At 65.7% G+C, this 55,441-nt stretch carries 57 protein-coding genes (1 of these 57 cut by a window edge); 30 read left to right on the top strand and 27 right to left on the bottom strand.

The genetic code is table 11. From position 1 onward, the window contains the following. The 13 genes from HOP53_RS15455 to HOP53_RS15395 all read left to right on the top strand — a co-directional run. Window positions 1–374: the final stretch of a phage head morphogenesis protein gene (locus tag HOP53_RS15455; RefSeq protein WP_234270863.1), read on the top strand. It extends 418 nt beyond the left edge of the window; only the last 374 of its 792 coding nucleotides appear in the window; its start codon lies beyond the left edge, outside the window; the stop codon is at window positions 372–374. Between the two features lie 17 nt (window positions 375–391). Continuing rightward, window positions 392–904, top strand: a complete 513-nt coding sequence (locus HOP53_RS15450; protein ID WP_234270862.1) for a phage virion morphogenesis protein — start codon at window positions 392–394, stop codon at window positions 902–904. A gap of 289 nt (window positions 905–1,193) precedes the next feature. Continuing rightward, window positions 1,194–2,312, top strand: a complete 1,119-nt coding sequence (locus HOP53_RS15445; RefSeq protein ID WP_234270861.1) for a hypothetical protein — start codon at window positions 1,194–1,196, stop codon at window positions 2,310–2,312. Beyond that, complete coding sequence (locus tag HOP53_RS15440) at window positions 2,309–2,653, top strand: DUF2190 family protein (RefSeq protein WP_234270860.1); 345 nt, start codon at window positions 2,309–2,311, stop codon at window positions 2,651–2,653. The genes HOP53_RS15445 and HOP53_RS15440 overlap by 4 nt, the downstream gene beginning before the upstream one ends. 36 nt (window positions 2,654–2,689) lie before the next feature. After that, the gene (locus HOP53_RS15435; RefSeq protein ID WP_234270859.1) at window positions 2,690–3,625 is read left to right on the top strand and encodes a major capsid protein; all 936 of its coding nucleotides are present in this window, start codon (window positions 2,690–2,692) and stop codon (window positions 3,623–3,625) included. Between the two features lie 62 nt (window positions 3,626–3,687). Further along, window positions 3,688–4,098 (top strand): hypothetical protein, encoded by a 411-nt coding sequence (locus HOP53_RS15430; RefSeq protein WP_234270858.1) that lies wholly within the window; start codon window positions 3,688–3,690, stop codon window positions 4,096–4,098. Between the two features lie 6 nt (window positions 4,099–4,104). Continuing rightward, window positions 4,105–4,515: a gp436 family protein gene (locus HOP53_RS15425; protein WP_234270857.1), complete on the top strand. Its 411-nt coding sequence runs from the start codon at window positions 4,105–4,107 to the stop codon at window positions 4,513–4,515. After that, window positions 4,515–5,072 (top strand): DUF1834 family protein, encoded by a 558-nt coding sequence (locus tag HOP53_RS15420; protein ID WP_234270856.1) that lies wholly within the window; start codon window positions 4,515–4,517, stop codon window positions 5,070–5,072. The genes HOP53_RS15425 and HOP53_RS15420 overlap by 1 nt, the downstream gene beginning before the upstream one ends. After that, window positions 5,069–5,281, top strand: a complete 213-nt coding sequence (locus HOP53_RS15415) for a DUF2635 domain-containing protein (protein WP_234270855.1) — start codon at window positions 5,069–5,071, stop codon at window positions 5,279–5,281. The genes HOP53_RS15420 and HOP53_RS15415 overlap by 4 nt, the downstream gene beginning before the upstream one ends. Next, window positions 5,281–6,768, top strand: a complete 1,488-nt coding sequence (locus tag HOP53_RS15410) for a phage tail sheath subtilisin-like domain-containing protein (RefSeq protein ID WP_234270854.1) — start codon at window positions 5,281–5,283, stop codon at window positions 6,766–6,768. Before HOP53_RS15415 ends, HOP53_RS15410 begins: the two co-directional genes overlap by 1 nt. 58 nt (window positions 6,769–6,826) lie before the next feature. Continuing rightward, window positions 6,827–7,183 (top strand): phage tail tube protein, encoded by a 357-nt coding sequence (locus tag HOP53_RS15405; RefSeq protein ID WP_234270853.1) that lies wholly within the window; start codon window positions 6,827–6,829, stop codon window positions 7,181–7,183. A 3-nt stretch (window positions 7,184–7,186) separates the two neighbouring features. Continuing rightward, the gene (locus HOP53_RS15400; protein ID WP_234270852.1) at window positions 7,187–7,558 is read left to right on the top strand and encodes a phage tail assembly protein; all 372 of its coding nucleotides are present in this window, start codon (window positions 7,187–7,189) and stop codon (window positions 7,556–7,558) included. Between the two features lie 120 nt (window positions 7,559–7,678). Continuing rightward, entirely contained in the window at window positions 7,679–9,304 is a 1,626-nt protein-coding gene (locus HOP53_RS15395) for a phage tail tape measure protein (RefSeq protein ID WP_234270851.1), read from the top strand. On the opposite strand, the gene HOP53_RS15390 is transcribed toward HOP53_RS15395, so the two are convergent. After that, on the bottom strand, window positions 9,301–9,906 hold the full coding sequence (locus tag HOP53_RS15390) for a hypothetical protein (protein ID WP_234270850.1): 606 nt from the start codon (window positions 9,904–9,906) through the stop codon (window positions 9,301–9,303). The genes HOP53_RS15395 and HOP53_RS15390 overlap by 4 nt on opposite strands. A 46-nt stretch (window positions 9,907–9,952) precedes the next feature. Between HOP53_RS15390 and HOP53_RS15385 the strand changes: the two genes are divergently transcribed. The 11 genes from HOP53_RS15385 (at window position 9,953) to ku (ending at window position 18,565) form a co-directional block, all read left to right on the top strand. Then, entirely contained in the window at window positions 9,953–11,200 is a 1,248-nt protein-coding gene (locus HOP53_RS15385; RefSeq protein ID WP_234270849.1) for a DNA circularization protein, read from the top strand. Next, window positions 11,193–12,251 carry a phage baseplate assembly protein gene (locus HOP53_RS15380; protein ID WP_234270848.1) on the top strand — a complete coding sequence of 353 codons (1,059 nt, stop codon included), beginning with the start codon at window positions 11,193–11,195 and terminating at the stop codon, window positions 12,249–12,251. The genes HOP53_RS15385 and HOP53_RS15380 overlap by 8 nt, the downstream gene beginning before the upstream one ends. After that, window positions 12,251–12,802, top strand: a complete 552-nt coding sequence (locus HOP53_RS15375; protein WP_234270847.1) for a phage baseplate assembly protein V — start codon at window positions 12,251–12,253, stop codon at window positions 12,800–12,802. Before HOP53_RS15380 ends, HOP53_RS15375 begins: the two co-directional genes overlap by 1 nt. After that, complete coding sequence (locus HOP53_RS15370; RefSeq protein ID WP_234270846.1) at window positions 12,802–13,245, top strand: phage GP46 family protein; 444 nt, start codon at window positions 12,802–12,804, stop codon at window positions 13,243–13,245. The genes HOP53_RS15375 and HOP53_RS15370 overlap by 1 nt, the downstream gene beginning before the upstream one ends. Before the next feature lie 11 nt (window positions 13,246–13,256). Next, window positions 13,257–14,309 (top strand): baseplate J/gp47 family protein, encoded by a 1,053-nt coding sequence (locus tag HOP53_RS15365; RefSeq protein ID WP_234270845.1) that lies wholly within the window; start codon window positions 13,257–13,259, stop codon window positions 14,307–14,309. Next, the gene (locus HOP53_RS15360; RefSeq protein WP_234270844.1) at window positions 14,294–14,926 is read left to right on the top strand and encodes a YmfQ family protein; all 633 of its coding nucleotides are present in this window, start codon (window positions 14,294–14,296) and stop codon (window positions 14,924–14,926) included. Before HOP53_RS15365 ends, HOP53_RS15360 begins: the two co-directional genes overlap by 16 nt. Before the next feature lie 4 nt (window positions 14,927–14,930). Beyond that, window positions 14,931–15,773 (top strand): phage tail protein, encoded by an 843-nt coding sequence (locus HOP53_RS21680; RefSeq protein WP_234270843.1) that lies wholly within the window; start codon window positions 14,931–14,933, stop codon window positions 15,771–15,773. Window positions 15,774–15,783: 10 nt separating this feature from the next. Then, window positions 15,784–16,455, top strand: coding sequence for a DUF4376 domain-containing protein (locus HOP53_RS15350; protein WP_234270842.1), 672 nt, complete (start codon window positions 15,784–15,786; stop codon window positions 16,453–16,455). A 146-nt stretch (window positions 16,456–16,601) separates the two neighbouring features. After that, window positions 16,602–16,805, top strand: a complete 204-nt coding sequence (locus HOP53_RS21730) for a Com family DNA-binding transcriptional regulator (protein WP_422677616.1) — start codon at window positions 16,602–16,604, stop codon at window positions 16,803–16,805. Continuing rightward, window positions 16,756–17,547: a DNA adenine methylase gene (locus tag HOP53_RS15345; RefSeq protein ID WP_234270841.1), complete on the top strand. Its 792-nt coding sequence runs from the start codon at window positions 16,756–16,758 to the stop codon at window positions 17,545–17,547. The genes HOP53_RS21730 and HOP53_RS15345 overlap by 50 nt, the downstream gene beginning before the upstream one ends. A gap of 61 nt (window positions 17,548–17,608) precedes the next feature. Next, window positions 17,609–18,565, top strand: a complete 957-nt coding sequence (gene ku, locus HOP53_RS15340; protein WP_267955370.1) for a non-homologous end joining protein Ku — start codon at window positions 17,609–17,611, stop codon at window positions 18,563–18,565. A 51-nt stretch (window positions 18,566–18,616) separates the two neighbouring features. Here ku and acs read toward each other — a convergent pair whose 3' ends face one another. After that, a complete protein-coding gene (acs, locus tag HOP53_RS15335) occupies window positions 18,617–20,566 on the bottom strand; it encodes an acetate--CoA ligase (protein WP_234270839.1) in 1,950 nt (649 codons plus the stop codon). Between the two features lie 151 nt (window positions 20,567–20,717). Beyond that, window positions 20,718–21,287, bottom strand: a complete 570-nt coding sequence (locus HOP53_RS15330) for a SprT family zinc-dependent metalloprotease (RefSeq protein ID WP_234270838.1) — start codon at window positions 21,285–21,287, stop codon at window positions 20,718–20,720. Between the two features lie 81 nt (window positions 21,288–21,368). Between HOP53_RS15330 and HOP53_RS15325 the strand changes: the two genes are divergently transcribed. Then, window positions 21,369–22,031, top strand: a complete 663-nt coding sequence (locus HOP53_RS15325; RefSeq protein ID WP_234270837.1) for a YecA/YgfB family protein — start codon at window positions 21,369–21,371, stop codon at window positions 22,029–22,031. A 27-nt stretch (window positions 22,032–22,058) separates the two neighbouring features. Here the strand turns inward: HOP53_RS15325 and HOP53_RS15320 are convergent, their stop codons facing one another. Further along, a complete protein-coding gene (locus tag HOP53_RS15320; protein WP_234270836.1) occupies window positions 22,059–23,180 on the bottom strand; it encodes a phospholipase D-like domain-containing protein in 1,122 nt (373 codons plus the stop codon). A gap of 124 nt (window positions 23,181–23,304) precedes the next feature. On the opposite strand from HOP53_RS15320, the gene plsB reads away from it, so the two are divergent. After that, on the top strand, window positions 23,305–25,743 hold the full coding sequence (plsB, locus tag HOP53_RS15315; protein ID WP_234270835.1) for a glycerol-3-phosphate 1-O-acyltransferase PlsB: 2,439 nt from the start codon (window positions 23,305–23,307) through the stop codon (window positions 25,741–25,743). 23 nt (window positions 25,744–25,766) lie between these two features. Here the strand turns inward: plsB and HOP53_RS15310 are convergent, their stop codons facing one another. The 6 genes from HOP53_RS15310 to ampD form a co-directional block, all read right to left on the bottom strand. Further along, window positions 25,767–26,462, bottom strand: a complete 696-nt coding sequence (locus tag HOP53_RS15310; RefSeq protein ID WP_234270834.1) for a class I SAM-dependent methyltransferase — start codon at window positions 26,460–26,462, stop codon at window positions 25,767–25,769. Then, window positions 26,459–27,163, bottom strand: coding sequence for a tRNA (adenosine(37)-N6)-threonylcarbamoyltransferase complex dimerization subunit type 1 TsaB (gene tsaB / locus HOP53_RS15305; protein ID WP_234271063.1), 705 nt, complete (start codon window positions 27,161–27,163; stop codon window positions 26,459–26,461). The genes HOP53_RS15310 and tsaB overlap by 4 nt, the downstream gene beginning before the upstream one ends. Window positions 27,164–27,287: 124 nt before the next feature. Next, window positions 27,288–27,944: an adenylate kinase gene (gene adk / locus HOP53_RS15300; RefSeq protein WP_234270833.1), complete on the bottom strand. Its 657-nt coding sequence runs from the start codon at window positions 27,942–27,944 to the stop codon at window positions 27,288–27,290. Window positions 27,945–28,180: 236 nt separating this feature from the next. Beyond that, complete coding sequence (gene aceF, locus HOP53_RS15295; RefSeq protein WP_234270832.1) at window positions 28,181–30,199, bottom strand: dihydrolipoyllysine-residue acetyltransferase; 2,019 nt, start codon at window positions 30,197–30,199, stop codon at window positions 28,181–28,183. A 61-nt stretch (window positions 30,200–30,260) separates the two neighbouring features. Further along, window positions 30,261–32,933, bottom strand: a complete 2,673-nt coding sequence (gene aceE, locus HOP53_RS15290) for a pyruvate dehydrogenase (acetyl-transferring), homodimeric type (protein ID WP_234270831.1) — start codon at window positions 32,931–32,933, stop codon at window positions 30,261–30,263. Between the two features lie 339 nt (window positions 32,934–33,272). Beyond that, on the bottom strand, window positions 33,273–33,833 hold the full coding sequence (gene ampD / locus HOP53_RS15285; protein WP_234270830.1) for a 1,6-anhydro-N-acetylmuramyl-L-alanine amidase AmpD: 561 nt from the start codon (window positions 33,831–33,833) through the stop codon (window positions 33,273–33,275). A gap of 77 nt (window positions 33,834–33,910) precedes the next feature. Between ampD and nadC the strand changes: the two genes are divergently transcribed. Beyond that, window positions 33,911–34,765: a carboxylating nicotinate-nucleotide diphosphorylase gene (nadC, locus tag HOP53_RS15280; protein WP_234271062.1), complete on the top strand. Its 855-nt coding sequence runs from the start codon at window positions 33,911–33,913 to the stop codon at window positions 34,763–34,765. Window positions 34,766–34,811: 46 nt separating this feature from the next. Here nadC and HOP53_RS15275 read toward each other — a convergent pair whose 3' ends face one another. Then, complete coding sequence (locus HOP53_RS15275) at window positions 34,812–35,348, bottom strand: GNAT family N-acetyltransferase (protein WP_234270829.1); 537 nt, start codon at window positions 35,346–35,348, stop codon at window positions 34,812–34,814. A gap of 85 nt (window positions 35,349–35,433) precedes the next feature. Here HOP53_RS15275 and tsaA point away from each other — a divergent pair, with 85 nt between their 5' ends. After that, window positions 35,434–36,183, top strand: coding sequence for a tRNA (N6-threonylcarbamoyladenosine(37)-N6)-methyltransferase TrmO (gene tsaA / locus HOP53_RS15270; protein WP_234270828.1), 750 nt, complete (start codon window positions 35,434–35,436; stop codon window positions 36,181–36,183). Between the two features lie 15 nt (window positions 36,184–36,198). Here the strand turns inward: tsaA and HOP53_RS15265 are convergent, their stop codons facing one another. The 13 genes from HOP53_RS15265 to dapA form a co-directional block, all read right to left on the bottom strand. Beyond that, window positions 36,199–37,074, bottom strand: coding sequence for a helix-turn-helix transcriptional regulator (locus HOP53_RS15265; RefSeq protein ID WP_234270827.1), 876 nt, complete (start codon window positions 37,072–37,074; stop codon window positions 36,199–36,201). A 106-nt stretch (window positions 37,075–37,180) separates the two neighbouring features. Next, window positions 37,181–37,777: a nucleotidyltransferase family protein gene (locus tag HOP53_RS15260; RefSeq protein WP_234270826.1), complete on the bottom strand. Its 597-nt coding sequence runs from the start codon at window positions 37,775–37,777 to the stop codon at window positions 37,181–37,183. Next, on the bottom strand, window positions 37,767–38,747 hold the full coding sequence (locus HOP53_RS15255; RefSeq protein WP_234270825.1) for an XdhC family protein: 981 nt from the start codon (window positions 38,745–38,747) through the stop codon (window positions 37,767–37,769). Before HOP53_RS15255 ends, HOP53_RS15260 begins: the two co-directional genes overlap by 11 nt. Window positions 38,748–38,786: 39 nt before the next feature. After that, on the bottom strand, window positions 38,787–40,064 hold the full coding sequence (locus HOP53_RS15250; protein WP_234270824.1) for a benzoate/H(+) symporter BenE family transporter: 1,278 nt from the start codon (window positions 40,062–40,064) through the stop codon (window positions 38,787–38,789). A 42-nt stretch (window positions 40,065–40,106) separates the two neighbouring features. Then, window positions 40,107–40,910: an enoyl-CoA hydratase/isomerase family protein gene (locus HOP53_RS15245; RefSeq protein ID WP_234270823.1), complete on the bottom strand. Its 804-nt coding sequence runs from the start codon at window positions 40,908–40,910 to the stop codon at window positions 40,107–40,109. 35 nt (window positions 40,911–40,945) lie between these two features. Next, entirely contained in the window at window positions 40,946–42,475 is a 1,530-nt protein-coding gene (locus HOP53_RS15240; protein WP_234270822.1) for an AMP-binding protein, read from the bottom strand. Beyond that, window positions 42,468–42,995: a (2Fe-2S)-binding protein gene (locus tag HOP53_RS15235; protein WP_234270821.1), complete on the bottom strand. Its 528-nt coding sequence runs from the start codon at window positions 42,993–42,995 to the stop codon at window positions 42,468–42,470. Before HOP53_RS15235 ends, HOP53_RS15240 begins: the two co-directional genes overlap by 8 nt. Next, entirely contained in the window at window positions 42,979–43,824 is an 846-nt protein-coding gene (locus HOP53_RS15230) for an FAD binding domain-containing protein (protein ID WP_234270820.1), read from the bottom strand. Before HOP53_RS15230 ends, HOP53_RS15235 begins: the two co-directional genes overlap by 17 nt. Then, complete coding sequence (locus tag HOP53_RS15225; RefSeq protein WP_234270819.1) at window positions 43,821–46,811, bottom strand: xanthine dehydrogenase family protein molybdopterin-binding subunit; 2,991 nt, start codon at window positions 46,809–46,811, stop codon at window positions 43,821–43,823. Before HOP53_RS15225 ends, HOP53_RS15230 begins: the two co-directional genes overlap by 4 nt. A gap of 249 nt (window positions 46,812–47,060) precedes the next feature. Next, on the bottom strand, window positions 47,061–47,774 hold the full coding sequence (gene purC, locus HOP53_RS15220) for a phosphoribosylaminoimidazolesuccinocarboxamide synthase (protein WP_234270818.1): 714 nt from the start codon (window positions 47,772–47,774) through the stop codon (window positions 47,061–47,063). Window positions 47,775–47,817: 43 nt separating this feature from the next. After that, complete coding sequence (locus HOP53_RS15215; RefSeq protein ID WP_234270817.1) at window positions 47,818–48,624, bottom strand: MBL fold metallo-hydrolase; 807 nt, start codon at window positions 48,622–48,624, stop codon at window positions 47,818–47,820. Continuing rightward, window positions 48,624–49,595 carry a lipoprotein, NlpB gene (locus HOP53_RS15210; RefSeq protein WP_234270816.1) on the bottom strand — a complete coding sequence of 324 codons (972 nt, stop codon included), beginning with the start codon at window positions 49,593–49,595 and terminating at the stop codon, window positions 48,624–48,626. Before HOP53_RS15210 ends, HOP53_RS15215 begins: the two co-directional genes overlap by 1 nt. 50 nt (window positions 49,596–49,645) lie before the next feature. Then, window positions 49,646–50,530 carry a 4-hydroxy-tetrahydrodipicolinate synthase gene (gene dapA / locus HOP53_RS15205; protein WP_010629732.1) on the bottom strand — a complete coding sequence of 295 codons (885 nt, stop codon included), beginning with the start codon at window positions 50,528–50,530 and terminating at the stop codon, window positions 49,646–49,648. A gap of 192 nt (window positions 50,531–50,722) precedes the next feature. Between dapA and HOP53_RS15200 the strand changes: the two genes are divergently transcribed. Further along, window positions 50,723–51,199, top strand: coding sequence for a peroxiredoxin (locus tag HOP53_RS15200; RefSeq protein ID WP_234270815.1), 477 nt, complete (start codon window positions 50,723–50,725; stop codon window positions 51,197–51,199). Window positions 51,200–51,253: 54 nt separating this feature from the next. Here the strand turns inward: HOP53_RS15200 and HOP53_RS15195 are convergent, their stop codons facing one another. Beyond that, window positions 51,254–52,363: an AI-2E family transporter gene (locus tag HOP53_RS15195; protein ID WP_234270814.1), complete on the bottom strand. Its 1,110-nt coding sequence runs from the start codon at window positions 52,361–52,363 to the stop codon at window positions 51,254–51,256. Continuing rightward, window positions 52,360–52,608 (bottom strand): sulfurtransferase TusA family protein, encoded by a 249-nt coding sequence (locus HOP53_RS15190; protein ID WP_086511425.1) that lies wholly within the window; start codon window positions 52,606–52,608, stop codon window positions 52,360–52,362. The genes HOP53_RS15195 and HOP53_RS15190 overlap by 4 nt, the downstream gene beginning before the upstream one ends. A gap of 135 nt (window positions 52,609–52,743) precedes the next feature. Between HOP53_RS15190 and HOP53_RS15185 the strand changes: the two genes are divergently transcribed. Then, the gene (locus tag HOP53_RS15185; RefSeq protein WP_234270813.1) at window positions 52,744–54,201 is read left to right on the top strand and encodes a M48 family metalloprotease; all 1,458 of its coding nucleotides are present in this window, start codon (window positions 52,744–52,746) and stop codon (window positions 54,199–54,201) included. Between the two features lie 211 nt (window positions 54,202–54,412). Here the strand turns inward: HOP53_RS15185 and nadA are convergent, their stop codons facing one another. Further along, a complete protein-coding gene (gene nadA, locus HOP53_RS15180) occupies window positions 54,413–55,441 on the bottom strand; it encodes a quinolinate synthase NadA (protein ID WP_422677615.1) in 1,029 nt (342 codons plus the stop codon).

Here is a 55,441-nt window from a genome sequence, read left to right as displayed (position 1 = left end):
ACCTGGAGTGGGATGGCCTGGTGCTGCCCGCCGACGACCCCTGGTGGGATGAGCACTACCCGCCCAACGGCTGGGGCTGCAGCTGCAAGGTGGTGGCGGTCGGCCCCGATGATCTGGCGCGCCTGGGCAAGGATGGCCCCGACGAGGCCCCCAGCGTGAAGCGCGAGGCTTGGCAGGACACCACCGGCGCGCGCCAAGAGGACGTGCCCCAGGGCGTGGACCCCGGCTGGAACTACCCGCCCGGCCGCAGCGTGGCCGGGCGCACCCGTGAGACGGTGGAGCGCAAGCGCAGCCAGCTGCCCGACGTGCTGGCCACGGCGATGATGACCGAGATCCGCCGCCGCCTGCGCGAAGACCCCGACGACCTGGACTGAGAACTGGAGCACGCCCGATGGCTGGCATAGAGCTGAGACACGAGATCCACGACCAGGTCACCACAGACGTGCTGCGTCAGATCGAGCGGAACATGGGCAGCACCCGACCGGCGCTGCTGGAGATCGGCGAGCACCTGCAGGGCTCGGTGGAGGAGCGCTTCCGCACCGAGACCGATCCCCAGGGCCGCCCCTGGGCGCCGTTGAGCGACTTCACCAAGGCCAACAAGCGCGGCAACCAGATCCTGACCGAGAGCGGCGGGGCCGGCCTGCGCGGCTCGATCCACTACCGCGTGCAGGATAATGCCTTGGAGCAAGGCACCAACAAGATCTATGGCGCCATCCATCAACTGGGCGGTACCATCAAGGCCAAGGGTGGCGGCGCGCTGGCCATCGGTCGGCCCGACGGTGAGTTCGCCCTGGTCAAGCAGGTGACGATTCCCGCCCGCGAATACCTGGGCCTTTCCGTTGACGATCGCGAGGTGATCGACGCCATCCTCCAGCGGCATGCCTTGCCCCCTGAAGCGCGATAGCGCCACGTCGCCCAGAAACGCTCTCTAAGCGCCGCGCCGCATCCTGGCCATGATGTCACGACCGAAAAAGTTTAAACGCCCCTGAGCGGAGTTAACCGGGTTTTAAATGGGTTGCCCGCGTGCGCGTCTGCTGGTTAGATGATGCGCACGGCCACAGCGTCCCAGAACGCCGCGCGCCGATCCCCCCGCTTTTCCCTCTCGCATCCCCCCAGCGCTTCCGCTGAAGTCGTTCGCCTTACCGCCGCGCCGCTGGGTTTCGATACTGGCCTCCACAACACCGGAGGCCGACATGCAGCGCATCGAGATCTTCAAGCCCGGACGGCATACCGCGATGTCCGGCGAAACGTTCGGGTTCAGCGAACAGCAGCTGCGCGATAGCGCCGAAGCCTACGACCCCGCCTTGCATGAGGCGCCGATCGTCGTTGGGCATCCCAGCCACGACCACCCCGCCTATGGCTGGGTCAAGTCGCTCGAGTACGGCGAGACCCTGGAGGCGATCCCCGACCAGGTCGAGCCTCAGTTCGCCGAGCTGGTCGAGGCCGGGCGCTTCAAGAAGGTATCCGCCAGCTTCTACCGCCCCGACTCCCCATCGAATCCCAAGCCCGGCGTGTACTACCTGCGCCACGTCGGCTTCCTGGGCGCCCAACCGCCCGCCATCAAGGGCCTCAAGCAGATCGAGTTCGCCGACGGCGACAGCGACGTGATCGAACTGGAGTTCGGCGAGGTGCGTGGCGGCGTGGTCAAGCGCCTGTTCCGCGCACTGCGCGAACACCTGATCGGCAAGGAAGGCCGCGAGGCAGCCGACGAGGTGCTGCCCGACTGGGCGATCGAGAACCTGGAGGATGACAGTTCCTCATTCAGCGAACCGGGCGCCAAGGCCGCCCAGCCACACCCCAAGCCCACCCCGGAGGTGACCGACGTGGACAAGCAAGAACTGGAGCGCCGCGAGAAAGAGGCCGAGGCCCGCGAGGCGCGCATCGCACAGCAGGAAGCCGAGTTCGCCGAGCGCGAGCAGAAGCACCGTGCCGAAGCCAGCGCCGCCCTGGTCGACGACCTGGTCAAGCAAGGCCGCGTGCTGCCCAAGCACCGCGACGGCCTGGTCGCCTTCATGGCCAACCAGGAGGCCGAGGGCGCCCTGGAGTTCGGCGAAGGCAGCGACAAGGTGAAGACCACCGGGCGCGACTTCCTGGAGGGCTTCCTCAAGGAGCTGCCAGTGGCGGTGGACTACGCCGAGCGCGGCGCCGCCGACGAGGACGCCGACGGCCAGGCCTACGCCACACCCGAGGGCTACCACGTCGACCCCGACAAGGCCCGCGTGCACGGCCAGGCGCTCGCCTACCAGGAAAAGAACAACTGTGACTACGTCACGGCGGTACGCGCCGTGCAGCGAGGAGGATCGCAGGCATGAGCCAGAAGATCGTATTGCTAGCCCTGACCGCCACCGCCGCCGGTGCGGTCAGCGCCCACCGCTTCGTCGGGTACGACGGCGCCCAGGTGGACACCGCAGGCGCCAAGGCGCTGGGGGTGTCCGTGTCCGATGCCGTCGATGGCGACGACCTGGCGGTCGACGTGATCGGCACCACGGTGGTCGAGACAGGCGGTGCTTTCAGCGCCGGTGACGACCTGGTGGCTGACGCCAGCGGCCGCGCCATCGTCAATCCCGAGGTGGGCGGCGAGGTGGTACAGGCCCACGCCCTGGACGACGCCGGCGGTGCCGGTGAATTCATTGAGGTGCTGCTGGTCCGCTAAGCGGCCAGTAATCGCCAGTTAAGGAGTCGTTAAACCATGCCCATGAACAACCGCCAGGTCCGGGTGATCGACCCGATCCTCTCCAACGTCGCCCAGGGGTACGCCCATCCCGAGCGCGTCGGCTTCGCCCTGTTCCCCCGCGTGCCGGTTCGCCAGCGCGGTGGCCAGATCATCGAGTTCGGTCGCGACAGCTTCAAGCGCTACAAGACGCGCCGTGCCCCCGGTGCCAGCACCAAGCGCGTGCAGTTCGGCTACGAGGGCAAGCCGTTCGCCCTGGTGCAGGATGCGCTCGAAGGCCAGGTTCCCTGGGAGCACATGCAGGACGCCAACCAGGTGCCGGGCATCGACCTGGGTACCGAGGCGACCAACGAGGTGATGGACATCATGTCGCTGAGCCTGGAGATCGAGCAGGCGCGCATCGCCACCGATCCCAACAACTTCTCGGCCAACAACAAGGACACCCTGTCGGGCACCGACCAGTGGACCAGCTCGGAGAGCGACCCGGCCAAGCAGATCCGCGAGTACCGCGAGGCGGTGCGCTCGATCATCGGCCTGCGCCCCAACGTGATGGAGGTCTCCGCCCACGGCTTCAACGCCCTGTGCGAGCACCCCAAGATCCTGGAGCGCTTCAAGTACACCAGCTCCGACTCCATCACCGCCGAGATGCTGGCCAAGCTATTCAACTTGCGCCGCCTGGTGGTGGGTGAGGCCGTCTACATGGAGGAAGGCAGCGACACCATGGTCGACGTGTGGGGCAACTCCGCGACCCTGGCGTTCGTGCCCGAGCAGATCAGCTCCCGGCGCGCACCGTCGTTCGGCTACACCTACGCGCTCGAAGGTCATCCGATCGTCGAGGAACCGTACAACGACCGCAACACCAAGAGCTGGATCTACCCGGTGACCTACGACCGTTCCCCGGTGCTGTCGGGCATCGAGTCCGGCTTCCTGATCCAGGACGTTGCCGCCCTGTAAGGCGGGGTGATCGAACGCAGCGGCCCGCCCTGGGCGGGCCGCTGACTGACACGAGGTGAGCCATGAAGTATCCGCTACTGCAACCGCTGCGCCGCAACGGCAAGCGCATGAAGCCGCCCGGCGAGGTCGAGCTGGACACCGTCGAGGACAAGGCCGACATCGAGCGCCTGGCGCGGCTAGGGGTGATCGGCAAGCCCGGTACCGCCCCGAGCGATGACGAGGCCCAGGCCGAGGAAGAAGCCAAGGCCAAGGCTAAAGCCGAGGCGGAAGCTAAGGCCCAGGCTGAGGCAGAAGCCAAGGCCAAGGCTGAGCAGGCAGCCTCCAGCGAACCGGCACCGGCCAATGCTGATGACGCCACCCCCCAGCAGGACGGCGAGAGCGCTGCGAAGGAACAAGGGGCCGAGGCAGCGCCGAAGCAGGAAGCCAAGGCGGCACCGCGCAAGACCACCAGCAAGACCAAGGCAAAGGAGTAACGGTCCATGTACGCCAGCGTAGCCGACATGGTGGCCCGGTTCGGTGAGACCGAGATCGTCGAGCTGACCGACCTGGAGCATACCGGCGAGATCGATACCGCCGCCGCCGAGCGCGCCCTGGAGGACGCGACCGCCGAGATCGACGGCTACCTGGCGTCCCGTTACCGCCTGCCGGTGACCGGCGCGGCACCACTGCTGTCGCTGCTGTGCACCGATATCGCCCGCTTCCGCCTGCAGAAGGGGGTGAGCACCGAGCAGGCCCGCGAACGCTACGAGGACGCGGTGCGCAAGCTGGAGCGGATCGCCGACGGCAGGATCAACCTGCCCCAGCAGGAACCGCCGCCGGCCGCCGGTGCGCCGCAGTCCGTCAAGGCTCAGGGCGGCACCTTCAATGACGAAACGCTGCGGGGCTACTGATGATCGCTGAAGCCGAAGACGCCATCGTCAGCGCCTGCCAGGGCGTGCTGGGCCAGACGGTGAAGACCGTCGAGATCCTACCCGGCCCCTGGGACCAGGATGCCTTGACCCTGGCATTCCGCCGGATGCCCGGCGTCTGGGTCTACTTCGACGGCGGCCAACCCGGCAAAGGCGTGCGCGGTAGCCGGCTCGATGCGCGCTTCCTGGTCTATGCGGTCACCAGCCATGCCAGCGGCACACGGGATCGTCAGCGTGGCAACAGCCGCCAGATCGGCGCCTACGAGATCGTCGAACGGGTGGTGCCGACCCTGACCGGCAAGCCGGCCGCCGACTTGGGCACGCTGCTGTTCCAGGGGCTGCGGGTGCTGACCCCGGCCAGTGCCCAGCGCAAGGGGGTGGCGGTGTACGAAATGACGTTCGGCCTGGAGATGGCGTTTCCGGCCCCGCGCGACGCATCCGACCTGGCCGACTTCGCCATCTACAGCGCCACCCACCAGGTGGGCGATGGCCCGGCTACCGAGAGCTACCTCGAACTACCCACGGAGGAATCACCGTGACCAAGCGATACATCAAACCGGCCCGCGAGGGCCTGGTGGTACGGCAGCCGCATAACGGTCGCCCGCTACCCGCCGAGGGTGACTGGGTGGAGTGGAGCGGCTACTGGATGCGCCGCACCGCAGAGGGCTCGGTGGTCAAGGCCGCCCCGCCCAAGCAAATCAAGGCCAAGCCGACGCCGGCGGCCGCCAACCAGAAGAGGGCTGACTGATGACCATCAGCGCGACCGTGTTCAATGACATCCCCGCTGCGCTGCGCGTGCCCGGGTGGTACATCGAGTTCGACAACCGTCTTGCCGGCAACGCCGTGTTCCAGGGCAAGCTCCTGGTGCTGGGCCAGAAGCTCCCCACCGGCAGCCAGGATGCCAGCACGCTGGTGCGTATCACCAACCCCGCACAGGCCGACGAGAAGTTCGGGCGGGGCTCGATGCTCGCCGAGATGTTCCGCGCCATCAAGTCCGTGGACCTGTTCACCGAGACCTGGGCGATCGCGCTCGAGGACGCCGAACTGGCAGTCGCGGCCGAGGGCAGCATCGAAGTCACCGAGGCGCCCACCGAGAGCCGCCCGCTGGCGCTCTATATCGCGGGCTACCGCGTATGGTGCGAGATGACCGCCGGCGCGTCGCTCGACGACGTTGCCCAGGCCATCGTCGATGCCGTGAACGCCGACGACCGCGTGCCGGTCACGGCCGAGGTCGACGGCACTACCACCAGCCAGGTCAACCTGACCTGCCGCTGGGGTGGCGAGACGGGCAATGACATCGACCTGCGCGACAGCGTCAAGGGCGAGGAGCGCCCGCGGGGTCTGCGATTGACCTATACCGCCTTTAGCGGTGGTGCGGTCAACCCGGAGTTGGATGGCGCGATCGCCGCCATGGGTGCGGAGTGGTGGAACTGGCTCTGCCTGCCCTACACCGACACCACCAGCCTGGAAGCCATGGAGGCCGAGCTGGCCGATCGCTACGGCCCGATGCGCCAGATGGGTGGCCGTGCCTTCGCCGCGTTCCGGGGCAACCATAGCGAAACCGCCACCAAGGGCAATAGCCGCAACACTCCTCACATCACGTGCATGGGGACCAATCGCGCGGTGTCGTCAACCTGGATCTGGGCGGCCACCAACGCGATCGTCGGCGCCAAGTCGCTGGCCATCGACCCGGCCCGCCCGTTGCAGCGCCTGCCGCTGCCCGGCCTGATCGGCCCGGCCGAAGACGAGCGGTGGGACGATCCTGAGCGCAACCTGCTGCTTTACGACGGTATCGCCACCCACACCGTGGCCAGTGACGGCACCGTGATGATCGAGCGGCAGATCACCATGTACCAGGAGAACAGCGCCGGCATCGCCGACGACAGCTACCTGGACATCAACACGCCGGAGACCCTGGAGCGGCTGCGCTTCGAGCAGATCAGCATGTTCGCCCAGAAGTACCCGCGTCACAAATTGGCGGCCGACGAGGACCGGGAGTTCTACGACCCGAGCCAGCCCATCATGACGCCCAAGCTCGCGAAGGGGGAGCTGCTCACGCTGTATCGCATCACGTTCATGAGCGAACGCGGGTGGGTGCGTGACTACGCCGGCTACGCCGAGAGCCTGGCCGCCAACATCGACCCAGCCGACCCCAACCGCTTGAACGTACTCGACCAGCCGATGCTGATCGGCCAGTACCGCGTCCATGCCCAACAGACACAGTTTCGTCGGTAACAGTAGCCGGCGCTGACAGGCGCCGGTTAACCACCCCTTAACAGGAGGGTATCGCCCTATGAGCGGCAAGATCACCGGGATCGCCACCATCCGCGTCGATGGCCAGGAATACCCCAGCGAGCGGGGCGCCACGCTGAACCCTGGCGGCGTCAACCGCAACGTCAAGATGGCCGGCAAGCGTCCCTACTACAACGAAGAGCCGGTGGCGCCGACGTTGCAATGCTCCGTGTTGCACACCGAGGAGCTCGACCTGATCGAGGTCGGCAAGATCCGCAACGCCACCGTCCTGTTCGAGTGCGACAACGGCCAGGACTACCTGCTGAGCGGGGCCTTCGTGACCGAGGCTCCCCAGCTCAACACCTCTGAAGGCACGTTCGGCCTGAACATGGCCGCCCGCACCTGCGAAAGGATCTAAGCGATGGAAGACAACCTCGACACCCTGCGCGACCAGATCGACGGCATCGAGCTGACCGAGGAAGAGCGCGCCCGCCTCGACGACCAGGGCGACGCCCTGGTCGTGACGCTGGTCGAGCCCATGACCTACCGGCACAGCAAGCTGGACGGTGACCGCACCGTGCAGACGCTGACCCTACCCAAGGCGGTGAAGGGCAAGCACCTCAAGAAAATGGATCAGGCCGCCGGCGAGATCGGCAAGGGCTTGGCCCTGGTCGCTGCACTGTCCGGCCTGCCTATCCACGCCATGGACGAGCTGGACGCCCGCGACATGGATCTCTGCCTGGTGGCGGTGGAGCCTTTTTTGCCCAAGCGCCGCAAGACTGGGCGACGTTAGTACGCACGGTAGCAGTCGCCTTTACCGGCTTCGACCCGGAGGCGCTGCTGGAGATGGACCTGGACGACCTGGTGTGGTGGTACCGGCAGGCCGAGATACTGGCAAAGGAGATCGAGCAGCATGGCCAACATGGTAACTAGCATCGTCATGGAGCTGGTTGACCGGGTGTCAGGCACGGCCCGCCGCATCCGCCAATCGCTCTCGGGCCTGGCGCAGCGCGCCGGGCTCGACCGCCTGGCCGGTGCTGCCACGCGCGTACGGATGGCCACTGGTGCCGCCGTCGGCCAGCTGCGCAACCTGACCCAGCGCATGGCGATGATAGGCGGTGTTGCCGCCGGTGCCGTGTGGGGGCTACGCCGCCTGGTGGGCGGCTTCACCGAACCTGCCGATGCCGCGATCAAGCTCTCGCGGCGCCTCTCGATGACCCACGAGCAGATGCAGTTGCTCATGGGCGCGGCTGGCCGTATGAGCGACATGGGTGACAGCCAGATGGCCAGCAACCTGGAGTCGTTCTCCAATCGCCTGGCGGAGGCGGCGGCGGGCATGGGCGAGCCCGCCAAGGCCATGCAGTGGGCCGGCATCGCCCTGCGCGATAGCGAGGGCAATATGCGCGGCTCCATGGACGTGCTGCTGGATATCGCCGACAAGATGGCCACCATCGACAGCGAGGAAATGCAGACCCGCTTTGCTCGCGCCATGTTCGGCCGTGGCGGTACCGGCATGATCAACGTGCTGGCGGAGGGCCGCGAGGGCTTGCAGCGCGAGATGGACGCCTGGCGCCGTACCGGGCAGCTGATCAGCGAAGAGGACGCCCAGGCAGCCGAACTCTACAACGACAACCTGGGCGAGCTGGACGGCACCATCATGGGGCTGCGCAACACCGTGGTGGCCCACCTGGTACCGGCCCTGAGTCAGTGGCTGGAGCGCGTCAACGAACTGATCCAGTCCAACCGCGAGGTCATCAGCGAGCGCATCATCGAGGGCCTGCGGAGCTTCTGGGAGGGGCTGCGCACCATCGGGCGTGTTGTCTCGAGAGTCGCTGACGGCGTCGGTGGCTTCGGCAACCTGCTGGCCTGGCTGGCTGGGCTGATGGCGGCCAAGTTCATCTTCTCGCTGGGCGCGGCGGTCCTGGCCCTCGGCCAGTTCTCATGGGTACTGATGACGACGCCGGTCGGGTGGTTCCTGGGCGCCATCGTGGCGATCGCCGGCGCTGCCTACCTGATCTACCGCAACTGGGACGGCATCGTCGAGTGGTTCGGCAACCTGTGGGAAGGCATCAAGGCCTGGTTTACCCAGGGCATCGGCGGCATCACTCGCGACTTGCTGGCATGGAGCCCCGCTGGCCTGCTGCTGCGCGGCGTCGATGAGATGTTCGAGCTGCTGCATGGCGTTTCACTGTCAGAGATCGGCGCCGCCTGGATCGCCAGCCTGCGCGCCGGCATCGCCGCTCAATGGGACAGCCTGACCCGGTGGCTGTCCGACAAGCTCGACAGCCTGACCAGTTGGCTGCCCGACTGGGCCAGGGAGGGCCTCGGCATTCAGGCTGCCCCCCAGGCGGAAGGCGCAACGGGCGCACCGATCGCCGGGGATCGAGTCGCCGGCATGCCGGCTCACGTTCGGGCCGACGTTGGCGGCGAGCTGCGTATCAGGGTGGATTCCGAGGGCCGCGCTCGGCTGACCGAGGCGCGGCGCAATGGCGGGATGGACTTCAGCGTGGAGTCGGGAATGCTGGGAGTGATGCCCTAATGAAGCGTCAAGCCAGCAGAGTCGAGGCGGCCGATGTCCTGGCCGGAGTAGCCGTCGCGGATGATGGCCATCTTGGCTTCATGATCCTCGGCATAGAAGTAGGTGGTGATGGCATCGGCCAGGTTCTGCTTTTCATCGAAGCGCAGCATGTCCCAGCCACTGTCGACGTAGATGCGCGGGAACCGGGCCGGCTTTTCAACCTTGTAGATCACGCCCATGTCGATGGCTCTCTCGATCAACGCCCAGCGTTCGGCCTGTGCCTCCTCGCTTCGGTCCATGTCGAGCCACTGCTGTGGCGGAGCGTCTTCCACTGCGGCTTCGGCCGTCTCGAGGTCGGCGGGTTCTTGTGTGGCTTCTGGCTCGGCGGCCGCGACCTGCTCGGCCTGGGCTTCGCCGGCATCGGCTTCGGCTACCTGAGCGGCTTCGTCTTCCAGCGTGACGCCAAAGCCGACAAAGCTGACCACCAGGATGGCCGCATACAGGCCGATGGCGGGCAGTCGCCTGGGAGATTGCGCCCAGGGCATGGCCCAGGCGGGTTTGATCAGTGCAATGACGATTGCCACCTGGGCGACCAGCACGAGTATCAGAAAGGCGCTGTTCATTTTTCTTCCTTTTATCAGTCCATGCGTACCAGCTGGAGATTAGCACATGAGCTGGCGTGATCGCCTAGACCCAGAGCTGCGCGGCTCCTTTCGCGGTGTCGAGTTCCATGTCGAACGCGCCGACACCCAGGGCGGTCGCCGCTGGCTGATCCATGAATACCCGCGCCGCGACCGCCCCTACTCAGAGGACATGGGCCGCAAGGCGCGTGCCTGGACGCTGGAGTTCTTCGTCGCCGGCGACGACTACGACCTGCAGCGCGATGAGTTGATCGAGGCGCTGGACGAACCGGGTGCCGCCACCCTGGTGCATCCCTACCTCGGCACCTTCAGCGCGGTGGCCACCGAGCCGCGCTGGAGCGAGAGCACCCGCGAAGGCGGCATGTGTACCTTCCAGGTGACGTTCGTAGAGAGCGGAGAGGAGCGCCTGCCCAGCCGCAGCGTCGACACTCAGCGTCAGGCGCTACAGGCCGCCGATACCCTGGAGGAGGCCCTGGCCGAAGACTTCGCCGAGCAATGGAGCGTAGAGGGGCTGCTGGGCTGGTCCCTTGTGGCGGTCGAGCGCGACCTGAGCAGCATCCTGCGGGGTATCGAGGACGTGGTGGGCGGTGTCGCCGACGAGGTGGCGGAAGTCATCCGGCGCCCCAGCGACATCGTCGCCCTGGTGGTGGGTGGCTACAGTCGGCTACGCAATGCGGTGATGAGCCCGATCAAGGCGCTGGATCTTTACAGCGGCAACAGCCTGCTGGCCATCCGTGGCACGGGTGGCGGCCGGGTGAGGCTGCCACCGGGCACGCCGCGACGAGCCGCCCGACTGCTGCGGGACACCGGCACCAGCGGCAACAGCGTTGAGCCGCCCACGGCGGACACCCCGGAGCGAAAGCAGCGCGCCCGCAACACCCGAGCAGCCAATCAGCTCAACGGTCGCGCGGCGGCGCTGGAGGCTGCCCGACTGGTGGCCGGCACCGATTGGCTCAGCCGCCAGGATGCCGAAGCGGCCGGCACCGACACCCTGGCCCTTATCGACGCGCAGATGACCACCGAGGCGCCGATCAGCGATGCCGTATACGGCGCCCTGGTCAGCCTGCGCGCGGCGGTCTCGGAAGATCTGCGCACCCGTGTCGTGGCACTGCCCGGCATGACCACCTACACCCCGCAGCGCACGTTGCCGGCGCTGGTCGTTGCACACCGCCTGTATGGCGATGCGACGCGCGCCGACGAGATCGCGGTACGCAACAACGTACCGCACCCTGGCGCGCTGCGCGGGGGCATGGAGCTGGAGGTGCTGAGTGAGTAAGCGCGACCCGGTGGTGCTTCAGATTGGCAACGATCGGCACGAGGGCTGGCTGGAGGTGCGAATCCACCTTTCGCTCGAGCAAATCGCCGATGAGTTTGAACTGGTGCTGACCGAGCGCTGGAGCGATGCCGGCGGCGTGCGCCCGGTCACGCCGGGGCAACCCTGCACGGTGAGTGTCGGTACCGAGTTGGTGGTGACCGGCTACCTGGACGAAGTGCTTCCCGACTACGACGACGTCAGCCACACCATCGTGGCCAAGGGCCGTAGCAAGGCCGCCGACCTGGTGGACTGCAGCGGCCCCGATCGGCGCTTCGACGGCCGCACCCTGGTACAGATCGCGCGGGCGCTGGCAGCGCCCTACGGCATCGAAGTGATCGACACGGTCGGCGCCAACAAGCCGTTTCGCGCCTTCGCGCTCGAGGACGGCCAGCCGATCGCCGAGGCCATCGAGCGGGCCGCGCAGATCCGTGGTGCGCGCATTGTCAGCGACGCCGATGGTCGCCTGGTGATCGTGCACGCGGTACAGCGTGAGATCCGCACGCCGTTGGAGCTGGGCGGCAACATCCGCAAGGCGTCGGGCGTGTTCAGCGATAGCGATCGCTTCAACACCTACATCGTCGAGGGCCAGACCACTGGCGGCGACGACTGGTGGGGAGTCCCGGCCACCACCCCTCGCGGCCAGGCAACCGACCCGCGAGTCCGGGCCCCACGTACGACCCTGATTGTCTGCGATACGCCGGCGGACGGAGCGGACTGCAAGGCCCGCGCCGAACTGGAGGCGCGCATGCGCTGGGCACGCGGTCGGGGCGTGACCTACACCGTGGGCACCTGGCGCCATGACCAGGGCGTGTGGCGACCCGGCGACCTGGTGCAAGTACGTGACAGGTACCTGGGGCTTGATGAAGCACTGCTGATCAGCGACGTGCAGCTGATCGAGAACGAGGACGGCCGCTTCGCCGAGCTGCGCGTCTCGCCGCCGGAGGCCTTCGAGCCCGTGCCGGTACCGGAGCCCAAGCCGGCCGCCGACACCTCAGCGGATTGGGGGTTGTAATGGCTGATCAACGACGCGCCTGGCAGCGCCTGATGGGGCCGGTGTGGCGGCGTATCCGCCTGCTGGTCAGCCGTGGAGTACTCAAGCTGGTAGACGACTCGCTCAAGCTGCAGAGCGTCCAGGTCGCGCTGCTGGGCGGCGCGCCGGCATGGGCGGAGCGCTTCCAGCAGTACGGCTACACCAGTCACCCGCACCCTGGGGCCGAGGCGGTCGTGGCAGCCGTTGGCGGTGCCCGCGCGCACCTGGTGGCGCTGACAATCGACGACCGCCGCTATCGCCTGGTTGGGCTCGCCCAGGGCGAGGTGGCCATCTACGACGACCAGGGCCAGAAGGTGCACCTGACCCGTGACGGCATCGTGATCGACGGTGTGGGCAAGCCGGTCAACTTCGTCAACTGCCCGGACGTGTACATGGACGGCAACCTGCACGTCGCCGGCGAGGTTAAGGACCACACCAGCACCATGCAGGCCATGCGCGACACCTACAACGACCATGACCATGACGGTGACAGCGGTGGCACCACCGGCAAGCCAAAGCAGGAGATGGGCTGATGGATATCGCCATTCAGTACGACGCCGCTGCCAAATATTTTGACCTGGCCCTGGAAGGTGGCGACCTGGCCACCGACCAGGGGCTGGAGACGGCGGTGATCTTGTCGCTGTTCACCGATCGGCGCGCCGAGGATGCCGACCGCTTGCCCGACGACGCTGGCGACCGTCGTGGCTGGTGGGCCGATGCCTTCAACGACCGCCCCCACGGCTCACGGCTGTGGCTGTTGCACCGCGAGAAAGAGCTGGACGAGGTGCTGCGCCGGGCCAAGACATACGCCGAGGAAGCGCTGGCCTGGCTGGTGGAAGACGAGGTGGCAAGCCGGGTGATAGTCGAGGCGACCAACGTTCGCCGTGGGGTGCTGCAGCTGAGCGTGGAGATCCACCGAGGCGACCAGGTGACCCTGGAGCGGCAATACGACTACGTGTGGCAAAACGCTGCATAACGGAGGGATAGATGGCGTTTAAACGACCGTCATTGCCGGAGCTGATGACCCGCATCGACCAGGACATGCTGTCCCGCCTGCCCGATGCGAAAGCCGCGCTGGCCGTGCGTCTGACCAAAGCGCTGGCCACCAGCGAAGCCGGCGCCGTTCACGGCCTGTACGGGTATCTGCAGTGGCTGGAGCGTCAGCTGTTCCCCGAGACCTGCGACGACGACCTGCTGCACCTCCATAGCGCGGGCGTACCTCGCCGGCAGCCCGCCGCCTCGGTGGGCCCGGTGGAGCTGGAAGGCAGCGACGGCGCGGTGATCGTCGAGGGTACCCGGCTGCAGGTGGAGGGCATCGAATATGCCACCACCGAGGAAGTAACGATCGCTGGCGGTACCGCCACCGTGGAGGTCGCGGCCGTGGAGCCCGGTGCCGCCGGCGACCAACCGGCCGGTACCAGCCTCAGCCTGGTGTCGCCTGTCGATGGCGTTGCCAGCACGGCGGTGGTGGGCGCCGACGGCATCCAGGGAGGCGCCGACCTGGAGATCTTCGACAGTTGGCGCGACCGCATCCTGCTGCGCCGAGCGCGCGTGCCGCGCGGCGGTGCCAAGGGTGACTGGGAGGGCTGGGCGCTGGAGGTACCGGGCGTTACCCGCGCCTGGGAGGTGCCCAGGGGTATGGGGCCGGGCACGATGGTGGTGTACATCATGGCCGATGACTCCCCTGGCGGACCGCTACCATCGCAGCAGTTGCTCGATGCCGTCCACGCCCACATCGAGGCGCGCAAGAACGTCACCGCCCATGTCTACGTGGTGGCGCCGATCGCCGTGCCTTTCTCGCCTCAGCTCAGCGTGGTACCGGATACCGCCGAGACCCGAGCCGCCGCCGAGGCCAACCTGCAGGATCTGGTCGGGCGCGAAGGCGAGCCCGGCGGCACGTTGCTCATCTCGCGCATCCGCCATGCGATCAGCACAGCGGCTGGCGTCCAGGACTATGACCTGCAGTCGCCAATCGCCGATGTGGTGTACGACACCGGAGAGCTGCCTATCTGGGGAGGTGCGACATGGGCGGGGGATTGACGGCTGACGACTATCGCGGGCTGCTGTTCAGCCTGCTGCCCCCGGGCGTGGTCTGGCCCACCGAGCCCGACAGTACGCTCCATCGTCTGCAGTTGGGCCAGGCCCAGGAGTTCGCCCGCGTCGATGAGCGGGGCCAGGCCCTGCTTGTCGAGTCGGACCCACGTCAAGCGCTCTACTTATTCGAGGAATGGGAGGCCAGCTACGGCCTGCCCAGCCGCTGCGCACCCGCCGATCAGAGCCGGGCCGATCGGCGGGTGGCGCTTATCGGCCGCATTGTCGGTCGGGGCGGTATGCGCGCGGTCGATTACATCGAGCTGGCCGAGGGCTTGGGCTATGCGGGAGTCGAGGTGCTGGAGTTCCGCGAGGCCACCGTCGAGGTCGATACCCCCACCGGCCACACCGGCGCCGTGATCGGCGACGACATCAACGGCGAGGATTGGGAATTGACCTGGCGCGTGATGTTGCCCAGCGGCGTCGTCCGCGAATCCGTTATCGACGAATCCCAGATCGGAGACCCCCTGCGCAGTTGGGGCGATGACCTGGTCGAGTGTGTCCTGCGCGAAGCCGCCCCGAGCTGGCTCATTTTGCAAGTCGGCTACATAGAGGAAGAGGAGTAGCACCGTGGAAAAAGTAGGCGCTTATACCGAACGCGCGACTGCCGAAGGCGAATGGCGCCCCGGCAACCCCTCCACCGGGCAGTTGGCCACGCCGATGCTCTCAACGTGGTTCAACATGCTGCAGCGGGAGCTTGTGGGCGTGGTGGAAGCCGCTGGCCTACAACTCGATGTCGGGAACGATGCCCAGCTCCTGGAAGCTCTGCAGGCCATGGGGCTGGGCGCCGGCCAATTCCAGCCATACCTAACAACCCGCACCTATGAGACCGGCGACGTGGTGCGCGGCAGCGATGGCATCTTCTACGAGTTCTACGACCGCGACCAGGTCGGTAGCGTACAGGGCGCCGACCCAACCAACCCCGCGAATCGCCCCCACATCTGGATGCGGTGGGATGGCGTGAAGCCGGGCACGACTATCGAATGGCGGAGTGAAGACCTGCCAGAGGGCTACATCGAGAACATCGGCGACGACATTAGTCGAACCGACTACCGGCGTATTTTCGCCGCCTGGGGTACTACCTACGGTGCGGGCGACGGCTCAAACACGTTCGGAACGCCGGATGACCGGGGTGAGTTTAAGCGCGGCCTGGATCGTGGGCGCGGCGTTGATCCGGGGCGGTCTATTTCTGCGCACCAGATGGATCAGTTTCAAGGTCACCGTTTCGGCACCAGTGGTGCAGCCATACTGCAGAGCGGTGTCGCTGAGGCAGGGAACGAGAATAGGTCGGTCGTTAGACTTACCGGTGGAACCACATTGAGTATCCAGACAGATGGAACTAATGGGACACCCAGAGTCGGCAATCAGACCCGTGCTCGCAACAACGCCGTCATCTACCTGACGAAGGTCTGAGGAGACCAATATGCGCATCTGGGATATACACCCCACCGACCGTACCGTTATCGATCCCGCCGGCCGCGAAGCGCCCCTCGATCCCATGCGTCAGCAGTCGCGCATCCCGGCCGGGGCGACCAGCGTTGAACCGCCAGAAACGGGCGAACATGAGTCCGCACGCTGGGCCGGCGAGGCCTGGGAGGTCGTTTCGGACTGGCGTGGTCACGTCTACTGGCTTGCTGACGGCAGTCGCCATGAGATTACCGAGCTGGGCAAAGAGCCGCCGGTCGATGCCCTCGACGAAGAGCCGCCCGAGCCGCTTGCCGACCTCGCTGCCCGCCAGCGAATCGCTATCGAGTCTGCTCGCAAGGCCGCCGAGGCTGAGGGTATCAGGCACAACGACATCCGCTATGCCGGAGACCCCGAAAATCGCCAGGCGATCCGCGAAGCGCTCGAGGCTGCCGAAGACGCCGGCATGCAGGCATTTAACCGCTGGAAGGATAGCGACAACCGTTTCCATGTCGATCACCCTGTTGCCGACGTCTGGGCTGCCCTGCGTGCCATCGCCACGCGCCGCAGCCAGCTGATCAACCGCGAAGGCGACTTCGTCGCCCAAATCGACGCCATCCTGGGCGATGAAGATCTGAGCGACGACGAGAAGCGCGAGCAGCTCGAAGCGATCGAGTGGTCTGAAGCATAAGAAAAGAGGAGCGGCCACCGCCGGTGGTGCAACACCGGCGATGACCACCAACCAGCAGGAATAGTCTGCAAGCCGGCCAAGGCTCCCCGCCCGGTACCGAGCGGGGCGTAGTTTAGGCCAAACGCATAAGCGTGATAAGGCTTGACATGACGACACGAGATATCAGGTGCGACCGTTGCAACCGCAAGCTGGCAAGCGCAGGCGGCGTTCGATACCTCCAGATCAAGTGCCCGCGCTGCGGGATGGTCAATACCCAGAGAGCCACGAGCTCCGACACTACGCCAAGCAAGGAGCCTACTCGTGGCTACACCAATCATTCCATGGATGGGCGGCAAGCGCCGCCTGGCTGACCGGATCTTTCCACTGATGCCCGACCACCAGTGCTACGTGGAGCCATTCGCTGGTGGCGCCGCCTTGTACTTCCTGCGCCCGGTACCGGCCGAGGTGGAAGTGCTCAACGACGTCAACGGCGACCTGGTCAACCTGTACCGGGTCATTCAAAACCACCTGGAGGAGTTCGTTCGCCAGTTCAAGTGGGCGCTCTCCAGCCGCCAGGTCTTCGAGTGGCAGAAGATGACGCGGCCGGAAACGCTGACGGACATCCAGCGCGCTGCCAGGTTCTACTACCTCCAGCAGAATGCCTTCGGTGCGCGCATCGAAGGCCAGAGCTTCGGTACCGCCACCACCACCCCGCCGGGCCTCAACCTGTTGCGCCTTGAAGAGACCCTGTCAGCGGCCCACCTGCGGCTGGCCAGCACCTACATCGAGCACCTGACCTGGCAGGAGTGCATCCGGCGCTACGACCGCCCGCACACGCTGTTCTACATGGACCCGCCGTACTGGCAGACCGAGGGCTACGGCGTGGAGTTCGGCATCGAGCAATACGAGGAGATGGCCACCATCCTGGGGCAGATCCAGGGCAAGGCCATCATCAGCCTCAACGACCATCCAGACGTGCGCAGGGTCTTCGCTGGCTACCACATCGAGTCGACGGATATCCGCTACACGGTCGGCGGTGGGAAAGGCTCACAGGCCAGGGAAGTGCTGATCTTCAGCTGGGACGTTCAGGCCGAACCGGCGGGGCTGTTTTAAGGGCAGGATACGGGCCGGTTAAGAGGGGGTTTAACCGGCCCCGGAAGATGTCACAATCCATTTGGCGCGGCGTCGCGATTTATGCGGCGCGCTACAGCGGCGCTACTTCTGCGAGAAGGAGGAGCGCGTGCTCGACTACGACGAACTGATCCGCGGCTACGAGGTGGAAAAGAACGAGTTCGTGGTGGTGGAAGATCGCGAGCTCGATTCGCTGGCCCCGGAAAAATCCCAGGAGATCGACCTCAAACGCTTCGTCGGCATCAACGAGATCGACCCGATGTTTTTCCAGCGCGCCTACTTCATGACCCCCGACAAGGGCGTGACCAAGGCCTACCGCCTGCTGGCGGAAAGCATGGAGGCCACCGGGCGTGCCGGCATTGCCACCTTCGTCATGCGCGGCAAGGAGTACCTGGTAGCGATCATCGCCGAGAAAGGCATCCTGCGCGCCGAGACACTGCGCTTCGCCGAGGAGATTCGTGCCCCCGAGGATATCGCCCTGCCCGAGACCACCCGGCCCGACAAGCAGCGGGCCAAGGCCATGCAGAAGGCCATCGAGGCCTTGACGGAGAAGGATTTCGAGCGCGAGGAGCTTCAGGACCTGCAGAGCCAGCACATCGTCGCCCGCGCCGAGGAGAAGCTCGCGCGCGGCGAGGATGTGATCGCGCTGGGTGAGGAAGATGCCCCCGACGTCGAGCCGGAGCAGGGCGGCGAAGTGGTCGACCTGATGCAGGTACTCAAGCAAAGCCTGGCCGAAGGGCGCCCGCCCGCGCAGCAGGAGCGCAGCGACGCCGGCAAGCGCAAGCCGGAAAAACGCGCCAAGCCGGCAGCCAGGCGCAGTGAGGCGAAGAAACGACCGACGGGCCAGCGCGGCAATGGCAAGCGCCGCAGCGCCGAGCCGGCCGAGTTGAAAAATCTCTCCCGCGACGAGCTCTATGAACGCGCCCAGCAGCTCGACCTGCCCGGCCGCAGCCGCATGAGCAAGGCCGAGCTGGCCAAGGCCATCGCCGCCGCCGGCTGAAACGAAAAAGCCGGCCCGAAGGCCGGCTAGGTAGTCAGATTCGCGCTGCCATCATTTGTTGGCGCGATTCTCGATCAGATCATCTACCACGCTCGGATCGGCCAGGGTGCTGGTATCGCCCAGACCGTCGGTCTCGTTGGCAGCGATCTTGCGCAGAATGCGGCGCATGATCTTGCCCGAGCGGGTCTTGGGCAGGCCCGGCGCCCACTGGATGACGTCGGGCGAGGCGATCGGCCCGATGTCCTTGCGCACCCACTGGGTCAGCTCTTTCTTGAGCTCATCGGTCGGTTCGACACCATCGCCCAGGGTCACGTAGATGTAGATGCCCTGCCCCTTGATGTCGTGGGGGAAGCCCACCACGGCGGCCTCGGCCACGGCCTCGTGGGCCACCAGCGAGGATTCGATTTCGGCGGTGCCCATGCGGTGGCCGGAAACGTTGAGCACGTCGTCGACGCGGCCGGTGATCCAGTAGTAGCCGTCCTCGTCGCGGCGGCAGCCGTCACCGGTGAAGTAGTAGCCTTTGTAGGTGGAGAAGTAGGTCTGGATGAAGCGCTCGTGGTCGCCCCAGATCGAGCGTGCCTGGCCGGGCCAGGAGTCGCTGATCGCCAGGTTGCCGTCCACGGCGCCCTGGAGTTCGTTGCCCTCACTGTCGAGCAGGGCCGGCTGCACGCCGAAGAACGGCAGCGTGGCGGAACCCGGCTTGAGGTCCACGGCGCCCGGCAGCGGCGCGATCATGATGCCGCCGGTTTCGGTCTGCCACCAAGTGTCGACGATCGGACACTTGGCGTTGCCGATCACGCGGTGGTACCACTCCCATGCCTCGGGGTTGATCGGCTCGCCCACCGAGCCCAGCAGACGCAGGCTGTCGCGCTTGCTGGAGTCCATCACGCCGTCGCCGTGGGCCATCAGCGCGCGAATGGCGGTAGGGGCGGTGTAGAGGATGGCGACATTGTGCTTGTCGACGACCTCACCCATGCGGCCATGGCTGGGATAGCTCGGCACGCCTTCGAACATCAGCGTGGTGGCACCGTTGGCCAGCGGACCGTAGACGATGTAGCTGTGGCCGGTGACCCAACCCACGTCGGCGGTACACCAGTAAACCTCACCGTCCTGGTAGTCGAAGATGTACTGATGGGTCAGGCTGGCATAGACCAGATAGCCGCCGGTGGTGTGCTTGAGCCCCTTGGGCGCACCGGTGGAGCCGGAGGTGTAGAGAATGAACAGAGGATCCTCGGCGTTCATCTCCTCGGCCGGACAGTCGGACGACTGCTTGTCGACCAGGTCGTGGTACCAGACGTCACGACTTTCCTTCCACTCGATATCACCGCCGGTGCGCTTGACCACCAGCACGTTCTCGCACACCTCGGTGCCCTTGCGGGTCAAGGCGGCGTCGACGTTGTCCTTGAGCGGCACGTGCTTGCCGCCGCGTACGGACTCGTCGGCGGTGATCACGAGCCTGGAGTCGGCACCGACGATACGCTGGGCCAGGGCGTCGGGCGAGAAGCCGCCGAACACCACCGAGTGCACCGCACCGATGCGGGCACAGGCCAGCATTGCCACAGCCGCTTCGGGAATCATCGGCATATAGAGGGTGACCACGTCACCCTTGCCGATGCCGAGTTCCTTGAGCGCGTTGGCAAGCTGACAGGTCTTGGCATGCAGCTCACGGTAGCTGACGTGCTTGGAATCCTTGGGATCGTCGCCTTCCCAGATAATAGCGGTCTGGTCGCCACGCTTCTCCAGATGGCGGTCGAGGCAGCTGACGCTGGCGTTCAGGGTACCGTCTTCGAACCAGCGAATATCGACGTTGTGCGGGTCGAAGGACGTATGCTTGATCTTGGTCGGCGCCTTGAACCAGTCGATACGCTTGGCTTGTTCCGCCCAAAAGCCCTCGGGGTCGTCGACGGACTGCTGATACATGGCCTGATACTTCTCGCGATCGATCCAGGCGTTGGCGGCGATGTCGTCGCGTACCGGATAGACTTTCTGCTGATCGGTCATTGGCTAGCCTCTTCCAGGAGATGCACCCTCTCGGTGGATGTTACCGGCTGCCTTGTTATTGAATGCGCCGGCATCAGATTCGCTCAACAGCATATACCCTCGAAGCGGGCCTAACTCTTAGACCTTGGTATCAGGATTTTTTCTTTACGAATCATGCGTTTGTAGTAACTTTTCCATGCTCTACAAAGGGCTGATAGACCAAGGTCTCAGCACAAGAAAGGCAGCAATAACGGCGCCCCTTGCGCGCCAGCGAGTGGCGCCGCGCGGTGAAATAGTGGACCTGACAGCCGCAGCGATAGCGATGAGGCGTAGGACTGGCTCGTCCGGTATCGAAGGTGTGGGTCACCTTAGCCTCGAGGCCGAACAGCCGCTCCATCACGGTACGCCATTCTCGTCCATGGGGCCTCGCCTTGTGGCCGTCGCTCAGGTGACGCACCAGCCAATGGGCCATTTCATGCGGCACCACATCGCGCAGAAAGGCATGACGGTTCTCACGATAGAGCACCGGGTTGAAGCGCAGGCCGCCGCGCCCATAATGCGCCTGCCCGGCACACTTGCCGCGCAGGTCGAACCATACCTTGGGCCGGGGCAGCCCGGGATGATAGTCATGGCACAGCTGACAGGCAGCCTCCACCCGCTCCAGCAGAGCTCGGTGGAGAGCAGCGTCGTCAAGGCTGGACAGCCATTCGGGGCAAGGATCGGGAAGCGCGGGTCGTCTCATGGGTGCTAAAATGACGTTCCGCCACGGCGGTGTCCAGCCCCCTTGGCCGCACCGCCTTCACGATGCCATGCGAGAGGCCCGATGTCCGATACGCCCCTGCCCCAGCCCCTGCTCGAGGACGAAGAGCTCGAACGCCTCGACGAGTTCCTCGATTCCGAGAGCGTCGATCCCGATGCGCTGGATCTGATCTCCGCCCATGGCTTTCTCGTCGCACTTGCCGTGGCGCCTCGCGAGGTGGAATCCGCCACCTGGGTGGCCGAGCTGTTCCACGGCGAACCGGCATTCGCCGATGCTGGGGAGCGCAGCGAGATCCTGGGCCTGCTGGAAAAGCTGCACGGTAATGCCATCGATACCCTGGAACAGGGCGGTCTCCCCGAGCTGCCCTTCGATCTGTCACTGGAGGGCCTGCCGCCCGAAGAGACGCCCGTCGGCGACTGGTGCGCCGGCTTCATGGAGGGCGTGTTCCTCGACGAAGCGGCCTGGTTCGAGCAGGAAGAGGAGACCGTGGCCACCCTGCTGCTGCCGTTCATGGCACTGTCGGGACTGTTCGACGACGAGCCCGACATGGCCGAGATGGCAGCAGACAGCGCGCAACTGGAGGCGCTGGTCGGCCAGCTGCCGGACCTGGTGCTGGACCTCTACCTGCACTACCGCGTGCCACCGGAGACGCCCAAGCCCATGCCGCGCAAGAAGAGGCCCGCCGGCCGCGGCCCCGGCAAGGGCAAGCCCGGCGGCAAGCGCTAGGGTCGCCTGGCCAAATGCAGCAGCCCGTCACCGCAGCCGCGTCAGCCATGCATCGAAGCTGCCGAATAGCCACTCCTTGAAACGCTGCCAGCGCGGACGCTGCAACCACTCCCGGTAGGTGATCTCCCGGCTGGCGGCGAAGTTACGCTCGAACAAGGCCGCCACTTCGCTAGCAAAACGTACGTCATCCACCTCCTGATTGGCCTCCAGGTTCCAGTGCAGACTCCAGTGATCGAAGTTGCACGAGCCAAGGCTCGACCATTGATCGACCAATGAGAACTTGGCATGGATGAAGATGGGCTGGAACTCGAAGATGCGTACCCCGGCGCGCAGCAGCCGCCGATAGAAGCGCTGGCCGGCGTAGCGCACCCAGGGGTGGTCGTGGTCGCGGCCGGGCAGCAGCAGCCGCACGTCGACGCCGCGGCGGGCGGCCCGCGCCAAGCGTATGCGCAGGCTTAAGGTGGGCACGAAATAGGGCGTGCACAGCCAGATGCGACGCTGTGCCGAGGACACCCGGCCATACAGCGAATGACGGATGGCCTGGTAACGATAGCCCTGCCCCCATACCACCCGCCCGCGCATGCCCTGATAATCCTCGCGAGGCGTCAGCTCGATCGTCAGGTGGCGCACCAGGGATGCCTTGCCGGTGCCCCGTGTCAGCGGTGAATCCCAGAGCCGCGAGAACAGCCGCACCCAGTCGGCCACCACAGGACCTTCGATGCGCACCGCCACCTCGTACCAGGCTTCGAGAAACTCGTCGACCGCGCCGAAGCCCCCCGTGAAAGCCACTCTGCCATCGACGACGACGAGCTTGCGGTGGTCTCGCATCAGGTTGCGCGTCAGCGAGCGCATGCCCAGCGGATTGAACAGGCGCAGCGCCACACCGGCCTGCTCCAGGCGCCGCCGGTCCTCTCCCGATAGCCCCATGGCACCGTAGGCATCGAGCATGAGGGCCACCGCCACGCCACGCTGTGCAGCGCGACACAGGGCCTCGATCAGCGCCGTGGCCAGCTGCCCCGACTCCATCAGGTAGAGCTCGATCAGTATCGAGCGGCGCGCTTCCTCGATGGCAGTGAACATTGCCGGCAAGAAGCGTGATGACTCCGCCAGCAGCTCGAACCGATTGCCATCCCGCCATACGCCGTGCATGGCTGCCTCCCTCTCCTTGTCTGGCTCGATTGACGCACGTTTGTCGCGCCAGGGAAAGCGGCACCTGACCGGGGCAGACAAGCATGGCTATACTGGGGCCTTGCTACGCTATCGAGGCAATGGAATGGCCCTGGCCGACTCGCTGCTTACACTGCTCCGCGCCCCGCTCAAGGGCATCATCAAGGCCTGGGTCGACACCCGGCTCATCGAGCCCGACCCGAGCGAGCTGGGACTCGACCCGTCACGGCCCACCCTTTACGTACTGCCTCACCCAGCACTCTCTGATGCCCTGCTGCTGGAGGTGCTGTGCCAGCGCCACGGTCTGCCGTCGCCCAAGGGCAAGGTCCAGTTGCCGGGGCTGGAGCTGCCGGCCAGCATGGCCCTGCCCGTAAGGCCACGTCTGTGGCGGCGCGGCCGCGCCTTCGAGGCCCCTTTCCGTCAGGCGCTGGAATACCTTGCCGAGCATGCCGACACCGAGATTCAGCTGATCCCGGTTAGCGTGTTCTGGGGCCGCGCCCCGGGCAAGCGTTTCGGTTTCTGGCGTCTGCTGGCGGCCGACAGCTGGCAGCTCACCGGTCGGCTGCGCCGGGCGCTGTCGGTCATGGTCAACGGCAAGAGCGTAGAGGTGCACTTCGGCGCACCGCTGAACCTGCGCGATCTGCTCGACGAGCGCGGCCCGGCGGTGGCCAATCGCAAGAGCGCCCGACTGCTGCGCATCCATTTCCGACGCATGCGCACGCGGGTGCTCGGCCCCGACCTGTCGCATCGTCGCACCCTGATCGAGGGCGTGGCTGCCAGTCCTGAGGTGCGCCGAGTGATCGGCGAACTGGCGATGAGCGAGAAGCGCTCGCCCGAACGGCTGGAGCGACGCGCACTGCGCTATGGCCGCGAGATCGCCTCGAACATGACCTACCCGGTGCTGCGCTTCATGGATGGTTTATTGCGGCGCCTGTGGAACCGCCTGTACGACGGCGTCGAGGTCCGCGGCCTCGACCGGGTCAAGGCGCTGGCGGGCGATCATACGCTGGTCTACGTGCCCTGCCACCGCAGCCACATCGACTATCTACTGCTCTCCTACGTGCTCTATCGCGACGGCCTGATGCCACCCCATGTCGCTGCCGGTCGCAACCTCAACATGCTGCTGATCGGCCCGCTGCTGCGCCGTGGCGGCGCCTTTTTCATGCGCCGCAGCTTTCGCGACAAGCCGCTCTACTCGGCGGTCTTCAATGAATACCTGCACCGCCTGCTGGAGCGCGGCCACCCGCTGGAGTATTTCATCGAAGGCGGCCGTTCACGTAGCGGGCGCATGCTCCCGGCACGACCCGGCATGTTGTCGATGACGCTGCGCTCCTACCTCCGCAGCGCAGCAGGAACCACGCCACCTCGACTGGCCTTCATTCCGGTCTACATCGGCTACGAGCGCATCATCGAGAACGCCAGCTACCAGCGCGAGATGCGCGGCGGCAAGAAGCGCAAGGAGAGCCCCTGGGCCCTGCTGCGGGTCATTGGCCAACTGCGCCAGCCGTTCGGCAAGGTCACGGTCAACGTCGGCGAACCGCTGCCGCTCGGCGCCTTCCTCGACGAGGCCGTGCCGGCATGGCGCGACGACCTCGTCGAGGCAAAGCCGCCCTGGCTCAACCAGGCAGTCCCCCGGCTCGGCGACGAGCTGGCCCGGCGCATCAACGCCGCGGCAGCGCTCAATCCAGTCAATCTGGTGGCCCTGGTGCTGCTGGCCACGCCCCACCACGCCATCGAGGCCAGCCTGATGTCGCGTCAGCTCACGCTGCTGGCGGCGCTGCAGCACCACTGCCGGGGTGGGCAGCATGCCAGCCTGCCCCGAGGCGAGCCCGACGAATGGATCGATCAGGTCGTGGCGCTGGGCATGATCGAGCGTCGACCGCATGCGCTGGGCGATATCCTGGTCGCAACCACCGAGCAGGCCAACCTGCTGGTGTGGTATCGCAACAACGTGCTGCACCTCTTCGCCCTGGCCGGCCTGACCGCCTTCGCCTTCCGTCACGCCCCGCGCCACGACCTGGAGAGCCTCGAGGCCCAGCTCGGGCCACCCTGGCCGATCCTCTCGCGCGAGCTGTTCCTCACCCCGGTAGCGCTCAGCGAGGCACTGCCGGTGATGCTGGAGGCGCTGTGCCGGGAAGGCTTGCTGGAGCCAGCCGGCGACGGCTGGCAACGCCCCGCTTCGCTGGAAGCCGGCGAGCAGCTGCGGCTATTGGCGCGACTGATGCAGCCCTCGCTGGAGCGCGGCTACCTGCTGCTGGCCATTCTACTGGCCCAGCCTCCCGGCACCCTGGGCCGAGACGCCCTGGCCGAGCGCAGCCAGCAATTGACCGAGCGCCTGGCGCTGCTGTCGGGTCGCGATGCGCCGGAGTTTTTCGACCGCACCCTGTTCGCCAGCCTGATCGTCAGTCTGGAAGCCGAAGGATGGATCTGGGAGCGAGAGGAGCGGCTGTGGTTCGACGAGCGCCTGCGCAGCGCCGCGCAGCGCAGCGGCGAACTGTACGATCCGGCGCTGCGGCATCGGCTACAGCTGATCAGTCACAACTGATCGGTGCCGAGTCGGCCCTTGAGTCAGCCCTTGAGCGAGCGGTGGACGTAGAGGTCGTAGCGGCTGGTCTTGCCTTCGATGACGTGCTGCGGCGCCGGCCCCGCGATGGGCGGCGCCTTGCGCGGGCGCTTGACCACCACCCGGTGGGTGGCGACGTCCAACGCCGCCTCCAGCAGCCGCGGCGCATCGTCGTCGTCGCCGGCGAGTTCGCGAAACAGCCGCATCTCCTTCTTCACCAGCGCCGACTTCTCGCGGTGCGGAAACATGGGGTCGAGGTGAACCACCTGAGGCGCGACACCGCTGGCGGCTACCAGCGCCGCGAGTTCGCGGGTAGCGTCGCCATGGGCCAGGCGCATACGGGCGACGATCTCGGCCGTATCGGCATCGCTGGCGGCACGCGCCAGGCCGTCCTCCAACAGCGCGTGAATCTGGGCCACACGCTCCACGAGCAGCACCTCGGCGCCGAGGCTGGCCAGCACGAAGGCATCGCGGCCAAGGCCGGCGGTGGCGTCTACCACGCTGGGCGTGACCCCGGCGGCAAGGCCGCAGGCCCGGGCGATCAACTGACCGCGGCCGCCACCGAAGCGACGCCGGTGGGCCGCACGCCCCTCGGCGAAATCGATGCGCAGGGGCTTGCCGTAACGCGCCGGATCGCCGGCCAGCACCAGCGCGCCCGCCTCATGGCGCAGCACGAGCGCCGCGCCATCCACGCCGCTCATCCGCCCTTCTGCCACGCCACCTGATCGCGCAGATAGATCGGCTGCGCCTCGTGGGGGGCGGTACGCTCGCCGGCGGCATATTGGCGCGCCGCCAGCAGCACCATCTCTTCCGCGGCCGGCTCGGCGTCGCTATCGCGCTGGCTCACCGCGGTCTGCACCTCGGCCGGCATCGAGTCCCAAAGCGCCCAGCCGGAGCCGATGCCGAACCAGCCGCCCGGCCCCGCCGCTGCCGGCAGCAGCAGCCGCTGCGGTGAAATCACCGCCTCCTCCAGCAGCGCTTCGACGTTGCCGTCCCGACAGCACCAGGCGGCGACATAGATCTCGCCCATGCGCGCATCCAGCGCAGTGGCGACACACTCGACGCCGTGTCGGCGATGCGCCGCCAGCGCCAGCGCTTCGAGGGTGGAGACGCCCAGCAAGGGGCACGCCAGGCCGTAGGCCAGCCCCTGAGCTGCACCGGCAGCGATACGCAAGCCGGTGAAGGAGCCCGGGCCGCGCCCATAGGCCACGGCGTCCAGCTCGGCAGGCGACACGTCCGCTTCGGCCAGCACCTCGTCGACCATCGGCAGCAGCCGGCGGGTATGCTCGCGGGGGGTCATGGCAAAGCGGGACACCAGCCTCGGCTCGTCGGCGCCACGCTGGATCGACAGGGCAACGGAGCAGGCACTGGAGGAGGCATCGAGGGCCAGCAGAATCGGCATAGGAGACATTTCGCGTCGAAGCATGAAGACGACATTATACGCCGCCGGCGGATGCGGGACGATGGCCCACCACGCGAAAGGCCCGCCAAGGCGGGCCTTTCATACCGATTCATACCGAATCGACTCAGTCGTCCAGCGCCTCGGCCACCTTGCGGGTGATCTCGTCGACGCTGCCCACGCCTTCCACACGGTGGTAGGCCGGAGCCGCCTCGGGCGCTTCCTCGGCCCACTGCTGATAGTAGTCGACCAGCGGGGCGGTCTGCTCGTGGTAGACCGCCAGGCGGTTGCGCACGGTGGATTCGCGGTCGTCGTCGCGCTGGATCAGCGCTTCGCCGGTGACGTCGTCCTTGCCCTCTTCCTTGGGCGGATTGTACTCGACGTGGTAAACCCGGCCCGAGCCCGGGTGCACCCGGCGCCCGGCCAGGCGCTTGACGATCTCCTCGTCTTCCACGGCGATTTCGAGCACATGGTCGATCTTGACCCCGGCTTCCTTCATGGCGTCGGCCTGCGGGATGGTGCGTGGGAAGCCGTCGAACAGGAAACCATTCTCGCAGTCGGGCTGTGCGATACGCTCCTTGACCAGCGAGATGATCAGATCGTCGGACACCAGACCACCGCTGGTCATTATCTCCTTGACCTTGAGACCCAGCTCGCTGCCTTCCTTGACCGCCGCGCGAAGCATGTCGCCGGTGGAAATCTGCGGGATCTTGTAGCGTTCGCAGATGAACTGGGCCTGGGTACCCTTGCCGGCCCCCGGGGCGCCCAACAGGATCAAACGCATCTAGCTGCTCCTTGAGAGAGTGGAAATTCTTGTGAGTAAACGGAATGTCATGAACGATAACCGCGGCGACGACACCACACAACCGCAGGCTGTCGGGCAAGCCCCGCCTGAGCACCAAAGCCGCTGCATTATCAGCCAATTATGGGCGGGTTGCACTTTGGTATTCCCAGCCGAAAGTGGGGCCCAAACACCGACGGCGCCCCGCAGGGCGCCGTCGGTGCCATCTCAGATCACATTCACAGCAGCATACGACGGATATCGCTCAGCGCCGCCGCCAGGAAGGCGGTGAAACGCGCGGCATCGGCACCGTTCACGGCGCGGTGATCGTAGGAAAGCGACAGCGGCATCATCAGACGCGGCTCGAAGTCGGCGCCGTTCCACACCGGCTTCATCTGCGCCTTGGAGACACCGAGAATGGCGACTTCCGGGGCGTTGACGATCGGCGTGAAGGCGGTACCGCCGATGGAGCCCAGGCTGGAGATGGTGAAACAGCCACCGGTCATCTCCTCGCGCTTGAGCTTCTTCGACTGCGCCTTGCCGGCCAGCTCCACGCTCTCCTTGGCCAGATCGATCAGCGACTTCTTGTCGGCGTCGCGGATCACCGGCACCATCAGCCCGTCGGGCGTATCGACCGCGATCCCGATGTGGACGTACTTCTTCCACACGATGGTCTCGCCGTCGCTCTTCAAGCTGACGTTGAACTGCGGGAACTTACGCAGAGCGAAGGCACACGCCTTGATCAGGAACGGCAGTGGCGTGAGCTTGGCACCCTGCGCCTCGGCCTCGGCCTTCATCGCCTTGCGGAAAGCCTCGAGCTCGGTGATGTCGGCCTCGTCGAACTGGGTGACGTGAGGCACGTTGAGCCAGCTGCGATGCAGGTTGGTGGCGCCCATCTTGAGCAGGCGTCCCATCGCCTTCTCTTCCACTTCGCCGAACTGACTGAAGTCCTGGTCCGGTACTGGCGGAATGCCGGCGCCGCCGGTCGCCGCCGGCGCGGCGGCAGGTGCCTTGGCCTGCCCGGCCATGACCTGCTTGACGTAGGCGTGGACGTCCTCCTTCAGTACCCGGTCCTTCGGCCCGCTCGGCTTGACCAGGCCCAGGTCGACGCCGAGTTCACGAGCCAGCATGCGTACGGCGGGGCCGGCATGGACCAGCTTGCCGTCGCGGGGCTTGTGGGCCGCCATCTGCGCTTCCGGGCTCGGCGTACCGGCCGGGGTCGAGGCCGGCTTGTCGGCCTTGGCCGATGACGGTGCCGCGGCCTTCTGCTCGGCTTTCTTGTCAGCTTTCTTGGCGGCAGGCTTGCTGCCGGCCACCTCGATGTAACCGATCAGATCGCCCTCGGAGACCGTATCGCCCTCCTTGACGGTGAGCTCGATCAGCTTGCCCTTGTAGGGGCTCGGCACATCCATGGAGGCCTTGTCGGACTCCAGGGTGATCAGCGGGTCTTCCTCGTTAACCTCGTCGCCGGCGCTCACTGCGATCTCGATGATCGGCACGTCGCTGGAGCCGGAGAGATCGGGAACGCGGATCTCGCGGCGCTCGGGTTCGCCGCTAACGGCCTCTTCCTCGGCCGGCGCTTCGGCCTGCTCGGCAGGCTCCGCGGTGGTCTCGACGGCTTCGGGCTCGGGCTCTTCCTCCCCGCCCTCGCCGGCAATCTCCATGCTACCGATCACGTCACCTTCGGAGACGGTATCGCCCTCCTTGACGTTGAGGCTGACCAGCTTGCCGCCGTAGGGACTCGGCACGTCCATCGAGGCCTTGTCCGACTCGAGGGTGATCAGGGTGTCCTCTTCCGCCACCTCGTCACCTTCGGCGACCGCCACTTCGATGATCTCGACGCTCTCGGCGCCACCCAGGTCGGGCACCTTGATCTCGACGGTGCGCTTGTCGCCGCCGCTGGCCTTCTTCGCCGCCGGCTTCTCCGCCGCGGCTTGCGATGCCTGACCCGATGCCGGCTGGCTCTTGGGCTCAGAGGGCGCGGCCTTTTCTTCACTGCCGGCGTCGCTGCTGCTGCCGCCCTCCACATCGAGCTCGACGATATCGTCGCCCTCCGAGACGGTGTCGCCCTCCTTCACCAGCACGCGGACGACCTTGCCGCCCTTGGGCGAGGGTACGTCCATGCTGGCCTTGTCGGACTCCAGCGTGATCAGAGTGTCCTCGGGCTGGATGACATCCCCTTCGGATACGGCGATTTCGATGATCTCGACGTCTTCGCTGCCGCCGATGTCTGGAACTTTGATGATTTCGCTACTCAAGGTCGCGCTCCTTCCAAATCGTGCCTGGAACAGGCGGGCACCTGCCCGCCTTGCCACCGGATCAGCTCGTCAGCGGATTGGGCTTGTTGGGATCGATGCCGTACTTCTTGATCGCCTCGGCGACGACCTTGCGATCCAGCTCGCCACGATCGGCCAGCGCCTTCAGCGATGCCACGGTGACGAAGTAGCGATCGACCTCGAAGAAATGACGCAGCTTCTCGCGGGTGTCGGAGCGGCCGTAGCCGTCTGTCCCCAGTACATGGTAGTCGGTCGGCACCCAGGCACGTACCTGGTCGGCGAACAGACGCATGTAATCGGTGGAGGCGATGACCGGCCCCTTGCGCCCTTCCAGGCAGCGGGTGACGTGGGGCTTGACCGGCTCGTCGGCGGCGTTGATGAACGCCTCGCGCTCGAGCAGCAGGGCCTCGCGGCGCAGCTCGTTGAAGCTGGTCACGCTCCAGATGTCGGAGCCCACGCCCCACTCCTCGGCCAGCATGCGCGCCGCCTCTTCCACCTCACGCAGGATGGTGCCGGAGCCGAGCAGCTGCACGTGGCCTTTGTCGCCCTTGTGCTCGCGCAGCAGGTACATGCCCTTGATGATGTCGTCGGCGGGCACGTCCTCGAGTTCGGGGTGCTCGTAGTTCTCGTTCATCACTGTCAGGTAGTAGAAGCAGTTCTCCTTGTCGGCGAACATGCGCTTCAGGCCGTCCTGGACGATGACCGCCACCTCATGGGCATAGGTCGGGTCGTAGCTGCGGCAGTTGGGAATGGTGGCCGCCTGCAGATGGCTGTGGCCGTCCTGGTGCTGTAGCCCCTCGCCGTTGAGCGTGGTGCGCCCGGCGGTACCGCCGACCAGGAAGCCGCGCGCCTGCAGGTCGCCGGCCGCCCAGGCCAGATCGCCGATGCGCTGGAAGCCGAACATCGAGTAGTAGATGTAGAACGGCAGCAGCGGCAGGTTGTGGTTGCTGTAGGAGGTCGCCGCGGCGATCCACGCCGACATCGCCCCGGCCTCGGTGATGCCTTCCTCGAGGATCTGACCCTTCTTGTCCTCGCGGTAGAACATGATCTGGCCCTTGTCGACGGGCTCGTACTTCTGACCTTCGGAGGTGTAGATGCCGAGCTGGCGGAACATCCCCTCCATGCCGAAGGTACGCGCCTCGTCGGGCACGATCGGCACCACCTGCTGGCCGATCTTCTTGTCCTTCACCAGGCCGTTGAGAATCCGCACGAAGGCCATGGTAGTGGAGATCTCACGCCCCTTGGAGCCGCCCAGCTGGGTGGCGAAAGTCTTGTCGTCGAGCGACGGGATCGTCAGCGCCTCGAAGTCGTTGCGCCGCTGCGGCAGGTAGCCGCCCAGGCGCTCGCGCTGCAGATGCATGTACTTCAGCTCGGGCGAGTCGTCCGCCGGCTTGTAGTACGGCACCTCCTTGAGCTGCTCGTCGGAGAGCGGAATGCCGAAGCGGTCGCGGAATTTCCGCAGCGCCTCGTATTCCATGGTCTTGACCTGGTGGGCTTCCATGGAGGCTTCGCCCTCGCCGCTGCCCATGCCGTAGCCCTTGACGGTGTGCGCCAGGATCACGGTGGGTCGGCCGTTGGCGTTGTTCACCGCCTCGTGGTAGGCCGCATAGACCTTGAACGGATCGTGACCGCCGCGGTTGAGCTTCCAGATGTCCTCGTCCGAGAGGTCCTTGACCATCTCGGCGGTTTCCGGGTACTTGCCGAAGAAGTGCTCGCGGGTATAGGCGCCGCCGAGTGCCTTGTAGTTCTGGTACTCGCCGTCGACCGCTTCGTCCATGCGCTTCTGCAGGATGCCCTTCTTGTCCTTCTCGAACAGCGGGTCCCACAGCCGGCCCCAGACCACCTTGAGCACGTTCCAGCCGGCCCCGCGAAAGACACCTTCGAGCTCGTCGATGATGCGGCCGTTGCCGCGCACCGGACCGTCCAGTCGCTGCAAGTTGCAGTTGATGACGAAGATCAGGTTGTCGAGCTTCTCGCGGCTGGCCAGGTGGATGGCGCCGAGAGATTCCGGCTCGTCGCACTCACCGTCGCCCATGAAGCACCAGATCTTGCGATCATGCATGTCACGCAGCTCGCGGGAGTCGAGGTACTTCATCACGTGGGCCTGGTAGATCGCCTGGATCGGCCCCAGGCCCATGGAAACGGTGGGGAACTGCCAGAAGTCCGGCATCAGCCACGGGTGCGGGTAGGACGAGAGCCCGTCGCCGTCGACCTCCTGACGATACTTGTCCATCTGCGCCTCGGTGAGGCGCCCCTCCAGGTAGGCGCGGGCATAAACGCCCGGCGCCACGTGGCCTTGGATGTAGACCAGGTCACCCTCGAAGTCGCCGTTGGGCGCACGGAAGAAGTGGTTGAAGCCGACGTCGTAGAGCGTGGCGGCGGACATGAAACTCGCGATGTGGCCGCCCAGGCCCGGGTGGGCACGGTTGTTACGGATGACCTGGGCAATGGCGTTGTAGCGGATCAGTGAGCGAATGCGACGCTCCATGAACAGGTCGCCCGGCATCGGCGCTTCGCGATGCACCGGTATGGTGTTGCGATGCGGCGTCTTAATCGAGAAGGGTGCCTGCATGCCATCACGACGCAGCCTGTCGGCCAGGCGTGTCAGCAGAAACCGAGCGCGTTCCTCGCCCTCACGATCCAGGACCGACTCCAGGGAATCCAGCCATTCCGTGGTTTCGACCGGATCGAAATCTTCTCTTGCCTCCAGACTCATAGACGTCTCTCCGAGTGACAATGTGATGTCAGATAGCCCCAGGCGGAAGAACGCCGGGACGGATTGCACTAGCACTACTGACGATCAGGGGAATGTCAGGCCGCGATGCGGCTGTTGTAGTCATTTTACAGAAGCGCATACAACGAATGGCGTAGAACATACCGTAAAGTGGCCTTCCTGCCAATCGGAACGGAATGGAATTTTTTTCCATAATACGACTATTGCATTGCAACACAAGCTGTTACGTGCCTCGCCGATAGTTTCAGTCGAAAATATCTCGAATGTAATAAAACTACCGTATGATCACTCTGCGTCCGGTTTCGCCCCTCGACGTATCGATCAACCCAACGCTTTGAGACACTGGCGGAAATAGGCCCAATCGAAAGCCGGGCCGGGATCGCTCTTGCGCAGCGGAGCGACTCTTGCATGGCTGGTGATGCGTGCGTAGTTCATGTCAGGGTAGTTTAGCTTGAGAGCCTGCGTGACCGCGGCAAGCGTTCGATACTGGCTGTCACGATAGGCATGAACCTCATCGCCTTCCAGCTCGATGCCCACGGTGAAGTCGTTCAGCGCCCGCCGTATTCGTCCCTCTTCGATCCAGCAGGAACGACCGGCATGCCAGGCACGCCGATCGAAAGGCACGAACTGCACGCACTCGCCGTCGCGCCGAATCAACAGGTGGGCGGAAACCCGCAGCTGCGCGATGCTGGGAAAGAAGGGGTGGGCAGCGGCATCCAGCGTGTTGGTGAACAGCTGCTCGATGTACTCGCCGCCGAATTCACCGGGCGGCAGGCTGATCGAGTGCAGCACCACTGCCGACACCTCGCCTTGCGGTCGCGCGTCCTGATTGGGCGACGCCACGCGCCGGACACTCTCAAGCCAGCCTTTCTCGATTCTCATCTCGCTCCCCTGACGTCGCGGACATGGATTCCCTATAATGACGGTCCCGACGCTCCATGAACATGAAAAGGCCCGCCATGCATTACCAGGACGCCCTAGTCGAAGCGATTCGCGAAGCCGCCGCTCACCTGCTGGCCGAGGACGTGGGCCCCGCCGACATCACCGCGCAGCTGATCCCCGAGTCGCAGTGGGCGAAGGCCCGGGTCATCACCCGCGAGCCGGCCATTCTGTGCGGCGTGGCCTGGGTCGAGGAGATCTATCGCCGCCTCGATCCCACCATTCAGCTACGCTGGAGCGCCGCGGACGGCGACCGCCTCGAAGCCGACCAGTGCTTCCTCGAAATCGAAGGTCCCGCCCGCCGGGTGCTGACCGGAGAACGCGCGGCGCTCAACCTGTTGCAGACGCTCTCCGCTACCGCCACTCGCACCCGTCGCTACGCCGACCTGCTCGAGGGCACCGGCGTGCGCCTGCTCGACACCCGCAAGACCCTGCCCGGTCTGCGCCTGGCACAGAAGTACGCGGTGACCTGCGGCGGCGGGCACAACCACCGTATCGGGCTGTACGACGCCTTCCTGATCAAGGAAAACCATATCGCCGCCTGCGGCAGTATCGCCGCTGCCGTCAAGGAAGCGCGCAGCATCGCCCGCGATCTGCCGGTGGAAGTGGAGGTGGAGAATTTCGATGAGCTCGACCAGGCGCTGGCGGCCGGAGCCGATATCGTCATGCTCGACAATTTCACACTGGACGACATGCGCGAGGCGGTGAAGCGTAACGCCGGCCGGGCGACCCTGGAAGCGTCAGGCAACGTCGATGAGATCACCCTGCGCGAAATCGCCGCTACCGGCGTCGACTGCATCTCCAGCGGTGCCCTGACCAAGGACGTCAAGGCGATCGACCTGTCGATGCGTATTGTCGAACTGCGAGCAGCTTAGGCTTCGCCTGAAAAGTCGGCGAGCGCAGCCAGTTTTCGGGCGGAGCCTAGGTTTCGATGGCGGCGAGAGGCTTCTCCAACCGCCGCCGCTCGAGCCTCACGCCATCCCTCGTCACCCACTCGACGCCGAGGTCCCGCCAGCCGCGCCGCAGCAGGCTCTCGGCCAGCATGCGGCTGGCATCGATGGAGGCACGGCCGTGGCCGTGCTCCAGCAGCATCCGCTCGGCATATAGCAGCAGCGTCGAGCCGATGCCACGCCGCGCCAGTGAAGGCCAGACATACAGGGTATGGATATGGCCGCCGGGCACGTCGAGTTCCAGGAACCCGATGCAGCGCCCATCACAGGTTGCCACCAGGGTGGTGTAAAGCGCCTGACGAGCGGCCCAGACGCTGCCCTCTCGCGGCATCGTCGACGCCCATGCTTCGCGCTCCGCCACGCTGTAGTGTGCGGCCGCTCCCTGCATCACGGCATGATGGAAGACTTCGGCCTGATCGGCACCATCGCGGGCCTTGGCCTGGCGATAGAGGATCCGCGGCGAGCGGGTCGCCATGGATGGCGAATCGTTCGGGGTCATCGTTTCCATCGTCTCTTCATGTCTCGCGTTACTGTCACGGCATGCAGAGTACACAAGCTCGCCGCTGGGGCCAATGGCAGGCATAATCTGCGCCATGACCCGCCCACCCCACTCCATGGAAAGCTACTCGATGCAGCCCATCGGCTACATCGAAAGCGACTTTCCCGACAAGTTCGGCGTACCGCGCCAACCCGGCCTGGCCGCGGCGGCGCGCGCCAGCCTGGTGCTGGTTCCACCCTATGACGACCCGCTTGCCGTACGCGGCCTGGAGGCCTTCAGCCATCTGTGGCTGACCTTCGTCTTTCACCACAGCCCTGCGCGCTGGACGCCCCTGGTGCGCCCGCCGCGGCTCGGCGGCAATGCCAAGGTCGGGGTGTTCGCCAGCCGCAGCACCCATCGCCCCAATCGTCTGGGACAGTCACTGGTGAAACTATGCGGGGTCGACATAGGTGGAAACGACGATCGAGCGGGAGTGCGTCTGGCCCTGACGGGCTGCGATCTGATCAGCGGCACGCCGGTGCTCGACATCAAGCCCTACCTGCCCTGGGCGGAGGCGCTCCCCGATGCCCGCGCCGGCTACGCCCCCGCCCCGCCTCCGCAGCTGGCGGTGCGTTTCAGCGCTGCAGCCGAAGCGACGCTGGCCGCGCGCGAGGATGCCGCCTCGCTGCGCGAACTCATCCGCCAGGTGCTGGCCCAGGACCCTCGCCCTGCCTACCGCAAGGGCGCCGAGGAACGGCTCTACGGCGTGCGGTTGCGCGACGTCGATGTGCGCTTCCAAGTAGAAAGCACAGCATTGACTGGTAGGTCAGGGATTCACGTGATCGAAATCGACATCGGGAATTAGGAATTTGACGGTAATTTAAATGCCGCGACCCTTCATGCTCTTGGAATGGTAATTGTCGATAACCTTTCGGTATTGGCTCGGTGAGGCACCGATATGGTGGCGAAAGAAGCGGGTGAAGTGCCCCTGCTCAGAGAAACCCAAGGATTCCGACAAATTACCCAAGGTGCCATAGCGATTGTCCGACAGGCAGCGGAACGCCATCTGCATTTTGCCGATGTTGGCAAACATCTGTGGTGTCATGCCGGTGTTCTGCTTGAACAGGGTAAAGAAATGGGCACGGGAAAGACCACAATGGCGGGCGATGCCTTCCATGTCCAGCACCCCCTGTGGATGGTCGAGGATGAACTGGCTCGCCTGGCGAATTCGCGCATCGTAGAAGTCGCTGGCAACGCCCACTCGTAGCCTGGCAAGGTGGCGCAGTTCGGAATGTTTCTCGGTGATCCCGATAAGCAAATTAAAAAGCAGCTCTTCCAGTGTATCCTGTGGCACCAGCCCGAAAGTGAACATGGCATCGATCAGCAAGTCGGCATGATGCCGCATATGGGGTGTGAGTTCGATGCAGGGACTGGAGAAGAAGTCGGGCCGGCCGCTGAGTGCCAAGCCACGCTGCAAGGCCGCCAGCCAGCTCGGTTCGATATAGAGAGCCAGTATCAGTGTATCGGCGGCACCGCTCTGGTGATCGTAGAAATGCGGCTCCCAGGCATTGATGAGAACCGCCGTTCTGTCGGTTAGCGGCAACCGGCGATCACACACGGAAAAGTAGGTATCCTCCCCGTAGACCTTGAGCAGCACATGGCATTCGGAATGGGCGTGGGGCACCAGCGACTCATCCATGTCCAGCAGGGCAACGCGACCAAACTCGCCATGCAAGATGCGGTGGGCACTCGACATGACGTCCTCGTCTGTGGAAGGTTAAATGCAGCCTGGTAACTAGTCAGCGTACCATCTCTTTCTCACGGATCTGCCTCAGGCAGACCAAAGTCGCATGGAAAGCCACTCAGCGACCATGACGCCTTGCCCAGTCGAGATCCCATGGCCGGTCCACATCCTGCACGACGCCCGGGTCGTGAACCTCGATCTCGATACAGGCATTCTGATGCCGCCGCACCACGCTACGGGCTCCCTCGTCGTCGGTCAGCTGCTCGAGCGAGCCCCAGAAACCGCGGCCGAAGAGCACCGGGTGTCCACCCTGTCCCCGATAGATGGGCCGCACGATCGCCCGATCACTAGCCCTTGAGCACAAGAGAGCAAAGGTGTCCTCGCTCAACCAGGGCATATCGCCCAGCATCACCGCCACTGCCGCAGCCTGACTCTCGACCCTGAGCATGCGGATGCCGGCGGCGAGGCTGGCCCCCATGCCCTGATCTGCCGTCGCGGCAACGATAGTGCCAATATCCTTGGCAATGCCCAACTGGACGGGATCGTCCTCGATGCCCACCACTACCCAAATCTCGCCGAAATGTGGCCGGAGAGTTGCCAGCGTGGCGGCCAGCAGCGGCCCCCGCTGTGGCAGGTGCGCCAAGCGCTTGTCGTTGCCGAAGCGGCGCGCCCGCCCGGCCGCCAATACCAGGGCAGCGACGGTGTCAGAGGGCATCGCGGGCTTTCCCGTGGTAGACCCGCACGATATCGGCCACCACGGCCAGGGCGATCTCGGCTGGGGTCTTGCTGCCGAGAGCGAGGCCGACCGGCATGTGGATGCGATCGATATCGGTCTGGGACAGCCCCCCGGAACGCAGCAACCGTGTGGCGCGGGCATCCGAGGTCCGGCGCGAGCCCATCACGCCGATATAGAAAGCCTCGGTACGCACTGCCTCGATCATGGCCAGATCATCGATGCGCGGATCGTGGGTCAAGGCCACCACCGCGGTTGCCGCATGGCAGCCCCCGGCGGCGATGAAGGCCGACGGCAACTGCGGCACCACCGTCACCCTGTCGACACTGAACCCTTCGCACATCTCCGGACGAGGGTCACAGACGATCACTTCGTGGCCCAACGCCTGGGCGAAGCGAGCACAGGCCTCTGCCACCGGCGAGAGGCCGGCCAGCAGCAGGCGCAGCACGGGTCCGATACGGATGTCGACGGACGCTGGCCGGCGAACCACGCATGGCCCCTCGGCAACGTCATCCTCGCGAGCCAGAAAGGCGCCAGCCTCGACATCGACATCGACACACCGTACCAGGCGGCGCTGCCCCTGCAGGGCCTGGTACAGCGCCTCGAGATGCACCAGCCAGGCGGCGTCGGGGGCACGGTGCTCGATCAGTACCTCGAGCACGCCGCCACAGGGCAGGGCGAGGCGTCGGCTCTCCTCACGACTTTCACCGTAGCGACGCAGGGTCACCATTCGGTCGAAGTCGCCAACGATGAGTTCCTCGAGAAAGGCTTCTTCGACACAGCCACCGGATAGCGAGCCGACATACTGACCGTCGCGACGCGCCACCAGCATGGCGCCGGGACCACGGGGCGCCGAGCCATAGGTCGACAGCACGGTGCAAAGCCAGATGGGGTGGCCGTCGCGAACCCAAGCCAGTGCCTGGGTGATTACCTGATGATCGAGGTCACGCATCACTCCGTCCTCTCATGGCCACCGATGGTGCAGCCGCGCTCAATCGGCCACTTTGGTCGTCTCGGTGTCGGGATCCAGCGTCTTCTCGCCCAGCAGTAGGGAGACCGCGATACCGCAGACCAGTGCCCAGAACGGAGCGCTGATCCCCAGCAGGCTGATGTTGCTCATCGCCACCACCAGCGCCACGAAGGCACCGATCTGGTGGCCACGATGGCGGGAGAAGGCGTGCTGGAAGGCTGCCAGCAGCACGCCGATCATTGCCAGACCGGCCACGCTGCCGATCAGGGCACTGGGCAATGCCAGGATGAAGGGCACCGCCGCACCGGCAAAGAGCCCGAAGGCACAGAACAGCACGCCATTCACCAGGGTGGCACCATAGCGGGTGCTCTTGTCGTCGCCTGCCTGCTCGGAGGAGCAGATGGCGGTCATCGGCCCGGCGATGTTGGCGTTGTGGCCGCCGAGGAGGCCGGCGAGCATGCCACCGATGCCGCTGATGATGGTCATGGCATTGACCGGGGGGCGGTACTCCTCGGCCAGCAGCACCCCGGTGGCCTGGGCATTCTCGGCCCCGATCACCAGTGCCGCCAGCGGCACGGAGATGGCCAGAAAGGCCCCCAGGGTGAAGCTCGGTGCGGTGAACTCCGGTGCGACGAAGGCGATGTCCACGTCGGCGGGCTGAACGGCCCCCATGGCGAAGGCCACGATGAGCCCCACCACCGCGGCCACCAGTACCGGCGGCACCGTCTTGATGAAGCGTGAGCTGAGGAAGAAGGCCACCACTGCCGTGCCGGCGATCCAGGGTGCGGCCCCCACCGCGTTCACCGCACCGATGCCGAAGCGGATCAAGGCGCCGGCGATCATCGCCATGACGATCGGCATCGGTAGCCAACGCATGATACGCCCCACCACACCACTGACACCCAGCAGGAGAACGATAGCGCCGCTCATGATGAAGGCGCCGACCGCCTCGTTGAAGGGAATGGTCGTCAGGGCGGCGATCATGATTGCCGCCCCCGGGATCGAGTAGGCCCCGGTGATCGGCATACGGTAGCGAGAGGCCATGATCAGACTGATCAGACCGCCCAGAAAATAGATGGCAAACAACCAGGCCACGGTCTGGCCATTGGACAGATTGCCTGCCTCGGCGGCACTGATCACGATCAGCGCCGGCCCCGAGCAACCGAACAGTGCGGCAACGGTGCCTGCACTGATCGACTTGGCCGTGAAGACCCGGGACAGGTCCTTGAGTAGCGGACGCTTGGCGTCCACGACTGCAGCTGGCGTGGGGCTGACCCCGTTATTGTCGTGTGCTTGCATGGTATCTCTCCGGGGGTTGTTGTTATGTCATTGGGGTACGGATCATTCACCGGTGAAGACGGCTCGGCGTTTGCCATGGAAGGCCTCGACACCCTCGCGGAAGTCGCTGGAGGTTCGCAGCCGGCTGTAGCAGTGGCCTTCCATTTCGATGGCCACCGACAGCGGAGCATCCTCGTTGTCGTTGATCAGACGCTTGGCGGTGCGCTGAGCGAGCGGTGAAAAGCCGCGCAGTTCGTCCACCAAGGCCTGGGTAGCGCTCTCCAGCTGGTCATCGGGCACACACTCGGTGGCGATACCCCACGCCAGCGCCTGGGCACCGCCGATGCGCTTGGCACGCATCACCATGTGCTTGGTCCGGGCGATGCCGATGATCTTCTGCAGGCGGGCAGAGCCTCCGGATCCCGGGATCTGCCCCAATTTCTGCTCCGGCAGAGCATAGAGAGTCGTCTCGGAGGCGATGCGGAAATCGCAGGCCAATGACAGCTCGAAGCCGACGCCGAAGGTATAGCCACGGTTGACGGCGATCACCGGCTTCGAGCAGCGCGCCGGGGCGGCCACGTTGTCGGCGAGCTTCGAGACATGTTCGGGTGATGCCTCAAGGAACCCCTTGATGTCGCCACCACTGGAGAAGTGTTCGCCATCGGCACGCAGCACGATGACGCGCACGCCGTCATGGGCGTCCAGCGCCTCGAACACGCGACGCAGCTCGTCGCGTTGGGGCATCGAGATCACGTTGAGCGGCGGACGGTCGAGGATGATGTCGGCACGCTCGGCCTCGGCATCGACCTGGACCCTGAAACCGTCGAAGTCGCTGGCCAGAATGGTGTTCACGTCGGTACTGGTCATGTCATGGTTCCTTTATCGGTTCGGTTGTTCGGTTGTCAGTGAGGTCGTGTGCTGGGGCTTCCCTGCTCGCGCAGCACGCGGCGCAGGATCTTGCCCACGGGGGACTTGGGAATCTCGTCGACAAAGACGTAGCGCCGTGGGCGCTTGAAGCGGGCCAGGCCGGAATCGACGCAGTGCCGGTCGAGTTCGCTCTCGTCGAGGGCCTGTCGGGCCTTGACGAAGGCGGTGACCACCTCGCCCCACTGCTCGTCGGCCAGCCCCACCACCACGACCTCTTCCACCTGGGGGTGCACCGAGAGCACATTCTCGATCTCCACCGGACTGACGTTCTCGCCACCGGTGATGATCAGGTCGTCGACCCGGCCGGTGACGAACAGGTCGCCGTCGGCGTCGAAGTAGCCGGTATCACTGGTGAAGTACCAGCCCTCCTTGAGCGCCTTGCGGTCGGCATCGGGGCGGTGCCAGTAGCCCTGGAAGGCCTCGTCGCCGGCCATGTCGGCGATGATCTCGCCCTCTTCCCCCACGCCCAGGATCTCGTCCGGCGACTCGGCGCCCACCCTGACCACCCGGATGCGTTGGTTGAGCGCAGGCCGACCCGATGAGCCCGGCTTGTCACTGGCCCGTTGGTCGATGGTGAAGGTATAGATCTCGGAACTGCCGTAGTGGTTGACGAACAGGCTGGGCTGGAAGGCCTCCTGAACACGGGCCATCAGCCCCGCACTCATCGGCGCGCCGGCGAAGCCCAGCTTGTCGACGCTGACCACCCGCGGCGGTGAGAACTCGGGGTGCTCAATGAGCATGTGGTAGAGGGTCGGCACCAGGTAGAGGTTGGTGACGCCCTCACGCTCGATGGCGTCCAGCGTCGCCGCGGGATCGAACTTCGGCACGCAGACGAAGTGGCCGTCGATCAGTGCCATCGACAGCAGCGAGCGCACGCCCATGGTGTGATAGAGCGGCATCACGCCGAGGGTGCACTCGTCGTGGCGATAGAGGTTCTGTGCCACATGGGCCAGCGCTGCGGCACGCTCGGCGCGATGCAGGCGTGGTACACCCTTGGGCTTGCCACTGGTACCCGAGGTGTAGAGCATCAACGAGACATCCTCAGCATCGGCACGCAATACCAGCTCACCGTCCACACCGAGCAGGGCGTCGAAGTCATGAGCACCGATGTCCTCGACCCCCCCGGCAGTGATGCGTGGCAGCCGCTGTGCCTCGGGACAGCCGTTCACCGCTTCGGTCACCGAATCGTCATAGGCGAGCGCCTTGACCTCGGCATCCTCGATGCAGTAACTCAGATCCCGGGCCGTGGATCGCCAGTTGAGGGGGGTGACCACGATCCCGGCGAATTGGCAGGCCCAGTGCAGGGTTGCCATCTGCCAGCGGTTCTGCATCACCACCAGCAGACGGTCCCCCTTGGCCAGGCCCATCGCTTCGAGGCTCCTGGCCACGCTCTGGATATCGGCGAACCATTCGGCATAGGTCTTGCGTAGCTCGCCATCGGAAATGGCGATCGCCCTGGGGCGACGCTCCACCGAGGCAAGAAAACTGCGACCAAGATCAAACATCGTTGTTCTCCTGTTGACTGTCAGGCACGGTCGCCTCGCGGCGCGTCCGGGCCACGTCGAGTACCGCCTGGACCATGCCGGTATAGCCGGTGCAACGGCACAGATGACCCGACAGCATGTCGCGCACCTGGGCCTCGCTGGGGTCGGCCACACGTTCCAGGAACTCCTCGCAGGACATCAGAATGCCTGCGGTGCAGAAGCCGCACTGCAGGGCGTGATGACGCCGAAAAGCCTGTTGCAGATCGGAAAGGCCCTCCTCTCCTGCCAGCGACTCGACGGTGTCGAGCCGCCGACCCTCGGCCTGTACCGCGAGCATCAGGCAGCTGCGGCTGGCACGACCGTCGACGCGCACCGTGCAGGCACCGCACACGCCATGCTCACAGCCCACGTGCGTGCCGGTGGCCCCCAGCTCGTGGCGCAGGAAGTCACACAGTTGGGTGCGGGGCTCGGCGTAGCCGCTGCGCTCGCGACTATTGAGGGTTAGGGTCACGCGAATGCGCTGGTCAGCCCTGGCGTGCATGGGCGTTCTCCTCATCACTTGGCCCGCCGGCGATCAACTCCCGGCCGAGCTCGCGGATCAACTGGCGGCGATAGGCCGCCGTGGCATGGGCATCGTCCTCGGCGCCCAACGACCAGGCGAGGGCGTTGAGGGCCTCGCTCGGGTCATCGTGGCGGGCGAGCTCGCGACTCACTGGGCGGTCGGCGACGCCACCCACGCCGAGGGTGACGCGGTTGCTGTCGATCACCGCCGCCAGCGCGACAATGGCGAAGTCACCGTGGCGCATGGCCACTTCGCGGAAGCGGTACTCCGCGCCCGGCCTCGCCAGGGGAAAGCGCACTTCGGTAATCAGCTCGTCCTGACGGCGGTCGGTAGTCAGTACCCCCTGGAAGAAGTCCTCCGCCATGACCCGGCGCGACTTGCCGCGGCGGTTCTCGAGTACCACCTGCCCTCCCAGGGTGGCCAGACACAGCGGCAGCTCGGCGCTGGGATCGGCATGTGCGATCGAACCGCATACCGTGCCGCGGTTACGGGTCTGCCAATGGCCGATCCAGGTCATCGCCAGGGCCAGCAACGGGACCGCTTCGGCGAGACCGGGATACTGCAGCAATTCGGCTTGGGTCACCCCGGCACCCACCGCCAGGTGATCGTCACGCCGCTCGATGTAGTGCAGGTCCTCGATACCCGCGATATCGACCAGGTGCTTGGGCTGGGCCAGGCGCATGTTGAGCACCGCCATCAGCGACTGCCCACCCGCGATCAGTCGCGCCTCATCCCCATGCTCGTGAAGCAACTCACAAGCCTCGCGACGGCTGCTCGGCCGCCAGTAATCGAATGCAGCGGGTTTCATGAGCGACCTCCCCGGCCGGCGAACAGGCCCTTGAGGCGCTGCCACAGCGACAGCCGTGGTGCGGCGCCGCCCATGCGCTGGGCCAGGCGCGCGAAAATCTGGCCGATGATCATCCGCGAGGCGCTTTGCAGCATGCGCCCGCCTACCGAGGCGACCTTGCCGCCCACGGCGGCGTCGTAGTCGTAGTCGAGTCGCGTCTGGCCGCCCTCGACTTCGGTCAGACGAATTTGCGCACTGCCCTCCGCCGAGCCCATGGCGCTGGTGCCGGCCCCGGAGAGCCGCAGACCGTGCGGGGGGTCGAGGTCGGAGAGTGCCACCCGCGCATCGAAGCGCGCGCGGATCATCCCCACGCCGACGGTGACATCGGCGCGGTAGGCGTTCTCGCCGGTAAGCTCCAGGGCATGACAGCCAGGGATGATCGCCTGCAGGGTCTCGGGATCGAGCAGGGTGTCGAAGACCGCCTGGGGGCTGCCCGGCAGCGTCACCGAGTCGCTGGCGGTGAGCCGCGAGCCGCCACCGGCTGCGGGAACCGTCTGATCCTCGCCCACTCCCTGGGGCCGCGGTGGCTCCTCGATGCCGATCAGCGTACGCACCTTGGACGGCGTCAGCGGCAACTCGATGTCCGCGATGCCCAAGGCGTCGGCCACGGCATTGGCGATGCACACCGGGGTGCTCATGTTGTTGCCCTCACCCACCCCCTTGGCACCCAGCGGGGTGAACGGCGACGGCGTCTCCCTGTGCAGGATCAGTGGTTCAGGCACCTCGACGCTGGTCGGTACCAGATAGTCGGCGAAGGTGCCGGACTGGAAGCTGCCATCGTCGCCGTAGGTAAATTCCTCCATCAGTGCCGCACCGAGCCCCTGGGCGAAGGCCCCGCGCACCTGCCCATCGACCAGATCGGGATTGAGCAGGCGGCCAGCATCATGCAGGGTGACATAGCGGTCGAGTCTCACCTGGCCGGTGATGCGGTCGACCTCCACCCCGCAGTAGTCGAAGATGAAGCCGTAGCAGAGCGAGCTGTTGATACGATCGTCATCGTCCGGCGCCCCGAGCTGAGGCGGCGACCAGAAGGCCGTCTCGCGCAACCCGCCCGGCTCGCCCTCGGGCAGTGTGCCTGGCGCCCAGTGGGTGGCGCCGGCCAGGCGACCAAAGGGCATCGACAGCTCACTGTCGTTCACTATCACCTGCCCCTCGGCGAAGCGGATGCGACTGGCCTCCACTTGCCACTGAACGGCGGCGATACCGGCCAGGCGATCGCGCACCTTCACCGCCGCCTGGTAGACCGCCCCGGCCACGGCGCCCGAGAAGCGGCTGGAGTAGTTGCCCGAGGCGATCGACCAGGCGTCCTTACCGGTATCGAGCTCGATATTGACGCTGATCGACTCAAGCGGCACCCCGAGCACCTCGGCGATCACCTGGGCGACCACCGTGCGATGCCCTTGCCCTTGCGGCGTCGACGAGACATGAGCGCTGACGTCGCCCAGCGGACCGACGCTGATCGTGGCGGTGCTCACCGCCCCGTTCTTGGGACCGGCCTTACGCCGCTCCTCGGGCGTCATGGCGATGGTGATATAGCCCATGTTGGAGATCGAGGGTTCCACCGCCACGGTGTAGCCGATGCCGTAGAGCCGTCCCTCGCGGCGGGCTGTCTCACGATGCGCCAGCAGTTCCTCCAACCCACCTTCGTGAATGCCCTGTTCCACAGCGGCGGGATAGTCACCGGAGTCGAGCAATGCTCCGGCGGCGGCGCGATAGGGAAAGCTGCCGGACGGCACCAGGTTGCGACGGATCACCTCGAGAGGATCGAGGTCGAGTTCCACGGCGATGCGCTGCATCAACCGCTCGAGGGCGAAATAGATTTGAGGCCCGCCGAAGCCGCGGTTGAGTCCGGTGGGCGTCTTGTTGGTCAGCGCGACGCGGTTGCGCACGACAAGATGCCGGATCGCATAGGCACCGGTCAGGTTGCCGTGCATGCGGTAGAAAGTGGCCGGTTCCGGCGCACGCAGGTAAGCGCCGCAGTCGTCGACCTGATCCCAGCGCAGGGCGGTGACACGACCATCGCGGGTCACTGCAGCCTCTATCTCGGTCATCCGATTGGTAGCCGAGGAAGCCCCCTGCAGGTGCTCGAGGCGATCCTCCACCCACTTCACCGGAGCGCCGGCCTTGCGGGCGGCCAACCCCATCATCACCACATAGGGAAAGACCCCCTGCTTGATGCCGAAGCTGCCCCCGGAGTCCGGCGGGGTTCGCAGGCGCAGGCGGTTGCCGGGCACCTTGAGTGCACGGGCCATCACCGAGTGCAGTGCGTAGGGGCCCTGAAAGTTGGAGAGCACATCATAGCTAGCATTCGCCGGGTCATACTCGGCGATCACCACATAGCACTCCATCGGCGTACAGGAGCTGCGCGGCACGCGCACCTTGAGCGCGACGCGATGCGCGGCCTCGGCGAAGGCCTGCTCGGGGTCGCCATAGCGAAAGTGGCGCTCGCTGACCACATTGCTGCCGACTGCCTCATGGAGCAGCGGGGCGTCGGCTGCGATGGCCGCCTCGGTATCTACCGCGACGGGCAGCGTCTGGTAGTCGACGCGGATGGCGTCGAGGGCGTCCTCGGCGAGGTAGCGACTCTCGGCCATCACCACGGCGAGCGGTTCGCCGACGTAGCGCACCTTGTCGACGGCCAGGCACCAGTGCTCCATGGGCTGGCGCACGCCGACCGGAAAGGGCCGCGCCCAGCGCTTGACGTCCTCGCCGGTCAGGACGGCATGCACGCCAGGCATGGCCAGCGCCGGCGAAGCGTCCAGGTCGACCAGCCGCGCATGGGCATGGGGTGAACGCAGCACGGCGGCATGCAAGGTGCCTGGCGCCACCGCCAGGTCGTCGGCATAACGACCACGCCCCTGCAGCAGGGCATCGTCCTCGATGCGCGGCTGCCGGCGGCCAATTTGGCCCGACTGCCCCTCCCGCAAGGCTGGCTCGAAAGCGTTCATTCACTCCTCCGCGATGGCCGTGTCGGAATCGGTTGCCATCTGGAGAGAAGTCTATGGAGTCGCTCGACGATCGGCCTTGCTCGGCGGGATGGAGTTTGGCCCCATCATCGGCACTTTTACCCGAGAGTCTGAATTGCAACTAAAGGATAAGGAGCCGTCGCCAGTGCACATACACGGCTTTCGAACGCAGGAAGGCGGCCCTTGGGCCGCCTTCCTGTCATGATGCTGGAGTCCCTCGTCAACAGTGACTCAGTCGAACTCGACGCCGATCCGGCGGCCCACCTCTTCGTAAGCCTCGATCACGCCGCCGAGGCCTTGGCGGAAACGGTCCTTGTCCATCTTGTTGCGGGTTTCGGCGTCCCACAGGCGACAGCCATCCGGCGAGAACTCGTCGCCCAGCACGATCTGCCCCTTGAACAGGCCGAACTCCAGCTTGTAGTCCACCAGCAGCAGGCCGCCGTCGGCGAACAGCGCCTTGAGCACCTCGTTGACCTTGAAGGTCAGCGCCTTCATCTCGGCAAGCTGTGCGGGCGTGGCCCAGCCGAAGGTCTCGGCCAGCGACTCGTTGATCATCGGATCGTGCAGCGCGTCGTTCTTGAGGAACAGCTCGAAGGTGGGCGGCGAGAGCTCGCGCCCCTCCTCCACGCCGAGGCGCTTGACCAGACCGCCGGCGGCGATGTTGCGCACCACGCACTCCACCGGAATCATCTCGAGCCTCTTGACCAGGCTCTCGGTGTCGGAGAGACGCTTCTCGAAATGGGTGGGAATGCCCGCCGCAGCCAGCTTCTCCATAATGAAGGCGTTGAAGCGGTTGTTGACCATGCCCTTGCGTGCCAGCGACTCCATGCGCTCGCCGTCGAAGGCGCTGGTGTCGTCACGGAAATGCAGGACGAGCAGATCGGGATCGTCGGTGGCGTACACCGATTTGGCCTTGCCGGCATAGAGTTCTTGACGCTTTTCCATGGGGGTCTCCAGAAGGTGAAGGCAATGACCTTAGCGTGGCAATTCAGCGGATCGCCTGCCACTGCAACCCGCTGTCCTGGGCGGCAATCGTCAGGCGTGATGCATCGCCGTCGAGCAGCGGCGTGAGTGCCTCGAGGGCCAGCTCGGGGCGGTTGTTGTGTTCGGACAGATGCGAGCAGACGATGTGCTGCAGGCGATCGAGCCCCAGGTGTCGCAACAGCGCCGCGGCCTGAACGTTGGCCAGATGCCCCCAGTTACCGCCCACGCGCCGCTTGAGCTGCGGCGGATAGGGGCCGACCTCGAGCATATGGCGATCGTGGTTGCACTCGAGAATGAGGGCGTCGCAGCCGCGGAATGCCTCGATGACGTGCTCGGTGGGATGCCCCAGATCGGTAAGCACGCCCAGGTGGCAGCCACGGGATTCGAAGCGAAACTGCACCGGCTCGCGGGCGTCGTGGGGCACCGTGATCGGATCGATCATCAGGCTCTTCACGGCAAAGCGCGCCTGCGGCGTGATCCAGTGGCGCTGGGGCACCTCGCCGAGGCGCCCCGAAAGCCAGGTTCCCGGCGTGAGGTAGACCGGCACCCCATGGCGGCGTGCCAGCGGCCCCACGCCACGCAGGTGGTCACCATGCTCATGGGTGACCAGCACCGCATCGAGCTGGCGCGGATGCACCCCCAGGCGCGCCAGCCGGCGCTCGGTCTCGCGCAGACCGAAGCCGCAGTCCACCAGCACCGCGGTCTCGCCGTCGCTGACCAGGGTCGCGTTGCCCTTGCTGCCGCTGCCGAGCGAGGCGAAGCTGAGCTTGCCTGACGCGGAAAGCGGCGCGCCACCCACGCCTTGCGGCATCAGCGCAGCAGGCCTGCCACCCGTTCGAGCAGCTCGCGGGCGTCTTCTTCTTCAAAGCGCCGCTCGCTCTCGTTGACGGCCCGCAGCGTGGTGCGTTCAGGGCCTTCGGCCTCGAGCACCAGGCGGATCTCCTGAGGCATTTGCCGCACGTCGGGACTCAAGGCAATCTGCAGGAAGCCGCGGCCACGCTCCGAGACGGTCATGTAGTTGACCAGGAAGTCGTGCTGTTGCGAATTCTGCTCGAGCAGCTCGCGCCGCCCCTCGACGGCAAAATCGGCCTGCAGCTGATGGTTCAGTTCGGCCCACACGCGGTCGACGTCGAGCGGAATGCGCACCACCCATTCGCCGCTGGACAGCTGCTCCAGTCTCAGGCGGTCCTCGCTGGCGATCTGCTGCCCGGCAAGTGAAGCGGCGCTGGCGGTGGCGCTACGGGCGCTGAAATGCTGCTCCAGTGCATCCAGACAGGCAGCCACCGGACGGCCGTTCAGGTCACAGCGCACTTCGCTGTCGCCGGCGCGCAGCCCTTGCCGCACGCTCAGTCGACCCTGGGCGGTCTCCAGCACGCCGCGCGCATCGTCGCTGGTCTGCACTTGCAGTCCGCGTGCGCGAGTAAAGTCCTGCAGCTGAGGCCACACCATGCCGGGATCTGCCCCCACCACCAGCCACTGATCGCTGCCGATCTCACGCCGTTCGACGTAGTCCCGCTCCACCGCACCGCCAGAGGCCAGGCGCGTGGGGCTGGGGGCGCGGAAACGATCGTCGCTGGGGCGCAGGCTGCCCTGGGCTTGCGGCACCGGCATGGCGTCACGATAGCGCTGCTCGTTACGCCCTTCGGGCAATACCAGAGGCGCACTGCGCTGGGCGCTCACGTAGTCGATGTTACGATCGTCGTAGAAGCCTTCGCGGGCGCAGCCGGCAGTGGCCAGGGCGGCCACGGCCACCAGCGGCATCCATTTCAGCGCAGAATTCATGCAGTCACCTTGCAGTCAGGTTCTCGGGGCGGCGGGGATTCCCACTCGCCTCAATCGTCGATCACGCCGGCCAGTTGCAGGGCCTCGTCCACCGTCGCATGGTATTTGCCGGACAACCAGGTGAGCGGCAGACGAATGCCCTGGTCGATCAGGCCCATGCGGTGCAGTGCCCATTTGACCGGTATCGGATTGGACTCGATGCCCAGGTTGGTATGCAGCGGCATCAGTCGGGTGTTGATCTGATGCGCACGGTCGGCATCGCCCGCGACCGCTGCCACGCACAGCTCATGCATGGCCTTGGGCGCCACGTTGGCGGTGACCGAGATGTCGCCGTTGCCGCCCATGAGCATGAACTCGCAGGCGGTGCTGTCGTCGCCGGAGTAGAGCATGAAACCGCTGCCCTTGAGCCGTGAAATGAGGTCTTCGGCGCGCTCCAGGTTACCGGTGGCATCCTTGAGGCCAATGATGTTGTCGACCTCGGCCAGGCGCATCACGGTCTCGTTGTAGAGGTCGGAGCAGGTGCGGCCGGGCACGTTGTAGAGTATCACCGGCAGGCGGCTGCCCTCCGCCACGGCCTTGAAGTGGCGGTAGAGGCCTTCCTGGGTCGGCTTGTTGTAGTAGGGGCACACCGAGAGGCAGTAATCGGCACCCACTTCGCTGGCATAGCGAGCCAGCTCGACGGCCTCGGAAGTGGCATTGGCCCCGGTGCCGGCGATCACCGGAATGCGACCGTCGACCTCTTCCACCACGGCGCGAATCACGTCGAAGTGCTCGGCGAACGACATGGTGGTGGGCTCACCGGTGGTGCCGGCTGCCACGATGCCGTCGGTACCGTTCTCCAGGTGGAAGTTCACCAAGCGGCGCAACGCCTCCCAGTCGATGTCGCCATTGGCCTTCATCGGCGTCGCCAGGGCGACGATACTGCCAGTGATCATCCTCTCGTTCCTCTACGCAATAGCACGCAATAGCGCTCTGCCGCACCCGAGGGTCATGTTTCGACATGGCCACGAGCAAAAGGTAAATGGTACTCAGGCCGCACAGGCCTGTACAGCATGCCGACGGGCTCTTTGACAGCGAACGCCGAGCTGCGTGTAATGAAACGCTCTCCAACGACCACAGGAGGCGTCATGACGCTTGCCATCGGACAGCCCGTTCCCGACTTCACCGCCCCCGCCACTGGCGACACCACCCTCTCCCTCGGCCAGTTCAAGGGGCGTCAGGTCGTGATCTTCTTCTACCCTAAGGCCAGCACGCCCGGCTGCACCACCGAGGGCGGCGACTTCCGCGACCGCAAGGCCGACTTCGACGCCGTCGACACGGTCGTCCTAGGTGTCTCCCGGGACGGCATTCGCGCCCAGGAGAACTTCAAGACCAAGCAGGCCTTCAACTTCGAGCTGATTTCCGACACGGACGAGGAGGTCTGCAAACTGTTCGACGTCATCAAGCTGAAAAAGCTCTACGGCAAGGAGCATCTCGGCATCGAACGCAGCACCTTCCTGATCGACGCCGAAGGCAAGCTCGCCCGCGAGTGGCGGGGGGTCAAGGTCAAGGGGCACGCTCAGGAAGTGCTGGAAGCCGCCCGGGAACTCCACGCCAGCAAGTGAGACAGCGCAAGGGACGTTTTGCTCCGCCCGGCCATGCCGGGCGGTCACCGCCAATCAATCCTCGGTGGATTGCTCCAGCTCCACCGCCTGCTGGGAGTCGTGGTATTGCCGGATGCCCCGTGGCCAGGCATAGACCAGCGCCTTGAGCAGCGTCGCCAGCGGAATGGCGAAGAAGATACCCCAGAAGCCCCAGACCCCACCGAAGAACAGCACGGCCACGATGATCGACACCGGATGCAGGTTGACCGCCTCGGAGAACAGGATCGGCACCAGCACGTTGCCGTCCAGCGCCTGGATCACGCCGTAGGCGATCAACACGTAGAGGAACTGCTCGCTCATGCCGAAATGGAACCCCGCCACGGCGGCCACCGGCAGGGTGGCCACGGCGGCACCGATATAGGGCACCAGCACCGAGAATCCCACCAGCACGGCCAGCAGCGCCGAATAGGGCAGACCGAAGAAGGCGAAGGTGAAGAACGACACCGTGCCGACGATGATGATCTCGACGAACTTGCCGCGTACGTAGTTGGCGATCTGGGTGTCCATCTCCTGCCAGATACGCGTCATCAGGCTACGCTGCTGCGGCAGCAGCGAGAGGGTGAAATCGACCAGCTGCTCGCGATCCTTGAGCAGGAAGAACACCAGGATCGGCACCAGTACCAGGTAGATGATCAGCGCCAGCACGTTGCCCAGGGAGGCCAGCGAAAGCGTCAGGGCACGCTGACCGAACTGGGTCAGTTCACGCCCCGCCACCGCGATCCACTCCTGCACCTGATCCGGCGTTACCAGAGTGGGATAACGCTCCTGAACGTCATCCAGCCAGCGCTGCCCGCTGGCCACGATACGTGGCGTCTCCTGCACCAGCCCCACGAGCTGATTCCATATCAACGGCATCAGGATGAACGCCAGAGCCAGCAGCACCCCGATGAAGGCCAGGAAGATCAGGGTTACGGCCAGCAGGTGGGGCACGCCTCGCCGGGTCAGGGCATTGACCCCGCCCTGCAGCAGGAAGGCGATCACCAGCGCCGTGAGAAAAGGCGCCAGCATGCGGCCGAACAGGATCACCGCGGCAAAGCCGAGCACCAGCAGGACCAGCAGGATCACCGCCTCCTCGTCCGAGAAGTAGTGTTCGATCCAGCCCTTGAATACTTCACGTAGGGTCATGAAGCGAGCTCCTCGCCCTTGCGCAGCCAGTAGTGGTAGACCTCACCGCGCTCTTCGCGCTGCAACAGCTCATGAATGCTGTTGTCGGCAAAGGTCTCGAAGTCGCGCCAGGAGCCGGCATCGGTCGCCATGATCTCGAGCACCTGGCCGGCCTTCAGCCGGGCCAGCGCCTGCTTCGCCTTGAGCAGAGGCAGCGGACAAGGTAGGCCGCAGGCATCGAGTACATCATCAGGTTGCACAGCCATGTCGTCTCCCGGGAAAATGCCGATGGTTCACGCTGCCTTGCAGGAAAGCGTAAAACCCTTGAGATTTAAAGGCACTTTGCAGGCCGAATCAATGTCGGAGAGAAACCGACCGACGCTTCGAACGAGACTGGCACCATGCTGCGCAAGACCCGAACCTGCCTGACCGCTGGCGCTGCCGTCCTGACGCTGGCCTTGACCCTGGCCGCCCCGGCAACCGCCACGGACGACTATGGTCTACCCAGCCTGACCGGCACCAGCCAGGCCATGACCGGCGAAGAGTTTCGCCTGGGACGCGCCTGGCTGCGCCAGTTCCATGCCCGGGCGCCTATCTGGCAAGACCCCATCGCCCAGGAATACGTAGAGACACTACTGGGCCGTTTGATGCCCCACAGCGGCCTGTCCGATACTCGCTCGGTGGTGGTACTGGTGGACAGCCGTACGCTCAATGCCTTCGCCGTGCCGGGCGGGGTGATCGGCGTCAATGCCGGTCTGTTCGCCTTCGCCGATGAGGAGGATGCAGTCGCCTCGGTGCTGGCCCACGAGCTGGGCCATCTGTCTCAGCGCCACTATGCCCGCGGCCAGGCGCGCGCCGAGCAGACCCAACTGCCGGCCATGGCCGCGATGCTGGCCGGCATGCTGATCGCCGCCAGCGGCGGCGGCGATGCCGGCATCGCCGCCGCCATGGGCTCCCAGGCCGCCTTCATTCAGGATCAGCTGGCCTACTCGCGGCGCTTCGAGCAGGAAGCCGATCGCCTCGGCCTGCAGACCATGGCCCAGGCCGGCTTCGATCCCGAGGCCATGGTCAGGATGTTCCGCGCCATGCAGCGCCAGGTGAGCCTGCAGGGCGGCAACCCACCCGAGTTCCTGCTCACCCACCCGCTGACGGAGTCGCGCATCAGCGACGCCGAATCCCGCGCCTCGCAGCTCGAGGCCATTCGTCCTCGCGAGGGCGACCCAAGCTACCACCTGGTGCGTGCCAGGGCGTTGCTGACGGTGAATCAGCGCGACCCGCAGCAGGCGGCCACCCGACTGGCCCAGAGCGACGCCCCACAAGCCGTGCAACGCTATCTGGATGCGCTGATCGCTGCACATAACGGCCAGACCGATACCGCCCTCAGCCAGTTGGATGCCATTGCCCGGGAACTGCCCGATCTGGCTATCATCCCCGCCAGTGCCGCCGACGTCGCCTTCCAGGCCGGCCGCTACGAAGACGCCATCGAGCGCAGCCGCCGTATCCTGCGCCTGATGCCGGGTCACATGCCGGCCACCCGCACCCTTGGCGAGGCACTGCTGCAGCATGACCCCAACGAAGCCTATCGCATCCTGCGCGACCTCTCCGAGCGTCGGTCCGAGGATCCGCAAGTCTTCGCCCTGCTCGCCGAAGCCGCCGGCCGTAGCGGACGCGAGGCCTGGGGCCACCTGGCCCGGGCCGAACACATGCAGCTCACCGGCGACATCCAGCGGGCCATTCGCCAGCTCGACGTGGCACGCCAAGTCGCCGAGCAGAGCGGCGACGGCAACGCCCTGGCGCGCATCGAGCAGCGGCGCGAGGCCTTTGTGGGGTATCGCGAAACAATGGAAAAATTTAGGTAAGGAGACACTGCACAAATGCCTGCGCGAGCGAATCGCTGCGTTGCGCGGTGCTCGGAATCCTCACATATACCCCATATGCTCCGGTTCCTGTGCTCCGTGCGCCTTGCGCTTCATCTCGCTCGGCGATTGTTCAGCACTCCTTACGAAAAGGCCCGCGCTGGTGCGCGGGCCTTGCAGTTCATTCGACTGGGGAGCTGCGTAACCGCCCCTTTCACTTCTGGAAGTTGAGCATGCGCTCCAGCGGCTTGAGCGCGGCCCGGCGCAGCTTGGCGTCGACGAAGATCTCGCCGCTGCCGTCGCGCAGGGCGCCGGCCAGGTTGTCGAGCGCGTTCATCGCCATCCACGGGCAGTGGGCGCAGCTCTTGCAGGTCGCGCCGTTGCCGGCGGTGGGCGCCTCGAACAGGGTCTTCTCGGGCACCATCTGCTGCATCTTGAAGAAGATGCCGCGGTCGGTGGCCACGATCAGCTTGTCGTTCGGCAGCTCCTTGGCCGCCTTGATCAGCTGCGAGGTCGAACCGGCCACGTCGGCCAGCGCCACCACCGAAGCCGGCGACTCCGGGTGTACCAGCACGGCGGCTTCGGGGTAGAGGGTCTTGAGGTCCTCGATGCCCTTGGCCTTGAACTCCTCGTGGACGATGCAGGCACCGTCCCACAGCAGCATGTCGGCGCCGGTCTTCTGCTGGATGTAGCCGCCCAGGTGCTTGTCCGGTGCCCACAGGATCTTCTCGCCGCGCGCCTGCAGGTGCTCGATGACGTCCACTGCGATGGAGGAGGTCACCACCCAGTCGGCACGCGCCTTCACCGCCGCCGAGGTGTTGGCATAGACCACCACGGTGCGGTCGGGGTGCTGGTCGCAGAAGACGCTGAACTCGTCGGCCGGACAGCCGATGTCGAGTGAACAGGTCGCTTCTAGGGTCGGCATCAGCACACGCTTCTCGGGCGACAGGATCTTGGCCGTCTCCCCCATGAAGCGCACGCCGGCCACCACCAGGGTGTCGGCATCGTGACGCGCGCCGAAGCGGGCCATCTCCAGCGAGTCGGCCACGCAGCCGCCGGTCTCCTCGGCCAACTGCTGAATCGCATCGTCGGTATAGTAATGAGCGACGAGCACCGCGTTGTGCAGCTCGAGCAGGCGCTTGATCTCGTCGATGCGGGCCTCGTCCTCCGCCGGAATGCGGGTCGGACAGTAGGCGCGGGCGAGGTGTTCACGCACCTCGATTCGGGAAGTCATGATCGTCAT

The organism is Billgrantia ethanolica (genome assembly GCF_021404305.1).
GTDB lineage: Bacteria > Pseudomonadota > Gammaproteobacteria > Pseudomonadales > Halomonadaceae > Halomonas > Halomonas ethanolica.
This window is presented reverse-complemented; position numbering and strand designations above follow the sequence as displayed.

Excerpts from the sequence above, each read along its gene's own strand:
- HOP53_RS15245 (WP_234270823.1), bottom strand. The coding sequence starts at position 40,910 with ATGACCAGTACCGACGTGAACACCATTCTGGCCAGCGACTTCGACGGT.
- HOP53_RS15215 (WP_234270817.1), bottom strand. The coding sequence starts at position 48,624 with ATGCCGCAAGGCGTGGGTGGCGCGCCGCTTTCCGCGTCAGGCAAGCTC.
- HOP53_RS15250 (WP_234270824.1), bottom strand. The coding sequence starts at position 40,064 with ATGCAAGCACACGACAATAACGGGGTCAGCCCCACGCCAGCTGCAGTC.
- HOP53_RS15235 (WP_234270821.1), bottom strand. The coding sequence starts at position 42,995 with ATGCACGCCAGGGCTGACCAGCGCATTCGCGTGACCCTAACCCTCAAT.
- HOP53_RS15275 (WP_234270829.1), bottom strand. The coding sequence starts at position 35,348 with ATGGAAACGATGACCCCGAACGATTCGCCATCCATGGCGACCCGCTCG.
- HOP53_RS15200 (WP_234270815.1), top strand. The coding sequence starts at position 50,723 with ATGACGCTTGCCATCGGACAGCCCGTTCCCGACTTCACCGCCCCCGCC.
- HOP53_RS15400 (WP_234270852.1), top strand. The coding sequence starts at position 7,187 with ATGGAAGACAACCTCGACACCCTGCGCGACCAGATCGACGGCATCGAG.
- HOP53_RS15185 (WP_234270813.1), top strand. The coding sequence starts at position 52,744 with ATGCTGCGCAAGACCCGAACCTGCCTGACCGCTGGCGCTGCCGTCCTG.
- purC (WP_234270818.1), bottom strand. The coding sequence starts at position 47,774 with ATGGAAAAGCGTCAAGAACTCTATGCCGGCAAGGCCAAATCGGTGTAC.
- HOP53_RS15395 (WP_234270851.1), top strand. The coding sequence starts at position 7,679 with ATGGCCAACATGGTAACTAGCATCGTCATGGAGCTGGTTGACCGGGTG.
- HOP53_RS15375 (WP_234270847.1), top strand. The coding sequence starts at position 12,251 with ATGGCTGATCAACGACGCGCCTGGCAGCGCCTGATGGGGCCGGTGTGG.
- HOP53_RS15255 (WP_234270825.1), bottom strand. The coding sequence starts at position 38,747 with ATGCGTGACCTCGATCATCAGGTAATCACCCAGGCACTGGCTTGGGTT.
- HOP53_RS15430 (WP_234270858.1), top strand. The coding sequence starts at position 3,688 with ATGAAGTATCCGCTACTGCAACCGCTGCGCCGCAACGGCAAGCGCATG.
- HOP53_RS15445 (WP_234270861.1), top strand. The coding sequence starts at position 1,194 with ATGCAGCGCATCGAGATCTTCAAGCCCGGACGGCATACCGCGATGTCC.
- HOP53_RS15420 (WP_234270856.1), top strand. The coding sequence starts at position 4,515 with ATGATCGCTGAAGCCGAAGACGCCATCGTCAGCGCCTGCCAGGGCGTG.
- HOP53_RS15370 (WP_234270846.1), top strand. The coding sequence starts at position 12,802 with ATGGATATCGCCATTCAGTACGACGCCGCTGCCAAATATTTTGACCTG.
- HOP53_RS15390 (WP_234270850.1), bottom strand. The coding sequence starts at position 9,906 with ATGAACAGCGCCTTTCTGATACTCGTGCTGGTCGCCCAGGTGGCAATC.
- HOP53_RS15440 (WP_234270860.1), top strand. The coding sequence starts at position 2,309 with ATGAGCCAGAAGATCGTATTGCTAGCCCTGACCGCCACCGCCGCCGGT.
- plsB (WP_234270835.1), top strand. The coding sequence starts at position 23,305 with ATGGCCCTGGCCGACTCGCTGCTTACACTGCTCCGCGCCCCGCTCAAG.
- tsaB (WP_234271063.1), bottom strand. The coding sequence starts at position 27,163 with ATGCCGATTCTGCTGGCCCTCGATGCCTCCTCCAGTGCCTGCTCCGTT.
- HOP53_RS15265 (WP_234270827.1), bottom strand. The coding sequence starts at position 37,074 with ATGTCGAGTGCCCACCGCATCTTGCATGGCGAGTTTGGTCGCGTTGCC.
- HOP53_RS15450 (WP_234270862.1), top strand. The coding sequence starts at position 392 with ATGGCTGGCATAGAGCTGAGACACGAGATCCACGACCAGGTCACCACA.
- HOP53_RS15310 (WP_234270834.1), bottom strand. The coding sequence starts at position 26,462 with ATGAGCGGCGTGGATGGCGCGGCGCTCGTGCTGCGCCATGAGGCGGGC.
- HOP53_RS15325 (WP_234270837.1), top strand. The coding sequence starts at position 21,369 with ATGTCCGATACGCCCCTGCCCCAGCCCCTGCTCGAGGACGAAGAGCTC.
- nadC (WP_234271062.1), top strand. The coding sequence starts at position 33,911 with ATGCATTACCAGGACGCCCTAGTCGAAGCGATTCGCGAAGCCGCCGCT.
- adk (WP_234270833.1), bottom strand. The coding sequence starts at position 27,944 with ATGCGTTTGATCCTGTTGGGCGCCCCGGGGGCCGGCAAGGGTACCCAG.
- aceE (WP_234270831.1), bottom strand. The coding sequence starts at position 32,933 with ATGAGTCTGGAGGCAAGAGAAGATTTCGATCCGGTCGAAACCACGGAA.
- nadA (WP_422677615.1), bottom strand. The coding sequence starts at position 55,441 with ATGACGATCATGACTTCCCGAATCGAGGTGCGTGAACACCTCGCCCGC.
- tsaA (WP_234270828.1), top strand. The coding sequence starts at position 35,434 with ATGACCCGCCCACCCCACTCCATGGAAAGCTACTCGATGCAGCCCATC.
- HOP53_RS15350 (WP_234270842.1), top strand. The coding sequence starts at position 15,784 with ATGCGCATCTGGGATATACACCCCACCGACCGTACCGTTATCGATCCC.
- HOP53_RS15330 (WP_234270838.1), bottom strand. The coding sequence starts at position 21,287 with ATGAGACGACCCGCGCTTCCCGATCCTTGCCCCGAATGGCTGTCCAGC.
- dapA (WP_010629732.1), bottom strand. The coding sequence starts at position 50,530 with ATGATCACTGGCAGTATCGTCGCCCTGGCGACGCCGATGAAGGCCAAT.
- HOP53_RS15320 (WP_234270836.1), bottom strand. The coding sequence starts at position 23,180 with ATGCACGGCGTATGGCGGGATGGCAATCGGTTCGAGCTGCTGGCGGAG.
- acs (WP_234270839.1), bottom strand. The coding sequence starts at position 20,566 with ATGACCGATCAGCAGAAAGTCTATCCGGTACGCGACGACATCGCCGCC.
- HOP53_RS15360 (WP_234270844.1), top strand. The coding sequence starts at position 14,294 with ATGGGCGGGGGATTGACGGCTGACGACTATCGCGGGCTGCTGTTCAGC.
- HOP53_RS15195 (WP_234270814.1), bottom strand. The coding sequence starts at position 52,363 with ATGACCCTACGTGAAGTATTCAAGGGCTGGATCGAACACTACTTCTCG.
- HOP53_RS21730 (WP_422677616.1), top strand. The coding sequence starts at position 16,602 with ATGACGACACGAGATATCAGGTGCGACCGTTGCAACCGCAAGCTGGCA.
- HOP53_RS15435 (WP_234270859.1), top strand. The coding sequence starts at position 2,690 with ATGCCCATGAACAACCGCCAGGTCCGGGTGATCGACCCGATCCTCTCC.
- HOP53_RS15225 (WP_234270819.1), bottom strand. The coding sequence starts at position 46,811 with ATGAACGCTTTCGAGCCAGCCTTGCGGGAGGGGCAGTCGGGCCAAATT.
- HOP53_RS15240 (WP_234270822.1), bottom strand. The coding sequence starts at position 42,475 with ATGTTTGATCTTGGTCGCAGTTTTCTTGCCTCGGTGGAGCGTCGCCCC.
- ampD (WP_234270830.1), bottom strand. The coding sequence starts at position 33,833 with ATGAGAATCGAGAAAGGCTGGCTTGAGAGTGTCCGGCGCGTGGCGTCG.
- HOP53_RS15260 (WP_234270826.1), bottom strand. The coding sequence starts at position 37,777 with ATGCCCTCTGACACCGTCGCTGCCCTGGTATTGGCGGCCGGGCGGGCG.
- HOP53_RS15365 (WP_234270845.1), top strand. The coding sequence starts at position 13,257 with ATGGCGTTTAAACGACCGTCATTGCCGGAGCTGATGACCCGCATCGAC.
- HOP53_RS15410 (WP_234270854.1), top strand. The coding sequence starts at position 5,281 with ATGACCATCAGCGCGACCGTGTTCAATGACATCCCCGCTGCGCTGCGC.
- HOP53_RS15425 (WP_234270857.1), top strand. The coding sequence starts at position 4,105 with ATGTACGCCAGCGTAGCCGACATGGTGGCCCGGTTCGGTGAGACCGAG.
- HOP53_RS15190 (WP_086511425.1), bottom strand. The coding sequence starts at position 52,608 with ATGGCTGTGCAACCTGATGATGTACTCGATGCCTGCGGCCTACCTTGT.
- HOP53_RS15385 (WP_234270849.1), top strand. The coding sequence starts at position 9,953 with ATGAGCTGGCGTGATCGCCTAGACCCAGAGCTGCGCGGCTCCTTTCGC.
- HOP53_RS15405 (WP_234270853.1), top strand. The coding sequence starts at position 6,827 with ATGAGCGGCAAGATCACCGGGATCGCCACCATCCGCGTCGATGGCCAG.
- HOP53_RS15210 (WP_234270816.1), bottom strand. The coding sequence starts at position 49,595 with ATGAATTCTGCGCTGAAATGGATGCCGCTGGTGGCCGTGGCCGCCCTG.
- HOP53_RS15230 (WP_234270820.1), bottom strand. The coding sequence starts at position 43,824 with ATGAAACCCGCTGCATTCGATTACTGGCGGCCGAGCAGCCGTCGCGAG.